The sequence below is a fragment of the Pleomorphochaeta sp. genome (assembly GCF_050031695.1).
GTDB lineage: Bacteria > Spirochaetota > Spirochaetia > Sphaerochaetales > Sphaerochaetaceae > Pleomorphochaeta.
This window is the reverse complement of the sequence record NZ_JBNAIC010000073.1, coordinates 1-57,671: the sequence shown is the minus strand read 5'-3', so window position 1 is coordinate 57,671 and position 57,671 is coordinate 1. Positions and strand designations below refer to the sequence as shown.

General features: G+C 26.8%; 48 protein-coding genes (1 of these 48 running past the window's edge). 36 read left to right on the top strand and 12 right to left on the bottom strand.

Going from position 1 to position 57,671, the window contains the following annotated elements; translation table 11 throughout:
- On the bottom strand, positions 1-597 hold the start of the coding sequence (locus ACPKM0_RS12350; protein WP_472476374.1) for a DNA/RNA helicase domain-containing protein. Its footprint begins 1,293 nt before the window's first position; the window shows 597 of its 1,890 coding nt (coding positions 1-597); its start codon is at positions 595-597; the stop codon falls past the left edge of the window.
- A gap of 57 nt (positions 598-654) precedes the next feature.
- On the opposite strand from ACPKM0_RS12350, the gene ACPKM0_RS12345 reads away from it, so the two are divergent.
- Both ACPKM0_RS12345 and ACPKM0_RS12340 read left to right on the top strand, forming a co-directional pair.
- Positions 655-1,047 (top strand): site-specific integrase, encoded by a 393-nt coding sequence (locus tag ACPKM0_RS12345; protein WP_472476382.1) that lies wholly within the window; start codon positions 655-657, stop codon positions 1,045-1,047.
- Positions 1,048-1,155: 108 nt separating this feature from the next.
- A complete protein-coding gene (locus tag ACPKM0_RS12340; RefSeq protein WP_472476372.1) occupies positions 1,156-2,418 on the top strand; it encodes an AAA family ATPase in 1,263 nt (420 codons plus the stop codon).
- Between the two features lie 228 nt (positions 2,419-2,646).
- Here ACPKM0_RS12340 and smpB read toward each other — a convergent pair whose 3' ends face one another.
- Both smpB and ACPKM0_RS12330 read right to left on the bottom strand, forming a co-directional pair.
- Positions 2,647-3,117, bottom strand: coding sequence for an SsrA-binding protein SmpB (gene smpB / locus ACPKM0_RS12335; RefSeq protein WP_472476371.1), 471 nt, complete (start codon positions 3,115-3,117; stop codon positions 2,647-2,649).
- A gap of 18 nt (positions 3,118-3,135) precedes the next feature.
- Positions 3,136-4,584 (bottom strand): formylglycine-generating enzyme family protein, encoded by a 1,449-nt coding sequence (locus ACPKM0_RS12330; protein WP_472476369.1) that lies wholly within the window; start codon positions 4,582-4,584, stop codon positions 3,136-3,138.
- 64 nt (positions 4,585-4,648) lie between these two features.
- Between ACPKM0_RS12330 and lepB the strand changes: the two genes are divergently transcribed.
- Together lepB and ACPKM0_RS12320 are read left to right on the top strand one after the other, a co-directional pair.
- On the top strand, positions 4,649-5,659 hold the full coding sequence (gene lepB / locus ACPKM0_RS12325; RefSeq protein WP_472476368.1) for a signal peptidase I: 1,011 nt from the start codon (positions 4,649-4,651) through the stop codon (positions 5,657-5,659).
- The gene (locus ACPKM0_RS12320; RefSeq protein ID WP_472476366.1) at positions 5,656-6,918 is read left to right on the top strand and encodes a coproporphyrinogen-III oxidase family protein; all 1,263 of its coding nucleotides are present in this window, start codon (positions 5,656-5,658) and stop codon (positions 6,916-6,918) included. The genes lepB and ACPKM0_RS12320 overlap by 4 nt, the downstream gene beginning before the upstream one ends.
- Here ACPKM0_RS12320 and ACPKM0_RS12315 read toward each other — a convergent pair.
- Together ACPKM0_RS12315 and ACPKM0_RS12310 are read right to left on the bottom strand one after the other, a co-directional pair.
- Positions 6,910-7,923, bottom strand: coding sequence for a helix-turn-helix domain-containing protein (locus ACPKM0_RS12315; RefSeq protein ID WP_472476365.1), 1,014 nt, complete (start codon positions 7,921-7,923; stop codon positions 6,910-6,912). The genes ACPKM0_RS12320 and ACPKM0_RS12315 overlap by 9 nt on opposite strands.
- 4 nt (positions 7,924-7,927) lie before the next feature.
- The gene (locus tag ACPKM0_RS12310; protein WP_472476364.1) at positions 7,928-9,169 is read right to left on the bottom strand and encodes an MFS transporter; all 1,242 of its coding nucleotides are present in this window, start codon (positions 9,167-9,169) and stop codon (positions 7,928-7,930) included.
- 209 nt (positions 9,170-9,378) lie between these two features.
- Here ACPKM0_RS12310 and ACPKM0_RS12305 point away from each other — a divergent pair, with 209 nt between their 5' ends.
- From ACPKM0_RS12305 to queA, 6 genes are all read left to right on the top strand, one after another.
- Positions 9,379-9,615 (top strand): hypothetical protein, encoded by a 237-nt coding sequence (locus tag ACPKM0_RS12305; RefSeq protein ID WP_472476363.1) that lies wholly within the window; start codon positions 9,379-9,381, stop codon positions 9,613-9,615.
- A gap of 181 nt (positions 9,616-9,796) precedes the next feature.
- On the top strand, positions 9,797-10,540 hold the full coding sequence (locus tag ACPKM0_RS12300) for a YebC/PmpR family DNA-binding transcriptional regulator (RefSeq protein ID WP_472476361.1): 744 nt from the start codon (positions 9,797-9,799) through the stop codon (positions 10,538-10,540).
- A 5-nt stretch (positions 10,541-10,545) separates the two neighbouring features.
- Positions 10,546-11,037: a crossover junction endodeoxyribonuclease RuvC gene (gene ruvC, locus ACPKM0_RS12295; RefSeq protein WP_472476359.1), complete on the top strand. Its 492-nt coding sequence runs from the start codon at positions 10,546-10,548 to the stop codon at positions 11,035-11,037.
- Positions 11,034-11,657 (top strand): Holliday junction branch migration protein RuvA, encoded by a 624-nt coding sequence (ruvA, locus tag ACPKM0_RS12290; protein WP_472476357.1) that lies wholly within the window; start codon positions 11,034-11,036, stop codon positions 11,655-11,657. The genes ruvC and ruvA overlap by 4 nt, the downstream gene beginning before the upstream one ends.
- Before the next feature lie 11 nt (positions 11,658-11,668).
- Positions 11,669-12,739 carry a Holliday junction branch migration DNA helicase RuvB gene (gene ruvB / locus ACPKM0_RS12285; RefSeq protein ID WP_472476355.1) on the top strand — a complete coding sequence of 357 codons (1,071 nt, stop codon included), beginning with the start codon at positions 11,669-11,671 and terminating at the stop codon, positions 12,737-12,739.
- A 15-nt stretch (positions 12,740-12,754) separates the two neighbouring features.
- The gene (gene queA, locus ACPKM0_RS12280; RefSeq protein WP_472476353.1) at positions 12,755-13,801 is read left to right on the top strand and encodes a tRNA preQ1(34) S-adenosylmethionine ribosyltransferase-isomerase QueA; all 1,047 of its coding nucleotides are present in this window, start codon (positions 12,755-12,757) and stop codon (positions 13,799-13,801) included.
- A 56-nt stretch (positions 13,802-13,857) separates the two neighbouring features.
- Here queA and tmk read toward each other — a convergent pair whose 3' ends face one another.
- Positions 13,858-14,472, bottom strand: coding sequence for a dTMP kinase (tmk, locus tag ACPKM0_RS12275; RefSeq protein WP_472476351.1), 615 nt, complete (start codon positions 14,470-14,472; stop codon positions 13,858-13,860).
- A gap of 102 nt (positions 14,473-14,574) precedes the next feature.
- Here tmk and ACPKM0_RS12270 point away from each other — a divergent pair, with 102 nt between their 5' ends.
- The 20 genes from ACPKM0_RS12270 (at position 14,575) to ACPKM0_RS12175 (ending at position 44,467) form a co-directional block, all read left to right on the top strand.
- Positions 14,575-19,614: a translocation/assembly module TamB domain-containing protein gene (locus tag ACPKM0_RS12270; protein WP_472476349.1), complete on the top strand. Its 5,040-nt coding sequence runs from the start codon at positions 14,575-14,577 to the stop codon at positions 19,612-19,614.
- A gap of 34 nt (positions 19,615-19,648) precedes the next feature.
- Complete coding sequence (gene bamA, locus ACPKM0_RS12265; RefSeq protein ID WP_472476347.1) at positions 19,649-22,198, top strand: outer membrane protein assembly factor BamA; 2,550 nt, start codon at positions 19,649-19,651, stop codon at positions 22,196-22,198.
- 99 nt (positions 22,199-22,297) lie between these two features.
- Entirely contained in the window at positions 22,298-24,952 is a 2,655-nt protein-coding gene (gene mutS, locus ACPKM0_RS12260) for a DNA mismatch repair protein MutS (RefSeq protein ID WP_472476345.1), read from the top strand.
- A 288-nt stretch (positions 24,953-25,240) separates the two neighbouring features.
- Entirely contained in the window at positions 25,241-26,086 is an 846-nt protein-coding gene (locus ACPKM0_RS12255) for a hypothetical protein (protein WP_472476342.1), read from the top strand.
- 15 nt (positions 26,087-26,101) lie between these two features.
- Entirely contained in the window at positions 26,102-27,301 is a 1,200-nt protein-coding gene (locus ACPKM0_RS12250) for a BspA family leucine-rich repeat surface protein (RefSeq protein WP_472476341.1), read from the top strand.
- Between the two features lie 152 nt (positions 27,302-27,453).
- Positions 27,454-28,899 (top strand): BspA family leucine-rich repeat surface protein, encoded by a 1,446-nt coding sequence (locus tag ACPKM0_RS12245; protein ID WP_472476340.1) that lies wholly within the window; start codon positions 27,454-27,456, stop codon positions 28,897-28,899.
- A gap of 135 nt (positions 28,900-29,034) precedes the next feature.
- The gene (locus ACPKM0_RS12240) at positions 29,035-29,535 is read left to right on the top strand and encodes an LSm family protein (RefSeq protein ID WP_472476339.1); all 501 of its coding nucleotides are present in this window, start codon (positions 29,035-29,037) and stop codon (positions 29,533-29,535) included.
- Positions 29,525-31,006: a transcription termination factor NusA gene (gene nusA / locus ACPKM0_RS12235; RefSeq protein WP_472476337.1), complete on the top strand. Its 1,482-nt coding sequence runs from the start codon at positions 29,525-29,527 to the stop codon at positions 31,004-31,006. The genes ACPKM0_RS12240 and nusA overlap by 11 nt, the downstream gene beginning before the upstream one ends.
- A gap of 11 nt (positions 31,007-31,017) precedes the next feature.
- A complete protein-coding gene (infB, locus tag ACPKM0_RS12230) occupies positions 31,018-33,852 on the top strand; it encodes a translation initiation factor IF-2 (protein WP_472476335.1) in 2,835 nt (944 codons plus the stop codon).
- A complete protein-coding gene (rbfA, locus tag ACPKM0_RS12225) occupies positions 33,839-34,198 on the top strand; it encodes a 30S ribosome-binding factor RbfA (protein WP_472476333.1) in 360 nt (119 codons plus the stop codon). The genes infB and rbfA overlap by 14 nt, the downstream gene beginning before the upstream one ends.
- Positions 34,185-35,099, top strand: coding sequence for a tRNA pseudouridine(55) synthase TruB (truB, locus tag ACPKM0_RS12220; protein ID WP_472476332.1), 915 nt, complete (start codon positions 34,185-34,187; stop codon positions 35,097-35,099). Before rbfA ends, truB begins: the two co-directional genes overlap by 14 nt.
- Complete coding sequence (locus ACPKM0_RS12215) at positions 35,096-35,884, top strand: hypothetical protein (protein WP_472476331.1); 789 nt, start codon at positions 35,096-35,098, stop codon at positions 35,882-35,884. The genes truB and ACPKM0_RS12215 overlap by 4 nt, the downstream gene beginning before the upstream one ends.
- A 15-nt stretch (positions 35,885-35,899) precedes the next feature.
- Positions 35,900-36,166, top strand: a complete 267-nt coding sequence (rpsO, locus tag ACPKM0_RS12210) for a 30S ribosomal protein S15 (protein ID WP_472476330.1) — start codon at positions 35,900-35,902, stop codon at positions 36,164-36,166.
- A 203-nt stretch (positions 36,167-36,369) separates the two neighbouring features.
- Positions 36,370-38,568, top strand: coding sequence for a polyribonucleotide nucleotidyltransferase (gene pnp, locus ACPKM0_RS12205; RefSeq protein WP_472476328.1), 2,199 nt, complete (start codon positions 36,370-36,372; stop codon positions 38,566-38,568).
- 2 nt (positions 38,569-38,570) lie between these two features.
- Positions 38,571-39,011, top strand: coding sequence for a dUTP diphosphatase (gene dut, locus ACPKM0_RS12200; protein WP_472476327.1), 441 nt, complete (start codon positions 38,571-38,573; stop codon positions 39,009-39,011).
- 3 nt (positions 39,012-39,014) lie between these two features.
- On the top strand, positions 39,015-40,274 hold the full coding sequence (locus ACPKM0_RS12195; RefSeq protein WP_472476325.1) for an LptF/LptG family permease: 1,260 nt from the start codon (positions 39,015-39,017) through the stop codon (positions 40,272-40,274).
- A complete protein-coding gene (locus ACPKM0_RS12190; protein ID WP_472476324.1) occupies positions 40,274-41,374 on the top strand; it encodes an LptF/LptG family permease in 1,101 nt (366 codons plus the stop codon). Before ACPKM0_RS12195 ends, ACPKM0_RS12190 begins: the two co-directional genes overlap by 1 nt.
- A 50-nt stretch (positions 41,375-41,424) precedes the next feature.
- Positions 41,425-42,546 (top strand): tRNA guanosine(34) transglycosylase Tgt, encoded by a 1,122-nt coding sequence (gene tgt, locus ACPKM0_RS12185; protein ID WP_472476322.1) that lies wholly within the window; start codon positions 41,425-41,427, stop codon positions 42,544-42,546.
- Positions 42,524-44,050 (top strand): murein biosynthesis integral membrane protein MurJ, encoded by a 1,527-nt coding sequence (gene murJ, locus ACPKM0_RS12180; protein ID WP_472476320.1) that lies wholly within the window; start codon positions 42,524-42,526, stop codon positions 44,048-44,050. The genes tgt and murJ overlap by 23 nt, the downstream gene beginning before the upstream one ends.
- Positions 44,051-44,140: 90 nt before the next feature.
- A complete protein-coding gene (locus ACPKM0_RS12175) occupies positions 44,141-44,467 on the top strand; it encodes a cupin domain-containing protein (RefSeq protein WP_472476319.1) in 327 nt (108 codons plus the stop codon).
- Positions 44,468-44,532: 65 nt separating this feature from the next.
- Here the strand turns inward: ACPKM0_RS12175 and greA are convergent, their stop codons facing one another.
- The 6 genes from greA to ACPKM0_RS12145 form a co-directional block, all read right to left on the bottom strand.
- On the bottom strand, positions 44,533-47,256 hold the full coding sequence (gene greA, locus ACPKM0_RS12170) for a transcription elongation factor GreA (protein WP_472476317.1): 2,724 nt from the start codon (positions 47,254-47,256) through the stop codon (positions 44,533-44,535).
- Positions 47,257-47,542: 286 nt separating this feature from the next.
- A complete protein-coding gene (locus ACPKM0_RS12165; protein WP_472476315.1) occupies positions 47,543-48,238 on the bottom strand; it encodes a FadR/GntR family transcriptional regulator in 696 nt (231 codons plus the stop codon).
- Between the two features lie 109 nt (positions 48,239-48,347).
- Positions 48,348-49,691: a TRAP transporter large permease gene (locus ACPKM0_RS12160; RefSeq protein ID WP_472476313.1), complete on the bottom strand. Its 1,344-nt coding sequence runs from the start codon at positions 49,689-49,691 to the stop codon at positions 48,348-48,350.
- Positions 49,684-50,202, bottom strand: coding sequence for a TRAP transporter small permease subunit (locus tag ACPKM0_RS12155; RefSeq protein ID WP_472476312.1), 519 nt, complete (start codon positions 50,200-50,202; stop codon positions 49,684-49,686). Before ACPKM0_RS12155 ends, ACPKM0_RS12160 begins: the two co-directional genes overlap by 8 nt.
- A 23-nt stretch (positions 50,203-50,225) precedes the next feature.
- Positions 50,226-51,305 (bottom strand): TRAP transporter substrate-binding protein DctP, encoded by a 1,080-nt coding sequence (dctP, locus tag ACPKM0_RS12150; protein WP_472476311.1) that lies wholly within the window; start codon positions 51,303-51,305, stop codon positions 50,226-50,228.
- A 24-nt stretch (positions 51,306-51,329) separates the two neighbouring features.
- Positions 51,330-52,166 carry an MBL fold metallo-hydrolase gene (locus ACPKM0_RS12145; RefSeq protein ID WP_472476310.1) on the bottom strand — a complete coding sequence of 279 codons (837 nt, stop codon included), beginning with the start codon at positions 52,164-52,166 and terminating at the stop codon, positions 51,330-51,332.
- A 468-nt stretch (positions 52,167-52,634) separates the two neighbouring features.
- Between ACPKM0_RS12145 and rpe the strand changes: the two genes are divergently transcribed.
- The 6 genes from rpe to cmk all read left to right on the top strand — a co-directional run bounded on the left by rpe (position 52,635) and on the right by cmk (position 57,518).
- Complete coding sequence (gene rpe / locus ACPKM0_RS12140) at positions 52,635-53,297, top strand: ribulose-phosphate 3-epimerase (RefSeq protein ID WP_472476308.1); 663 nt, start codon at positions 52,635-52,637, stop codon at positions 53,295-53,297.
- A 61-nt stretch (positions 53,298-53,358) separates the two neighbouring features.
- The gene (gene recA / locus ACPKM0_RS12135; protein ID WP_472476306.1) at positions 53,359-54,417 is read left to right on the top strand and encodes a recombinase RecA; all 1,059 of its coding nucleotides are present in this window, start codon (positions 53,359-53,361) and stop codon (positions 54,415-54,417) included.
- A 150-nt stretch (positions 54,418-54,567) separates the two neighbouring features.
- Positions 54,568-55,533 carry a segregation and condensation protein A gene (locus ACPKM0_RS12130; RefSeq protein WP_472476304.1) on the top strand — a complete coding sequence of 322 codons (966 nt, stop codon included), beginning with the start codon at positions 54,568-54,570 and terminating at the stop codon, positions 55,531-55,533.
- Complete coding sequence (gene scpB / locus ACPKM0_RS12125; RefSeq protein WP_472476303.1) at positions 55,533-56,105, top strand: SMC-Scp complex subunit ScpB; 573 nt, start codon at positions 55,533-55,535, stop codon at positions 56,103-56,105. The genes ACPKM0_RS12130 and scpB overlap by 1 nt, the downstream gene beginning before the upstream one ends.
- A gap of 3 nt (positions 56,106-56,108) precedes the next feature.
- Positions 56,109-56,870, top strand: a complete 762-nt coding sequence (locus ACPKM0_RS12120) for a pseudouridine synthase (RefSeq protein WP_472476301.1) — start codon at positions 56,109-56,111, stop codon at positions 56,868-56,870.
- A 3-nt stretch (positions 56,871-56,873) separates the two neighbouring features.
- Positions 56,874-57,518 carry a (d)CMP kinase gene (gene cmk, locus ACPKM0_RS12115; protein WP_472476299.1) on the top strand — a complete coding sequence of 215 codons (645 nt, stop codon included), beginning with the start codon at positions 56,874-56,876 and terminating at the stop codon, positions 57,516-57,518.
- The last annotated feature ends 153 nt before the right edge of the window (positions 57,519-57,671 follow it).

Genomic DNA, 57,671 nt, shown 5'->3' with positions numbered 1-57,671 from the left:
CTTGATATATTGTTTAAGCTTATCTCTATCCGTAATTGTAAAAATAGGGGCTCTTTCTATAATGTTGTCAAATTTCGAATCAATTATTGGATCATTATTCTTTATATTATAATTGTGTAGATAAGCACAAGGATTTAATTTTATATTATTAAGTTGAATATTTTTATTACTATTTTTTAATAATTCTGTGTATGACCATACTTGATAGGAAGGATGTGCAACTATTCTATTGCCGTTGCCAGTATAAGTTTTTACAACATCTTCTTGATTTTTTACTTCAGTTACTTCTTGCCATTGTTTTAATTCTACAAATAAAGTTTCCATTTCTTTATTTTTATTATATCCAGATAAAATAAAATCTACTCGTTTTGATGTAGTTGGGATGTTATATTCGATTGCAACACCAACATCTTCAGGTATATCATTGTCATCAATAACATCTTTCATTCGAATCAATGAATTCATCCATGAGTTTATTTCACTAGGGCTTGTTTTTCGATGCATTTTATCAAATACCATACTTTCTATTTTTTGTACATATAAACCTGAATTAACATCATTTATAAACCCTGTTTTAGTATTTTCATAGATAATCATTTCATTTCCTCAGTGTTTTTGCATTAGTTAATAACTATTTTAATATAAAAATAATAAATAGGGAAGTTTATTATAATTTACACTAGAGGGTCTTCTATTAGAAAAGTCCAAATAGATTGGCAATTAGTAATACAGTTATCAGAAATTAAAAAATATTTACCAAAAGATGAACCTATATTTGCTAATAAACTGGTTTATAATTCTACAGTTAACGATATTTTAGCAAGGTACTGTAGAAAATCGAATATTCCTATTATTTCTATTCATGGATTAAGGCACACACATGCTTCTTTATTATTATTTGCTGGAGTTTCAATAGCTAGTGTAGCAAGAAGATTGGGGCATTCTAGTATGACAACTACTCAAAAAACTTATCTTCATATAATTCAAGAATTAGAAAATAAAGATATTGATTTAGTTATGAGATCTCTTTCTGGATTGATAAATTGAGAAAATATATAAAAAATAATAATATTATACATATAATTGAGAAATTATCTCATTAAATTGTTGATTTTGTATATTTTTATCATTATATTATAAATAAGAGGAATAATTATGTTAATAGAATTTAAATTTAAAAATTTTAAATCTTTTAAGAATGAAACTTCTCTAGATTTTTCTGCAACAAAGATTTCTGAATTTAATATACATGTACGTAATGTTAGTAACCAAAAAGTATTACCTTTATCTGTAATTTATGGTGGTAATGCTAGCGGTAAAACTAATGTAATTGATGCTTTTTCTTATATGACAAATTATGTTTTAAATTCGTTTTCCTATAGTGATGAAGAAAAAAATGATAAATTAGATTTTTTTTCTAATATCCCTTTTTTATTTGATTTGGATTCTAAAAAAAATCCTTCAGAATTTGAAATTTATTTTACAGTACAAAATCCTGACGATGAAAAAATATATAATTATGGATTTTCAATAAGAGAGGGAAAAGTTGAAGAAGAATGGTTAAATTATAAGGCTAAAACCTCTAGAGGAAATTATCGAACTATATTTTATAGAAATATTTTAGAAAACAAACTTGATTTAAGTGGTTTACCTAAAAAGAGTCATGATAATATTAAAATTTCTCTAGGGAAAGAAGTTCTTATTGTGTCTTTAGGAGCTAAACTTAGAATAGAAAAACTTAAAATAGTTAGGGATTGGTTCTCAAAAAATAAATTTGCTGATTTTGGGGGTCCCTTAAATAATTATTTTATTTCTAAAACTTTACCTGTTAATTTTATAGAAAAAGAAGTTCAAAATAGTGTAGTTAAATATCTTTCAACATTTGATCCTTCAATTATAGGATTTAATGTTGAAGTATCATTTTCAAACAATATCAATGATAATAAAAGAAAAATATATAACATTGAATCTATACATAAAGTTAATGGTACAAATAAAACAGTAAGTATTCCTATAGAGAAAGAATCAGCTGGTACTTTAAAAATGTTTTCACTTTATCAGTATTTTCAAGATGTTTTTAAAAATGGAAGTGTACTTTTAATTGATGAATTGAATGCTAGATTGCATCCATTATTAGTTAGAAGCATTATTTTATCTTTTGCTAATCCTGAAATTAATAATAAAAATGCACAATTATTATTTACATCTCATGATTCATGGTTATTAGAATCAGATACTTTAAGACGTGATGAATTTTGGTTTACTGAAAAAAATTTTGATGGTATTTCTTCATTATATTCATTAGTTGATTTTAAAAGTGAAGATGGAAATAAAATAAGAAAAGATGAAAATTATGAAAAAAATTATTTAATAGGAAAATATGGGGCAATCCCTAAATTATCACAATTAATATTTTGAGAGGATTAGTTATGAGTGATAACAAACGTAATGTAAAACGAGGTAATAGAAATAATAGAATTGGTACAAGGGTCCCTAATTTAAGTTATTATTACATATTTAGTTTAAAAAATGGTAATTCATACCAATAAACAAAAAATACAACTACAATATATAGATAAGTAAAAGAAATAAAAAATAAGATATTATTAAGATTAAACACAGTATTTAGTAATACTGTGTTACTTATTAATACTTAAGTCTTTTTAATTCTCTTTGAGCATCTTTTTTAAGATCTCTTTCTTTAATAGCATTCTTTTTATCATGAAGAGCTTTACCACGAGCAAGGCCAACTTCCATTTTAATTAGGTTATTTTTTAAATAAACCTTAGTTGGAACAAGAGTTAAACCTTTTTCATCAATTTTTCTTTTTAGTCTTTTTATTTCTTGTTTATGAGCTAAAAGTTTTTTCTTTCTTTCTGGTTCATGATTAAAAATAGAACCTTGCTTGTATGGCTGAATTGTAAATTGTAAAAGTAGTAATTGACCATTTTCAATAGTAACGTAACTATCAGTGAAGGAAAATCTTCCTTCTCTCATACTTTTAACTTCAGTACCTGCTAAGCTCATACCACATTCAAGTGTTTCAACAATTTCATAGTTGAAATAAGCTTTTTTATTTTTTAATAAGAATTTATTTTGATCTGATTTATCTTTCATTATTAATCTACCTATAATTTATTTAGTATAAGCAATTCTAAATCCCATATATTCAAAACATGCAGATTTTTTCATTGCACCAACTCTGTTAATATCAACTGAATTATTTAATAAAGAGCCGCCTTTGACAACTATATCAGTAGTATAATTTTCTTGAGTTTGAATAATTAAACTATCTCTATTATCAACAACTTTACTTAATGGGATGTATGGGGTGCTAGTATATTCCCAAACCCCGCCTAACATTAAGTCAAATTGATTATCATCACTTGTTGTAGCAATTAATGAATTACTATAAGTATTTTCAATGTAATTAGTTGATCCAAAACAAGCTAAAGTCCATTGTTCTTCGCTTGGAATGAATATATTAGTATTTGTTTCAGCACTTAACCAAGTACAGAAAGCTTCTGCAGCATAATAACTTATATTAGTAATAGGCTCAAGAGAAGGGAAGGATGTTGATAAACTAATACCCTTTAAATAATTTTCATCTACAAGTCCTTTTTCTAATAATGATTCAATATTACTTTTTGCCCAAGTTGGGTTTTCTACAATAAATAATGAATATAAATAGTTAGAAATAGGAGTTTTAGATAAATAGAAACTACTATCTAAGTTTATTTCAATACCAGCTTCGTTAATACTTGGATAAGTATTGTAAGTAGTATCTCCCATTACAAATGAAGTTGGTTCAACTTTTAAAGTAGAAATAATAGCTTTATCACTTATCTTTAAAGTATCAATAGTTGTATTTATTTCTACATTTTTAAAGGCTTTACCTATATTATTTGAATCACCATTAAATAAAGCTTCAGCTTTTAGTAAAGAATCATCTGCATCAATCCCTATATAATCATAAGCAGCTTTTGCATCTTCAAGCATTTCAACAGATGTTATAAATGAAGAAGCTAGATTCAAATCTTCTTTTATTTCACTTTCGCTTAATTCAAAAGCAACAGCATCTTTAGCATATTGAGAAAAATAAGGAATATAGTTTGTAATAGCATTAAAAGTTAAAATAGAACTTTGATCTATGATTAAATTAATATCATAATTAATTATGTGATTAATTTTCTCAGTTGTTAACTCATTGAATTCTAAATTAACATTTTGGTATCTATGAAAGATATAAGTTAAGAAAAGGGGATGACCTACTGTAATATTTTCTTTTGCAATAATTTGAGAAGCTTTTTTATAAACAACTTCATGTTCACCACTTTCTATAAATTCTTGTGCAGGTGTTCCACTGATGTAATTTCCATCAACATATACACCAACATTATCTATTTCGCTATTAAAATTAACAAATTTACCACCGTTTAAAATCCCTGGTAAAAAGCCAATTAAAAAAATAACTAATAAAACTACAAAAACAACTAAAGCTAATACATAAACACCAGGTCTCATGTTACCAACTTTAGGTAATACAACGTCATCAATCTCAGGTAAGTCTTTTATTTCTTTCATATCTTACAAGTTACTTATAGCTTTAATCCTTGTCAACTCTTTTAGTTTATTGTATGTTGTTATCATGAGTTTATTTTTAGATAAAGTTGAAAAATTTAGCATAAAATATTTGACAAAGCGTAAAGCTTTGAAAATATATAAAAAAGAGCATCCAGTAAAAAGAACTTTTTGGGGTGAAGTAAAAGGGTGGGTTGATGCCCTTGTTTTCGCTGTAGTAGTAATACTACTTCTTAACCAATATATATTCCAATTATTTGTAATACCAACTCCATCTATGGAAAAAACTATGTTAGTTGGGGATAGGGTATTCGTAAATAAAAATGTTTATGGACTAGAAGTGTGGCCAGGTGGTATTAAACTAGGTTCAAATAACAGAGTAGTAAGACGAGATAATATAATTACATTCTACAATCCTGAATATGAATCAAAAGGTCCTTTATTTGATGTTGCAGCACAAATGCTATTTTCAGCAACTTTTTCTCTAGTTAACATTGATAAAAATGAAGATGGAACTCCAGCAGAAAGACTTTATGTAAAAAGAGCTGCTGCTATGAACAATGACACAGTTAGATTTGTTGATGGCAATGTTGAAATTAGAGTATCTGGAAGTGATGAATTTGTAAATGAAATGGATTATAGAGAAGCTAATGAATTAAGTTTAGGTCCAAATAGACTAATTGATGATTCATATTATTCAGGACTTAATGCTTGGGCTGCATTAGTAGCATACAGAGATAAAAACTTATCAAATTCTACTTATACTCCTTCATATTACATGAATGACTATAGTGAATTAACTGATACAAATTATCCAAAAGATATGTATCAATTTATGAAAATAAAAAATTACACAGAATATAAGATCGATCCAAGTGATTTTTCATCAAGATCTAGTTTTAACCAATTTGATAATGGTATAACAGTTCCAGATAATTATGTACTTCCTTTAGGAGATAATAGAGATAATTCTAGAGATGGTAGATATTTTGGACCTGTTTCTCAAGATACTATTATTGGTAGAGTATTCTTTAGATTCTGGCCTTTAAATAGAATTAGTTATTTAGGAAATCAATGATAAATAACAGATATCTTAATTTATTAGAAAAACAAGATTCTCTCTCTTTATATATTCACATCCCTTTTTGTAATACTAAATGTTATTACTGTGCTTTTTACAGTGAAAGTAGTAAATGTTGGGATGAAGTGAAAGTTGACTCTTATTTGTCTAAATTAAAGAAAGAAATAAAAGTTCTAAAATCATATTATAATAAACCTTATGATACTGTATTTATTGGTGGGGGAAATCCTGGAGTTTTAGGTTATAAGAGACTTAGAGAACTGTTAATCGAAATAGGACCATCAAAAGAAACTTCTTTTGAAATTAATCCAGAATCATTAACTTTAGAATATATTAATTTATTTAAAGAAGGATTAGCTACAAGAATATCAGTTGGAATTCAATCATTTGATGATAAAATTTTAGAATTATTAGGTAGAAATGCTAGATATAATGATAATATTAAAGCTTTAAAGATTATAAGTAATTTAGATTTATTAAAAATAGATTTAAAGAATAATTATTTTATAAAAAATAATTTAATAACTGAAAAAGAATATCTATCCCTTAATACAAGTATAAAATATTCTTTTGATTTAATGAGTTCATTACCTACACAAAAAAAAGAAGATAGTATTAAAGATATTGATACATTATTAAAATATACTAATTTAAAACATCTATCTCTTTATTGTTTAAGTGTAGAAGAGGGTACACATTTATATAATCTAGTTAAAGATAAAATAATAAATAAAAATGATGATTTATTTGAAAAAGATTTATTAGAAAATCTTTGGTTATATTTAGAAAAAAAAGGTTTTGAACATTATGAAGTTTCTAATTTTACAAAAGATAATAATAAATGCTTACATAATTTAAGATATTGGGATTTATCACCTTATATATCACTCGGATCTTCTTCAGCTTCAACACTTTTTGATGAGAATACTTTGATAAGATTAACAAATACATCTAGTATCAACAGTTATATTAAAAGTGATTTATTTAATGAGTATGAAGTTGAAGAATTATCTAAAAGTGAATATTTAGATGAATACCTTATAGTAACCCTTAGAAATAATAGAGGATTAAATTTTCCTACATTAAAAGCACATTTTCAAATTGAAAAAGATATAGTTATAAAAGCCTTTAATACTCTAGGTGATAATTTATATAAAATAAGTGGTGATTTTCTTCATTTAACAGAAGATGGTTTTCTTTTATTAGATACGATTATTTTAGATATTTCTGTTTTTCTTGATAAATATTTAAGATAGAAGATCTTTTTGTATACCTTTTAATAAATATTTTAAACGGTTTTTATTTAAATCAATAAAAAGTTTATTTTGTTTACCTTCTTCTACGTTAATTAGGCCTAAATCATATAGTTTATTAATATGGTAATTCATTGTCGCAGCACTTAAATCTAATTCTTTTGCTAATTCATTAGAGTAATATTGTTTATTTGATAAAAGTTTTATGATTTTGTATCTTTTTGGTTGGCTTAAATATTTGGCTAAAAGTATAAAATATTCTTCATCATCATTTTTTGAATTTAAAATGAAATCTCCAAATACAATATGTTTTGCTGATAAATGAATGTTATAAATATAAGGGCAATAATAGCTATATATTAGCTTATAATCTTTAATGGTGTTTGAATCATAGAAGTTATTAATTTTTTTATAAAACTCATCACTATTGTTATTTAATTCATTATTAATGTTAATAATGCTTTTCTTTATAGTTTCTTTATCATTATTGAAAAGATCCTTTTTATATTTTTCATGAATTTTATTTAATTCTAAAGTAAAAGAAGATAGTACATCAGAATCTTCAATAATAGATAAAATTAAATTCGCAGATTTTAAAACATCAATATTATTATTTAAATTACCATCTTTAGAGTTAATTATAGTAATTAATTCTATTTCACTTAAACGGCACATTATATCAGTAGCATAATAATGGTTTAAAAAGTTTTTAAAGGTATTTAAGTTTATATCATTAAAATTCATTTTTCTAAATAATAAATAATTTAGATAATTAAAAAGGACATTTGTATTATTAAAATAAGTTATTAAGAAGTTTTTTTCTAAAAAGGTATAAGTCTTATAATATCTATTAATGAATTTAATATAGTTAAGAAGATTTTCATCATTAAAAGAAAAAGGAGAATCCTTTTTTAAATCTGTAATTTTTTGATTAAAATAATCAATGTTAGAAATAGTATCTATAAATAAGATAAAGTCTATACTTTCATTAAAATAAATTTTTTCCATATTGTTATATCCTTTTTATTAATTTATCATATTTTTTTTCTTTTCTAAAGAAAAAGCTAATTACTAAAAAAAGTGTTGTTGAAAAAAGTATTGTAGTTGAGACACTAAAGTTTTCAATTAATAATCCATAAATCAAAACAGCTATGGGGGATAGAATTTGAGAGAGGGATGTTACAAGACCTGAAACTCTCCCTCTAAATTCATCTACTATATTTTTTTGAAGAGACGTATTCATCAATATATCTATAAAACAAACTAGGTAGCCAAATATAAATATAGTTAGAAAGAGAAGAATATTATTATAAGTGTTATTAATACTAAAGAGAGTTAGTATAAACAGTGCTATATGAGTGAAAGCTATTAATAAGGTTTTATTATATATTTCACTAAATACTAATATCTTATTTGTTTTTTTTATAGCAAATAAAAGGGATGCTATAATCATACCAAACGGTAGAGAGCTTTGTATAATAGAATAATTAATTGCTGATAGCTTTATTACATTTACACAGTAATAGGGAATAACAATAGATAAATTCATAAAGATAAAATTAATTGCCATAGCATCTATTATTATAAACAATACTATTTTATTATTTTTGATATAAATAATTGAACTTTTAATATCACTGAAAAATGAGTTTTTGACTTTATTAATACCTAAATTAACTTTTTCACTAATATCAATTTTGAAAAAGATTTCAAGAATAGCTGAAATAAAAAAAGAAATTGCATTAACTACTATTATATCTTTTATAGAAAAAAGCAAATATAGAGATCCCCCAATTATAGGACCTACAATCTTTATTAGAGAATCAAGAAAGGAATCAATTGAGTTTAGTTTAACTAATTTATCATCATCAACAAGATTCGGAATTAAAGAGTCAATATTTACTGAGAAAAAGGCATTAAATGTGGAAAGTAAAAATGTTGTTATATAAATTATAGGTAGGGTAAGTTCTGTTTTTTTTAATATTAAAAAGATCGTAAATAAAAGGGCTGAAGATAAAAAATCCATTAATATAATAAATTTCTTTCTTGAAAATTTATCAGCTAAAATACCAGCTATAGGGGAAATGATAATTCTTGGAATCATAGATAACATTATGGTTAGTGAAAAGGTTAATCCCGATCCAGTTATTTGTAAAACATATAAACCTATTGCAAAATTATATATAACAGTTCCAAGACCTGAAATTAAAAACCCTAAGAAGAATATTCCCATATTTCTTTTATTTTTGTTCATTAAAGCCTCTAATTAAATAAGATATTTATCTTATATTGTTAATATATTAGATGTTTATCTAATGTACTTAGAATATTAGATATTATTATATATGTCAAGAAATTATATTTAAAGTAAAAATTAGGATTTATTAAAAGGAATATAATCTGTCTATTTTTAATTTCAATATTTATATTGACCAAAGATTTTAATGTTTTTATATTTGTTTCATGGAAGAATTATTAGAAAAAATATGTGATGATACTTTTAATGTAGTATTAAGAACTTTAGAAGAAAAAAAACATAGAGATGACTTTTCACTTGAAAATATAAAAAAAGAATTAGAAAGTTATTATAAATATGAAGGACTTGATTGGACTGGACGTGGGGATACTAAGCAAGCTGAGATAGAAGGGACAATTATGGCTTATCAAGTATTTATTGATAAAATTGAGAAAGGGATATAATTATAAGTTTTATTTATACTAACAACTGTTAATTATTCTATTTGAATTATAGTTTTTATAAATATAGTAAATATATATATGAACTTGAAATTTATTATCCTTTATGTTAGTTTTTATAAGGATTTGTCTAAAAACTGAATTAGGCAATAATATAAATTTTAATATAGATAAAGAGGTATATATGTCTGGGCATAGTAAATGGGCTTCAATCAAGCACAAAAAAGGTATAGCAGATGCTAAACGTGGTCAAAAGTTCACAAAATTAATTAAAGAAATTACAGTTGCAACAAAAATGGGTGGCCCCGATCCAGATTCAAATGCTACACTTAGAACAGCTATTTTAAAAGCTAAGGCAGAAAACATGCCTAAAGATAATATCGAAAGAGCTATCAAAAAAGGTAGTGGTGAAGCTGATGCAGCAACTTATTATGAATTAACTTATGAAGGTTATGCTCCAGGTGGAATTGCTATTATCGTTGACACTTTAACAGATAATAAAAACAGAACTGCTGCTGATGTTAGATCAACTTTAACAAAATTAGGTGGATCTTTAGGAACAACAGGTTGTGTTTCATACATGTTCCAATCTAAAGGTATTATCACATACAGTGAAGAAAAATATAGTGAAGAAGAAATTTTTGAAATTGCATTAGAAAATGGTGCAGATGATGTTGAAACAGAAGATGGTATCATTGAAGTAACAACAGCTCCTAGTGATTTTGCAAATGTTTTAGAAGCTCTTCAAGCTGCTAATTTTGAACAAGAATCAGCTGGTGTTGAAAAAATTGCTGATCAAATGATTACTTTACCTAGTGATAAAGCTAAAAAAGTATTAAAGATTGTTGATAAATTAGAAGATTTAGAAGACGTACAACAAGTTTCAACAAACTTAGAACTTCCTGATGATTTTGAGGAAGACGAATAAAATATATGCGTATTCTTGGCATCGATCCGGGATTAGCGAATACAGGCTGGGGTATTATTGATTCAATAGGTAATAAGTCCCGGCCTGTTTCTTTTGGAGTCGTTAAAACGGATAAATCAATAAAACAAGAACTTAGAATATTTACTATTGCTGAAGAGTTAGGAAAACTAGCTCAAAGTTATGAAGTTGATATTTGTTCAATTGAAGACATTTTTTTTACAAAAAATAGTTCTTCTGCAATTTCTGTTGCAAAGGTTATAGGTTCTTCAATTCATAAATTGTCACAACTTAATCTTGATGTTAAACTATATTCACCTTTACAGATTAAATCTATTATAACAGGTTATGGAACTGCTGATAAAAAGCAAGTGCAAGAAATGGTAAAATTACATTTAGGATTAAATTCTAGACCTAGACCTGATCATGCAGCAGATGCATTAGCTGCTGCTTTGTGTTTAGCCTTTTATGAAAAATCAATGAGTAGGATAAAAATATGATAAATGCAATTTATGGTGAAATTGTAAGCATTTCATCAAATAATGTTATTATAAAAAGTAATAGTATTGAATTTAATTTATTAGTTGCAACCTCTACTGCTTCTAAATTAAGTGTTTTAATGGATAAAAATGATGTAAGAATTGTTACCTATTTACAGCATAGAGAAGATGCAATGACTTTATTTGGATTTATTGATGAGATAGAGAGAGAGTTTTTTCTTCAACTTCAAAATGTTTCTGGTATTGGAGCAAAAGGAGCTCTTAAAATAATGGGTGGTGTCAGTTTTAAAGATTTTGTAATTATGCTTGATAATAGTGATATTACAGCTCTTTCTAGACTACCAGGAATTGGTAAAAAGACAGCTTCTAAGTTAGTATTAGCTCTAAGAGGTACTTTGGTATTAGAAAAAGATAATGAGAGTGAAATTAGTAGTCATACAAATGATAATAATCAATTTAATGAATTAATTGCAGCTCTTGTTGAAATGGGATATGAAAAAAATAAAACACAAAAAGTGGTTTATAAAATTTATGATTCTAATAAAGATAAATTAGCAGGTTTGTCTAAACATGATATAGAATCTTATATCTTTAGACTTGCTGTTGCAAATTTGAGTTAAAGGCATAAATTATGAGTGAATTTGAAAATAATGTATCTGAAATTGACGCACTTAAGAATAATTCTCTTGTCTCTACTAGTTTTCAAAATGAAAACGATGAACAAGAAAATATATTGCGTCCTAAAAAACTAAAAGATTTTCAGGGACAAAAACAATTAAAAGAGAATTTAGCTATTTTTATTAAAGCCGCAATTGAAAGAGATGAAGCCTTAGATCATACTTTTTTAATTGGACCTCCAGGTCTTGGTAAAACAACTCTAGCTAGTATTATTGCTAATGAAATGGGAAAAGAAATTAGAATGACAAGTGCTCCTGCACTTGAAAAACCTAAAGATTTAGCTGGTATCTTAACAAATGTTAGTGAAGGGTCTATCTTTTTTATTGACGAAATTCATAGATTAAAACCTGCTCTTGAAGAAATGTTATATATTGCAATGGAAGATTTTGAAATTGACTGGGTTATTGGGCAAGGACCAGCAGCTAGAACAATGAGAATCCCACTTCCTAAATTTACATTAGTAGGGGCAACTACAAAAGCAGGTCAAGTTTCATCTCCTCTTCACTCACGTTTTGGTATTACTTGTCATTTACAATTCTATAATGAAGTAGAATTAAGTAAGATTATTAAAAGAAGTGCTAGTTTAATTGATTGTAAAATAGATGATGATGCATTACTTGCCTTAGCTAGATGTAGTAGAGGAACTCCTAGAATTGCAAATAGATTACTTAAACGACTTAGAGACTTTGCAGATGTTTTATCAGATGGAGTTATAACTACAAAAGTAGTTGATGAAGGTTTAACTAGATTAGGTATAGATCCAATAGGATTAGAAAAACAAGATAGAAATATATTAAAAACTATAATAGACTTTTATGGTGGTGGCCCTGTTGGTGCTTCAACTCTTTCAATAAGTGTAGGAGAGGCAATTGAATCATTAGAAGATTTTTATGAACCTTACTTGATTCAAAAAGGTTTTTTAATTAGAACTCCAAGAGGAAGATGTGTTACAACTAAAGCTTATAAATTATTAAATAAAACACCTCCTAAAAAAATGCAAGATTTAGATACTTCAATATTATAGTTAATGAGGAAATACATGGCAGATAAAATACAAAGTGGATTAAAAACATCAGATTTTACTTTTGAATTACCACAAGAATTAATAGCTCAAGAACCTTGTGATAAACGAGGTAAAGATAGATTGCTCGTATTAGATAGAGTAAGTGGTGAATATAGTGATAAAGATATTGATGATTTTGTTGATCAAATAGACGCAGATTCTATTTTAGTTGTAAATAACTCAAAGGTTAGAAAAGCTAGAACTTATGCTATCAGTGAAACAGGTGGTAAAGTTGAATTCTTATTTTTAGAAGAGTTAAATAAACTTGAATGGAACTGTATGGTTACTAAAAGTAAAAAACAAAGGGTTGGAAAAAAATATACTTTTAATGATGATTTACAAGCTGAAATTGTTGAATCATTAAGTGACAGTACTAAAGTTGTTAAATTTAATAAAGAAATTTCTGAAGAATGGTTCTTAAAAAATGGTCATGTTCCTCTACCTCCATATATTAAAAGAGATGATAGCTTTAGCGATGAGACTAGATATCAAACTATTTATGCAAAAAATGAAGGAAGTGTTGCAGCTCCAACTGCAGGTCTTCATTTTACTGATGAAATTATTGAAAAAATTAAGGCTAAAGGTGTTGAAATCGTAGAAATTACACTTCATGTAGGAATGGGAACATTTATGCCTGTTAGAAGTGAAAATTTAGATGATCATGATATGCATTTTGAAAGATATAGTATATCTGAAGAAGTTGCTAAAATTATTAATGATGCTAAAATCAATAATAGAAAAATTGTTGCAACAGGCACTACAAGTGTTAGAACATTAGAAAGTGCAGTTGATGATAATGGATTATTAAAAAGTGGAATGGGGCGTACTAATTTATTTATTAAACCTGGCTATGAATTTAAAATTGTTGATCAATTATTAACAAATTTCCATACTCCTGAGAGTACTCTATTAGTTCTTGTATCGGCCTTTGCTAAAAAAGAAAATATAATGAGAGCATATAATCATGCAATTGATGAAAAATATCGTTTCTTTAGTTATGGTGATGCTATGTTTATAAAATAATAAAAGATAATATTTAAAAAATGCCCATATGTTTTTTTTAACATATGGGTTAATTTTTATAAAATTTCTAATAATTTTTTTGTTATTATGGATGCTATTTCATCAACAGATTTTGTTCCATCTATTCTCAGTAAAATAACATCTTTTGGGAGGCTTGAGATAACTCTCTCATAATTATTAGCTACATTTTCTAAAAACTTTTTATTTTCAAAAATATCTTTTTCATTATTTCTTTTATTTATTCTATTTAAACATTCTTCTAAAGGAGTATCTATATAAATTAAAATTTGTGGATTAGGGTAGTTGTTTAAATCTTTTACACAATCAAAATCACATGTATATCCTTGGTAAGCTAAAGATGAGTAAAAATATCTATCACTAATTACAATTTTTTCATCATTTAATTGTTTTATTATACCATCTTCTTCATTATAAAGGTGATCTTCTCTATCAGTTGCATATAATTTTGCAAGAGTTAATGGAGTTGTAATAAATTTTTTTGATAGAACATCTCTTACTAATCTTCCAATAGGTCTATCTGTTGGTTCAAAAGTTGAATAGACTTTGTAATTGTTGTTTTCTAATTCTTTACTTATCTTTTTTAGTTGAGTTGTTGTTCCAGCTCCATCTAAGCCTTCGATAACAATAAAGTTTTTTAATATTTCATTCATTTTATTTATTTTTTCCTTTTATATGTGATAATTGATTATAATTTACTAATGAATAAATTTTTTTTTCGTATTATAATGTAAATATACTATTGGAGGAAGGTCTTGAAATATCATAGTACATTAAAATCAATCTTTACTATTTCATTAATTATACTTATATTACTATTAATTTCAATTGCTGGTATATTCAATTTCCAAGCCAAAACTCCAGTACAAGCTGTAAATAAAGCAATTTTTACAAACCTTGAAATTCCTAATGGTTATTCTATCGAAATTGAAGAAATAAATGAATCTTTTTTGTTAAAACAAAAGATAAAAAGTTTAAAAATAAAGAAAGAAAATTTAGAAATTGTAACAATTGAAGATTTAGAGATTAATCAAAGTCTTCTTAATTACATAGGTTATGCTTTTTTTGATAAAACTTTGAATCTGAATATATCAGCTAAAAGCTTAAATTTGAATATTGTTTTTGATATAAGTGACTTAAGTTCTGCCTTATCTCAAATAAAAATAAAAGATAATACTATAGCTATTCAATCAAAGTTAGAAAGAAAAGAAGAAATAAAAAATAATCAAGAACTAGACTATAAAATAATTCTTGATCAAATTATTAATCAACAATATATAGATTTATCTACTATATTGTATTCTTCTTTATTTAAAAATGACATTACATTATCAATTGATAGTGGAAGTATTAACTTAGAAAGAAATAATATTTTATTTAACTCATTATTTAGTAACTTAAATTTTAGTTTAGAGAAGAATGGTATATTAAATATTTTGAATTGTGATTTTTCTTTACTTAAATTTGAAAGAGAAAATTATTTAGCTAGTGCTAATAATTTTAATGTTTCATATGATAAAAAAAAAATAAATTTATTTCTAAATTCTTTATATTTTAATAATAATGAAAATAATGTTTTCATAAATAGTGGTAATATTTCATATGATTTAGATACTGTTGGGCAAATAATTTTTAATCTAGAAAAGACAGAATATGATAATGATTTAATTAATTTAGAAATAGATGAATTAAAAGCTCAATATAAAACAAATTTTGAAGATTATTCTATAACTCTAATTCCAAAGGATTTTGTTTTATCAAATCTAAATAATGATGATATAAAATTTGAAGAAGCAAATATTGGTTTATCTAGTGTTAATCAAAAGCTGTCCTTTTATTTCAATAATGAAAATAATATGTATATAAATTATCAAGATAATTTATATAATTTTAATGATATTGACCTCTCTCTTTTATCATCTAAATCCTTTTTTGATAAAGGTAGTTTGAGAATTAGTGATTTTAATCTTATCAATAATAATAATAATGTAAACTTAAACAATTTAATAATTAGAGGTGTTTCATCACTTAATGATGAAAAATTATATACTGATGGAGTTCTAGATTTTTCTAAATTAAGTAACTTAAAAGACTCTTATGAGTCCATTATCTTAGATTTGCAATCCGATATTGTACTTTCAAATGAAATACATAAAATTAACACAAAACTATCAAGTAGTCTTGAAATCACTGAATTTATAAAAGAGATTAATGCCTCAGTTTCAATTAATGATTTATCTTTTGATGATTTATTAAATGACATTAATGCTGAATTGTTTATCAATGGTCCTTTAAAAATAGCTGAAGGTAATGTACAAACAGTTGAAGCAGCTATTGATTATGGGAATTATTTAAATATTAGTGCATATGGAGATATGGAGAAAACAATATCTAATAACAATGTGAATGTTTCAATTATTATGGATGAATTACCAATCAATGATTTCTCTACATATATTTATGAAAATATTCCCGTTATTAAAAACTATTTTGATGACGATACAATTTTAATAGGTTCTATCTATTATGATGGAAGTCTACCTATAGAAAATGAAGGATTTTCTGGTAAATTAAATTCAACTATATTAGCAAAACAATCTATTTTTATTGATAACAGGTATGATATTTCTTTTAATTTAAAATCAGATATTAATAATTCGAATCTTTCTTTTGATATGCTCTCAGTATCCTTGTTTAATTATAGATTAGCTTTTGAAGGTGATTATAACCTGTTAAGAAATAATATTAATGGAAAAGTTAATGTTAAAGATATAGAAACTGGTGATGAAATATTGTATGTAAATTTAAATGAAAGTTTAAATAAAAATAGCACTGATTTTAATTTAAATATTAATGCTTTAACTAATTTTAATTATAATGGATCATTTATTAATGTAGGTAATAATATATATAAAATAGAATCTGATATAGCTTTTGGTAAAGATATTTTTGATTTACAAATATTTGGTGATATTGAAAATCTAAAGTTTAGTGCCTATAGTAATTTGGGACTAGACTTAGAATTAGCTGTTAAAGAACAAATTAATGTTGATTTAAACTTTAATGATTTATTGATAAAAAGCATAGATAATACTACATTTAATGGTGATGTTAGCTTTAAGTACAAAAACAATAATAACTGGGTGTTTGATTTATCACAATTTAATTTAGTTTATAATAATATATATAGTTTTAATTTTGACGGGAACATTACCCAAGATTCAATTCTTTTAAATGATGTTGATTATCATAATATAAAATATAATACTTTTTATACTGGAGCAATTAAATATAGTGGCCCTCAATATTTAACTTTATATCATAATAATTTTAATTTACCATATGAATTAAATCTCACATATGGTGATAATACAACACAACGTATAGAAGCTTCATTGTTTAATGAAGGTGAAATTAATAATATCTTTTTAAACATAAGCAATTTTAATATAGCAAGGTTATTTAATAATGATAAAGAAATATTATTAAATTCTAAATTAATTGGTGAAACTGATTTTCATAAAACTAATGATTTAAAAGGTAAAATAGAAATTCTTGAAACAGGTACTTTTTTAAAACCAATTGTGAACACAGTTGAATCTGCAATAACAGTTGATGAAACTACTATTTTATCAACAATAATTTCTTTTGTTCCTTTTATAAATTTACCAGAACAAAGAACTTCTACAATTATAGAAGATACAAATGAAGTTGAAGAGATTCCTTTAATTAATTTTAGTTCAAATTTATATATTAAAAATGAAAATTATTTACTTGAAAATTTAAATTTAATAATAAATAATTTTTCAATAAATAATACTAAAATTAATCTAGATACTAAAAATGTTGAATTATCTATTCAAACTAAGCCTGAAATAATATCTCCTAATATAGTTGTTAATCAAACAAGTAGTTTAGATTTAAATTTACTAATTAATTTTAAATCGTTATTAGAGAATGCAAAAGATAGTTTTTCTATAGAGACTTTAGATTATAATACAGCCTTAGATTTTTATAATAAAGTAAGAAATATTAAAGATTTCGATTATAGACTTTTAGATAATGTTTATGGTGATTTAAATCTAACAAATATTGTAGCACTTGAAGATGTTGCTGAATATGAATTGCTATGGGAAAAAAATATTGATGAAGATTTCAAATTCCAAGATATTAATGGTAGTTTTAATATAACAGATGGTATATTTGATTTTACATCTAGTAATATTAATAGCAAAATTGATTTAAATAATAAAAATGGATCTTTAAATATTGATAAAGAATTTGGTATTGCAAGTGATATAACCTTTGATTATTCAAATAATGATTTAGATGCATATGTAAACAATATAGTATTTCCTGTTTCATTCTTAGCTAGAATAATTAATGTTAAGTTAATTAAATTCTATGGCGAAGATTTTAAAGGTTCTTTATATTTTACAGATATATTTAAAAATATAAAATATTATGGGGAGGTAACATCAACTAATTTCAAAATGAAATCTTTATATACTTATGATAATGAAATTTCAGCACCAAATATTACGATTTTATTCAATGAAGATAAATTATATACTAATAATTTTAAAGGTAAATATATTGATTTAGATACAAATGATTCATATGATTTTACAGCATCTTCTACTATAAGTTTACCAAATTTCTTATTTGATTTCTTTGAAATTGATATGATAATGCCAGAATATATTCCTGCATTTTTACCATTATTAGGAATGAATTTCACTATTGATACTAAAGTAAAAAATTATTTTAAATATGCAACAGATGGATCTACTTCTTATTTAAGTGGTGATTTAATGATAAAAGATAGTGTAATTAGAAGTGGTGTTAATCTACCATCTTGGATAAAAACTGTTCAAGAAGTAAATGGTGATTTAACAGTAGTTACTGGTGAAAATAATACTTTCTATTATCCACATCTCGATAACCCAATATTAAAACTAGTTATGGATAAGAATCAAAATATTGATATTAAATTTGATTCAGAAACTAAAACTTACTCACCAACTGGTACGATTGAAATTTTACAAGGTGAAATTTTTTACTTCCAAAAGAATTTCTTTTTAAATGAAGGAACCTTTGCCTTAAATGTAAATTCTGTAACAAAAAAATTAGAACCTGTCATTTCTTTAGATGCAACATTAAGTGATATTGATTCAAATGGAGATTCAATAGATATTATTCTAAGGTTGAATAATTCAACATTAACAAATTTAAATCCAATGTTTACTAGTATACCAAATAAGAGTCAGCAAGAAATAATGGAAATATTAGGTCAATCTTTCTCTACTTCTTCTGATAGTGATTCAATCGCTTCAATAGCTACAGCTGCAACTAGCGTATTTTCATCTTTAGGTTATATTGATACAGGTAGTATTTCTTCTTTAAATAATGTTATAGCTTCAACACTGAATTTAGACTTCTTTAGTTTAAATAGTAGTATTGTTGAAAATATCATACTAGAATCAATTATTTATGATTCTAGTTACTCATCATATTCTCCACTTGCTAGATATTTAAATAACACTTCTATTTATATGGGTAAATATATTACAGATGATTCTAAGTTCCAGATTTTAATTAATTTAATAGCAAGTGATGAAGAAGATATTACAAGTTTTTTAACTAGTGATTTAGCACTTGATTTTGAAATGTCATATGAAATAGATACAAAACTAGCAGAATTTTCATTCTTTACAAATCCAACACAATTGTCTATTTTAAAAATATTAGATACTATAGGTTTTAGTGTAACTAAAACAATACATTTTCGTTAGTATAAGTAAAATGTATTAAATCTTAGGAGATACAATGTTTAAAAAGTTTTCTTTATTAATTTTGATTTCATTTATTAGTGTTTTCAGTTTATTTGCAGCTGATGATGCTTGGTATGATGGAGTTAAAATATCACAATTTGAAACAGACGGAATAATTAATGCAAACGATAATGAAGTTTCAAATATATTATTCAAATATAGGAATAAGATCTACTCAGAAGATTTATTTAACCAATTGCAAGCTGAATTATATTCTTTAAATTATTTTTCTTACTTTTATGCAGATGCAGTTCGAGTTAAACCAGATACTAATGAGTTGAAATTAGTAATTACTTTTTTTGAAAAGCAATTACTAAATGATGTTACTTTTAATGGGAATGATGAAATAGATGATTCTACTCTTCTTGAAAAGAGTGCATTATCTTTAGATACCTTTTACGAAGGCTTTGAAATGGCAAATGCTGCTGAGCAAATTAAAATGGCATACAATGATAAAGGTTTTTCAAACGTAAATGTTTCTCCTGAATTAATTGAAGATACTGAAAATAATACAGTTTCTATTAATTTTGAAATTACTGAAGGTAAACAAGTTATTGTAAGTGAAATTGAATTTGAAGGCAATGAAAACTATAATTCTAAAATATTAGCAAATCAAATTAAATCAACTACTAAATCTTTGTTTAAGAGTGGTTATTATTCAGAAACTAAAGTACAAGCTGATTTAGAAAATCTATTAAACTTTTATTATAACCATGGATATATTACAGCAACCGTTACTGGTCCTGAAAAAGTTGTTCTAAGTGAAACTGAAACAAAAGAAACTATTAAACTAATTTATAATGTTAATGAGGGTAATGTTTGGACACTTGGTGAATTAAGATTAGAAGGAAATGAACTTATTACAACTGAAGAGCTATTAACAAACATAACCTTAGAAGAAGGGGATGTGTTTAATAGAGGTCTTTGGATGCAAGAGTTATCTAATATATCTCAAATTTATTATGATGCAGGTTATATTAAATTAGCTATAAATCCATTAACTTCCGTTGATGAAGAAAAAAATTTAATTAATTTCATTATCCAAATAAATGAAGGTCCAAGAGCTAAAATTAATAAAATTATTATTAATGGCATTGGAAATACTCAAGAAAAAGTATACTTGAGAGAATTAGAAATAAAAGAGGGTGATTATTTTAATAAATCTGCAGTTGAGCAAAGTTTAAGAAATATTCAAAATACTCAATTGGTTACTGAGTTAAATTATTCAATAGATGCTATTGATGAAGAAAATTGTAATTTAATAATCGAATTAACTGAAGGTGGACAACAAGATATTCAATTTGGTGCAACTTTTGGTGGAACAACTGATGATTTCCCAATTTCCGGTTTTGCAACTCTAACAGACAGAAATGTATTTGGAACTGGTAATGATTTATCAACTAGTGTAACACTATCTCCTTCAACCCAAAAAGCTTCAGTTAGCTTTACAGATGAATACTTTGGTGAAATCCCATGGTCAAATGGTTTCTCACTATCATTCCAACATTCATATGTTGATGATGTATTAGTTAAGGGTAGTGATAGTTTCTACACAGGTCACTTAGAAGAGGAAGATAGTGAAAATGCTTATCCACTAGGATACAGTTCATACGATGAATACCTAGCAGCTGATGAAGATTATCCAGATTCTCAATATTTAATGGATTATGAGTTATATAGAATATCTGCAGGATATAATACTGGTTATACATTTGATTTTGATCCAGGTTCATTAATATTAAGCACAGGTTTAGATTTAGGTGTAAATAGAGCATATTTTGATAGTAACTATTTACCATTCTCTTGGTTGATTTACCAATATAGTCTTAAATGGCAATTCTCAAATAAATATACATTAGGTATTGCATGGGATGGTAGAGACTTAATTAATAATACAACAAGAGGTTGGTATGTTGCTCAAAACTTTACTTATGCAGGTGGTATTTTAGGTGGTTTATCTAACTATAATAAATCTGTAACTAGTTTTGCAGCCTATACTCCAATATATAGTTGGGTTAATGAAGAAGAAAAACAGAAAACTATAGTTGGTTCTTATTCTTCTAGCTTTAGTTTAATGTTACCTCAATATTATAATCATTCAACATATGGTTACGGTTTTTATGATGCAATTGAAGGGGCAACAGTTAGTGAAATGTTATATATTGATGGAACATCGGTTGCTTTAGGTCATGATGTTGTAGAAGATTTAGAATTTGTATTTGATAACAAATTATCTCTTCAATATTCAATTGTAGATAATATTTTGGCTGTAGATACGTTTATTAGTGCAACAGCTGTTTCAGAAGATTATTCTGATGCAATTAACTTTAATAATTGGGATTGGTATTTTGCAACTGGAATTGGTGCAAAGCTTGAAATTTCAGGATTCCCAATTGGTTTATATTTAGTAAAAGATGCTACTATCTTAAATAGTGAGAGCGAAGACTTTACATTTGTTGAAGGTTCATTGTTTAACTTTACTGATGATAATAGTATATTTAACGGTGTAAATTTAGTATTAGCATTTACAACTTCTTTATATTAAAAATAAAACAATAAAAATATTAAAACTCTTTCTCAAAATTGGGAAAGAGTTTTTATTTTCAGCTTTAATTTTTCAACACTCCTTGTTATACTCAAAACTATGAAAAAAGATAAAGTTACACCTATGATGGCACAATATAATCAGATTAAAGAGAACCACAGAGATAAAGTATTATTTTTTAGACTAGGTGATTTTTATGAAATGTTTGATGATGATGCTATAGAAATATCAAGACTTTTAAATTTGACATTAACACATAGAGGGAAAACTCCTATGTGTGGAATTCCATATCATGCTTCAAAAGTATATATAAAAAGATTGTTAGAAGCTGGGAAAAAAATAGCAATTTGTGAACAAGTTGAAACTCCATCTAAAGATATAAAACTAGTAAAAAGAGATGTTGTACAAGTTGTAACTCCTGCAACTGTAGTTGAAGATGATTATTTAGATAGTAAATCTAGTAATTATATTATTTGTATATCTTATTCAAGAAGAATAACTTCTGTTGCCTTTAGTGATATTACTAGTGGTGATTTTATATTAAAGACTTTTGAAAAAGATACTAATTTTCAACAACTTAATGCTTTACTTTCTCAAATTAGACCAAAAGAAATCTTAGTTAATGAAGATGATTATTTTGTACATACAGATTTTTCTAAAATGCTTGATGAAACAAATGTAATGATCACAAAGTTACAATCAATAAGTTTTACTAAAAAAAGAGCATATAAAAAATTAACTGAACATTTGCAATTAAAAACATTAAAGATATTTAATATAGAAGAAGATTATCCCGGTGTTAAACCAGCTGGTGCTCTCTTAAAATATATATACGACACATCAATGTCTTCACTAAACCAAATTACGTCATATAGAATTGAAGAAGATACAAGTTTTATGGTAATAGATTCTTCAACAAGAAAAAGTTTAGAGATACTTGTTAATACACAAGATGGAAGATCTCATAACACTCTTTATTCTGTTGTAAACAAAACCATAACAAGTGGTGGAACTAGATTATTAAAGAAATGGTTAAGTTATCCTTTAGTAAATAAAGATATTATTTTAAATAGACAAGATTGGGTTGAATACTTTAAAAACAATAGAGAAGAAAGAGATAGAGTTAGAGATGAATTAAAAAATGTTCTAGATATGGTAAGACTTACAACTAGAATTTCTATGAAAAGAAACCTACCAAGTGACTTATTAGGAATAAAGAGAACAGCAACCTCATTCTTCAATATAATTAAAGATGATTTTATTCGTTACGAAACATTAATTAATACAAATTCAAATAAGACTGTTGAAATTAGTAATTCTTTAATTGAAGTTAAAGAAGATACTATGAATGATATTTTTTCTCTTGTTGATTTAATTCAAAGAGGAATAAATGATAATATCCAAGGACCTTTTGAAGAAGGTAAAATAATAAAAGAAGGCTTTGATAAAGAATTAGATGAACTTAGGGATATAAAAAATCAGGGATCAAAATATCTAAATAATTATATTGATAGTATAAAAGAGGTGACAAATATACCAAATATTAAACTTGGGTATAATAAAATATTGGGTAATTATATTGAAGTTAGAAAAACTCACACTGATAAAGTCCCTTCTAATTTTTATAGAAAACAAACTCTTGTAAATGCTGAAAGATATACAAGTGATGAGTTAAGTGAAATTGAAACTAAAATTTTAAAAAGTAGTTATGCTGCTGAGAAGAGAGAAAGAGAAGTATATAATAATATTGTAGAGAAAGCAGCAAGTATCTCAAATTCACTACTTATGTTAGCAAATGCGTTAAGTAGAATAGATGTTTTACAATCTTTTTCATTAGTTGCTGATTTATATAATTATAATAAACCTACAATAGTAGATGATAATAAAGTAGAGATAATAAATGGTAGACATCCTGTAGTAGAAAAACAATTAGGATTAGGTTCTTTTGTACCTAATGATTTACTATTAAAACAAGATGGAAAGAGATTCTGTTTGATTACAGGACCTAATATGGCAGGTAAATCAACTTATCTAAGACAATGTGCTTTAATTATATTATTAACTCAAATTGGTAGCTTTGTTCCAAGTGATAGTGCTAAAATTTCATTAGTAGATAAACTCTTTTGTAGAGTAGGTGCTTCTGATAATATTGCTAAAGGCGAATCAACATTTATGGTTGAAATGCAAGAAGCTGCTCATATCCTTAGAACAGCAAGTGAGAATTCTTTTGTTATTATGGATGAAATAGGAAGAGGTACAAGTACTCAAGATGGTATGAGTCTTGCTAATGCTTTTATGAAGCATTTAGTTAATATTAATTGTAAGACTCTTTTTGCCACACATTATCATGAATTAACCCTTTTAGATACATCTAATGTTAAATTATTGACTTTAGCTGTAGATGAGAAGGGTAAAGATATTACTTTTGTAAGAAAAGTTATAGATGGAGTTGCAAATTCATCTTATGGCTTACATGTAGCAAAGTTAGCAGGAGTCCCATCTTCAATTCTTAAGGATGCAGATAAATTTCAAAGAAAACATTTTGGTGAATATACTATAAAAAACAATCAAATGGATTTATTTTCTATGGCTCAATTAGAAGAATTAGAAAACCAAGATGATTGTGAAGATGTAAGTATTAATTATAAATCTATTGTTGATGAAATAATAAATTTTGATTTGACAAGATCAACTCCAATTCAAGCTCTATTGTTTCTAGAAAAATTAAAGAATGAAATTGAAGAGAATGAATAATTATTAGCTTTAATTTATTGAATTTTTTTTAACTTGTTATAGCTTGTTAGATAAATTACTATTTTAATCTTAAAAATAATATTTACATAGTATCAATTGTTTTTGTGTTATAATAAATCTTTATTTTTAACTATATAACTAATAATAAATTTGATATGTATAAATTTATACATATCAAATTTATTTGTATACTTTTTTACTAAAATAATTGTTATACTAAAATAATTTTTAAATTTTCTTTACTTATGATTATGTCTAATTTATTATAATGAGTGAGGGGAAACAAACATGAACAAAAAACTATTTCTGATAATACTTTTCGGTATATTTTTTATACCTATTCAACTTTTTGCTAATGATAATAGCGAAATCATTTATTTAAATGTTATTGTAAGAGACGATATTAAAAGTTGTAGATATCAATTTAATTCATTTGATGATAACAATTGGAATCTCTTAGATATAAACAGTCATACTATAAGACTTAAAACAAATGATAAGACTAAAGATAGTATCTATTATCAATATTCATTTGATAATGCTAATTGGAGTGAAACAGTAAAGCTTAAATATAATGAAAAAACTGAAAAGTGGGAAACTGTTGAAGAAATTGAATTAGCATTTATTGATACAAAAGATATTGTAAAAAAATCTAAAACAGAAAAACAAAATGACTCATCTATATATTTAGGAGGAGTTTTTGTAATTCCAACTATAAATATTAGTGATAATATATATAGTTCTGGTTATGGTGCTTCTTTTAGATTTGAAAATCCTAAAAATGAAGTAGATCTCTATAATGAAGTAAGCTATTGGTATGGCGAATCTGAAAATAGTGCAATAAGTAGTATTCATACAGCACTTTTAGGAGTTGGTGTAGATTACCCACTAAATTTAGGTATTTTTTCTTTAATTCCTGAAGTAGGTGGAGGTGTTTTAATAGAAGTCCCAGTTCATGCAACTAATGGTGCAATGTATTTTTTTGATATGTATGGAGATGTAGGCTTAAATATTGTTTCAAAAATAAATAAAGATACTAAAATTTTTATGAGAGGAAATGCTATAGCATTTAAAGGGGATACCTCATTTTCTGTTGAAAGTATAATTACAGCTGGAACAAGCATTTCATTATAAAAATAGAGGATCTTTATGAAAACAAATATAAAAACAATAATATATATAATACTAATTGTAGTATTCTCATTAATAATAACTAGTTGTGGTGATTATATGCAAACAATGAATGGGGCAATAGTTACTTTTGAAAACAGTGATATAGCTAATCAAAGTATAATTGGATTTATTGAAGAGCCTGATGATCCCACAAAAGATGGTTTTTATTTTGATGGTTGGTATTGTGATGAAGAGTGTACAACCGTTTGGGATTTTGAAAAGGATATTTCTAAAGAAGATATTACTTTGTATGCTAAATGGATAACTTCAGAAAGTATAGATGATTCAGAAGAAGATTCAACTCCTAGTAGTAGTGATTCAGAAGAAGTTACCGGTATAACTATTTCAGATAGAAGTACAATAGATATTAGTGATTCATCAGATATAGAGATTTTTAACAAGAGTAATGAAAAAGTTTCTAATGCTTCAATTGAAGCAAGTGGAACAAAAATTGTCATAGACGAAGAATTAAGTGATGATTATTACTATTTATACAAAGCTGGTGTAAAACAAGCAAAATTAATAATAAAAAATGAAAGAGCTAAATTAGTAGATAAAGATACTATAACTCCAATGAATAAAAACGATTTATTATCTGAAATAGAGAATTGTATAAATAATTCTATAGCTGTAAATACTCTTGAAGTCTTTGGTGTTGAAGATATGAGTGAATTATTTTTTGATAATTCAACCTTTAATGAAGATTTATCATCTTGGGATGTAAGTAATGTTACTAATATGAGTTCAATGTTTAATGGTGCTTCATCATTTAAATCGGATTTATCTTCTTGGAAAGTCGATAATGTAACTAATATGGATAGTATGTTTACTAATGCTAGTGTATTTGATTCTGATATATCATCTTGGAATGTGAGTAATGTTACAACTTTGGCTGGTATGTTTCGTTTGGCACTAAATTTTAATAGTGACTTATCTTCTTGGGAAGTAGATAAAGTTACTGATATGAGTGGAACTTTTATGGCTGCAGAAAAGTTTAATTCTGATATATCATTGTGGAATGTTAGTAATGTTACTAATATGGCATTCATGTTTAGAGGTACAAGTTCATTTAATCAAGACATATCAAATTGGAATGTTGATAAAGTTGATACATATATTGATATATTCGAAGGCTCAGCAATTATAGAAGCTTACAAACCAGATAAGTTTAAATAATAAAAATATTTCTAAAATTCTCTACTACATAAAATAGAAATTACTTTTAAAGCATACTCATATTTTCATATTACATAACACATTAGTTTATTCTCAATAGTGAGTGTTTTAATAGATTTAGTAAGTATTTCATTATAAAAAAGGAAAACTATATGAAAACAAATAAAAATCTAATTATATATATAATTTTAATTATATTATTCTCTTTAATTATTACTAGTTGTGGTGATTATATGCAAACAATGGAAGGTGCTGTGGCTACCTTTGAAACTAATGGTGGAAGTTTACTATCAGATCAAAGTTTTATAGGTTATGTAATAGAACCAGAAACTCCAACAAAAGATAGTTATTCTTTTATAGGTTGGTATTGTGATGAAGAATGTACTAATGCTTGGGATTTTGACGATGAAGTTTTAAAATCAGATATTATTCTTTATGCAAAATGGGAACTAGATTGTGTTGATAGTTTTAGTGTTTCTTCAAAAAGTTCTATTGATTTTGGCGATGTAGCAAATATTGATATATATGATAAAGACGAAAATCAAATAGCTAAGGCTAAAACTGAATCTGATTGCACAGTATTTAAAACAACTATTAATTTAGATGATGATTACTATTATTTATATCAAGATGGAATAATTAAAGGTAAATTGATAATTAATAATGAAAGAGCAAAATTTGTTAATAAAGATACAATAACACCTATGACAAGAAGTGAATTAACTACATTATTAAATACTGATATGGATTATGATACTATTGAAACTTTTGGTTTAGATGATATGTCTTCTTTAGGAGATTATTTTGATGGCAGTGCCAATAAAGATATAACTAATTGGGATGTAAGTAATGTAAATAATATGGAATCTATGTTTAATAATGCCTCATCATTTAATCAAAATATATCAAGTTGGGATGTAAGCAATGTAACAAATATGAGAAGAATGTTTTCAAGTGCAGAAGCATTTAATCAAGATATATCTAATTGGGATGTAAGTAATGTGACTAATATGGGGTCTATGTTTTCAAGTGCAAGGGCTTTTGACCAAGATTTAACTAATTGGAATGTAAGCAGTGTAACTAGTATGTCTAGTATGTTTATGTACGCATTTGCTTTTGATGGGGATATTTCAAGTTGGAATGTTGGAAATTGCACAATTTTTAGAAATATGTTTAGTGGTGCAACACTCTTTAATTCAAATATATCAAATTGGGATGTAAGTAAAGCAACTACATTCGAATTAATGTTTGAATCAGCAACATCTTTTAATCAAGATCTTTCAAATTGGAATGTAAGTAATGTTACAAATATGGTTGAAATGTTTAGTGGTGCAACTTCATTCAATGGTGGCCTTCTAAATTGGAATGTAAGTAAAGTAGAAAGTATGCTTGGAATGTTTAAAGATGCTAATTTATTCAATAAAGATATTTCAAATTGGAATGTAATTAATGTGAAAGATATGAGATATATGTTTAATAATGCCTCATCATTTAATCAAAATATATCAGGTTGGGATGTTGATAATGTTTCATCTTTTGATAATATATTTGATGGCTCAGCTATTGAAGACGCAAACAAACCAGAAAAGTTTAAATAATTAAAAGTTATGTAAAAACATTAACTATTGACAATAGATATTTAATTTTGTATTATAAAAACACATTTAGATATTGATTTATAGGAGACTGCAAATCGCAAGTCTCCTTTTTATTGGTATAGGTAAAAGGAATTTATGAAAAATAATATTACAAGAGATCCATTATTTTTAGAATATGCACCTTTATTAGAAGCTTTAGATATCACTTTAGTTGACATCAAATTTAGTGAAAGCCCATATAATGCTAATTTATCAGTAGTAATTAAGAAAACTGAAGGTGAAACAACGGTAGATCATTGTGCAAAAGTTCACAGATTAATTAAACCTAGATTAGAACTAAAATTAGCTCCAGAGCAAGAATTTAATTTAGAAGTTTCGACTCCAGGGTTACAAAGAAAAATAAAAGATGCTTATGAGTTTAGATTGTTTGAAAAAAAGAGAGTAAGAGTTTACGATATTCGACAATCAAAATGGTTTTCAGGTATAATAAAAGACGTTTTAGAAGACTCTTTAGTATTAACTGAATGTATAGATCAAGATGATAAAAAACTTGATGAAGAATTAAATATAGATTTTGAAAATATTTCAAAAGCAAAATTGGAATATATTTGGGAGGACAGAAAACATGCCAAGTGATTTAGGAGATGCTATAAAAAGATTAGTTGATAGTGGTATTTCTGAAGATTTAGTAAAATCCACAATAGAAGATTTCTTAAAAGCTGCATACAAAAGAAAATTTGGAAATGATATTAATGCTGTTGTTTCTTTTGGAGACGATTTAAGTTCGGTAGAATTATCTTCAAGGAAAATGATTGTTGATGAGGATAATTATTATAACACATTAGACCAAATTTCATTAGAAGAAGCTAAAGAATATAATGATGAAGCAGAAATTGGTGATGTAATGTTAATCCCTATTGATATTAATAAAACTTTTGATAGAATTAGTGTACAGAGCGCTAAGCAAAAAGCACACCAAAGCTTTAGAGATATTCAAAAAGATTCTATTTACAGTGAATTTAAGAGTAAAGAAGGCTGCTTAATTAATGGTTATTTCAATCGTAGAATTAGAAATGATATTTTTGTAAATATTGGTTCTACTGAAGGAATATTACCTGCAAGATACCAATCACCTAGAGAAAGTTACTCACAAGATGATAAAATTAAATGTTTTGTAGAAAGAGTTGAAAAAAATGATAGAGGTGTAAGAGTTATATTATCTAGAACTTCACCTGAGTTAGTTAGACATTTATTTGAACTTGAAGTACCAGAGATTGGGCAAGGTCAAATTGAAATAATGAATGTAGCTAGAGAAGCAGGTTATAGATCAAAGGTTTCTGTAAAAACTAACAATCAAGATATTGATCCTGTTGGTGCTTGTGTTGGCTTAAAAGGTAATAGAATTCAAACTGTTATTAAAGAAATTGAAGGTGAAAAAATTGATGTAATCAATTATGATTCAAACCCTGTTAATTATATTATGAATGCTTTAACTCCTGCTCAAGTAATTGATGTAGTAATTACTGATAGATTAACTTACAGAGCTATTGCAATTGTAGATGAATCACAATTATCATTAGCAATTGGTAAGGGTGGTTTAAATGTTAAATTAGCAAAGAAGTTATGTGACTGGAATATTGATGTTAAAACTCCAGCAGAATTCCAAGAAATGGAATTTGTAAATGATGCTAAGGAAAGAGCTGAATCATTCTTTAATAGTGGTGTAGAAGAAGAGTATTATGAAGAAGATCAAGAAGTTGTAGCACAAGAAACTGGAATAGCTGAAGATGAAATAGAATTTGCTGATATTGAATTAGATCAAAATATTGTATCTAAACTTCAATTCCATGATGTTTATACTATTGAAGAATTCGTAAATTTAAGTGATGCTGAGATTGAAGAATTCGGAGACTTCTCAAAAGAAGAATTAGAAGCTATTAATACTATCATTTTACAATATGTAGATATTGTAGAAGAAGATGACGAAGATGAATACGAGTATAAGTGTCCTAACTGTGGCCATGTTATTACTTTAGATATGAGCGAATGTCCAGAATGCGGTACAGGTTTAGCGTTTGAAACCGTAGAAGAAGATGAAGAGGAATAGAATAGAAAAGTATGAGTGAAAAAAAAGCAACTTTAATTAAACATGTAAAAAGTTCAAATAATGAAGCAGAACCTACAAAACCTGTAGAAGCTGCTGAAAAGCATAATCAACATAAAATTGAAAAGAAAAAAATTATAGTAAAGAAAAAGGTTGTAAGAGTAAAACCACATGCTAAATCTGTTGAAGATGATAGTAAAGATAGTGGTAGCTCAATTGCACCTAGAAAAAATATTGATAATTCAAGTTCTTCTGCTGAGAGTAAAAAGAAAATTATTAAAAAAGCTCCAGCTAATAAAGGTTTTTCTCCTTTACATGCTGGGCCTAGGATTATTAAAAGTACTAATCTTCCTCCTGTACCAAATCAAGGTAAAACTGCTAAAGATCATGCAGAATGGCAAAGCAAAAATCCTGTAGGTTCAGCAGAACCAAAAGCTAGAACTTCAGCTCCTAGAGTTGCAGGTACAGTAGGTGGTAGACCTGTCGCTGGTTCTAGAGGTAGAAATAATAACTACAATAGAAACAACAATAATAATAATTACAACAGAAATAATTCTTCTAATAATAACTATAATAGAAATAATACTAATTATAGCGGAAACAATAATTATAACAGAAATGGTAATTCTAATTATAATGGTGGAAATAACAATTATAACAGAAACAATTCTGGTAATAATAACTATAATAGAAATAATAATGGAAACAATAATTATAATAGAAATGGTAATTCTAATTATAATGGTGGAAACAATAATTATAACAGAAATAATAATAACAACAACAATAATAGAGGTAATTTTAATAATAGAAATAATGGTGGACCAAATAATTTCAGAAGAAATAACAATGGCCCTAATAATTTCAATAATAGACCTCGTTTTGGTGGACAAAATAATAATAACAGCGCTCCATCACCAACAGATTTTAATAAAACAAAAACAAAGAATAAGAACTATAAGAAAAAAAATAATTCTTATCAAAAACGTGATGCTAAGCAAGAAAAAGAATTCCAAATTCAAAGAAAGAGAGAACAAGTTGCAGCTCAACTTGCATCAGTTCCAAAATCTATTTCTATTATGGAATCAATCACTGTTGCTGATTTAGCTAAAAAAATGAATTTGAAAGCTAATGATATTATTGCAAAATTATTCACAATGGGCAGTATGGTTACTATTAACCAACAAATTGACCATGAAACAGCTGAAATAATAGCTAACGAATATAACTGTAAGGTTAACTTAGTATCATTATATGATGAAACATTAATTGAAAGTGAAGAAGATACTGAAAGTGATTTAGAAGAAAGAGCTCCTATTGTTACAATTATGGGTCACGTTGACCATGGTAAAACTAAATTATTAGATGCAATTAGATCTACTAATGTAGCAGGTGGAGAATTTGGTGGTATTACACAACATATTGGTGCTTATAAAGTTTCATTAAAAGATGATAAAGGTGAAGTAGTATTCTTAGATACACCAGGTCACGCTGCATTTACAATGATGAGATCTCGTGGTGCACAAATTACTGATATTGTTATCTTAGTTGTTGCTGCTAATGATGGTGTAATGCCTCAAACTCGTGAAGCTATTGACCATGCAAAAGCTGCAAAAGTACCAATCATTGTTGCAATAAACAAATGTGATTTACCTGAATCTAATCCAGAAAGAGTAATGCAACAATTATCAGACTTAGGATTAATGCCAGAAGAATGGGGTGGGCAAACTCTTTATTGTAGAATTTCTGCTCTAAAGAAAGAAGGTATTGATGATCTATTAGATACAATATTATTACAAAGTGAAATGTTAGAATTGCAAGCTAATCCTTGTTGTAGAGCTGAAGGTAAAATTATAGAATCAAGAATTGACCAAGGTAGAGGTACTGTAGCTTCTGTATTAATTGAAAGAGGTACATTAAGACAAGGTGATTATTATGTAGCAGGTATTTATCCTGGTAGAGTAAGAGCTATGTTTGATGATACTGGTAAGAAAATTAAAGAAGCTGGACCATCAACTCCTGTTGAAATTATTGGTTTATCTAATATTCCATCAGCTGGGGATCCTTTCCAAGTTACAGAAGATGAAAAACAAGCAAGACAAGTTGGATCTAAACGTCAAGAACTTGAACGCTTAGGTGCTAATAAATCAGCTAATAAATTCTCTCTTGATACTTTATTTGATAAAGTTAAAGAAGGTGCTATTGAAAGCTTAAATGTTATTATTAAGGGTGATGTACAAGGTTCTGTAGAAGCTTTACAATCTTCATTAGAAAAATTATCAACTAGTGAAATCAGACTTAATGTAATTAGAGCTAGTGCTGGTGCTATTATTGAAAGTGATATTACTTTAGCTTCAGCTTCTTCTGCACTGGTTATTGGGTTCAATGTAAGACCTACACCTAGAGCATCTGCATTAGCTGAACAAGAAAAAGTTGAAATCAGAAAATATAATATTATTTACGATGTAGTAGATGATGTTAGAGATGCTATGGAAGGTATGCTATCTCCAATTGTTAAAGAAGTTGAAATTGGATCAGTTGAAGTTAGAGATACATTTAAAGTTCCAAAAATTGGTATTATTGCTGGTTGTTATGTTCTTGAAGGTAAAGTTAAGAGAAATAGCTTAGTAAGAGTTATCAGAGATAACATCCAAGTAAGTAAATCATTAATCAAATTATCATCTCTTAAGAGATTTAAAGATGATGCTAAAGATGTTGCAGCAGGTTTCGAATGTGGTATCGGCTTAGAAAATTTCCAAGACTTAAAAGTTGGTGATATTTTAGAAGTTGTTGAAGAAGAAAAAGTTGCAAGAAAATTAGAAGACGGTAAAAAGAATGAGTCAGTTTAGTCAAAAAAGAATAGAATCAAAGATTCAAGAAGCAATAAGTACATTAATAGTTAAAGGTGAAATCAAAAACCATAATGTTAGTACTTTTTGCTCTGTATCTAGAGTTGATTTATCTCATGATAATGCATATGCGACTATATATATTACAAGTGTATTAGAAGATGGTTCTTTGAAAAAAAGTGTTGCAGGTTTACAAAAAGCTGCAGCCTTTATTCAAGGAAGATTAGCAAAATTTCTTAATACAAGAAATACACCTAAATTAACTTTTAAAGCAGATGTTTCATATAAAGATGCTCAAAAAGTTAATAATTTAATAGATTCATTAGAGTATCATGGGGAAGAATAGTCATATTATCCTAACTAATAAGCCTAAAGATATAACTTCGTTTAAATCTTTAGGTTCTATTAAAAGAAATGTTGATAAAAAAGTTGGTCATGCTGGAACATTAGATAAGTTTGCAAATGGTTTGATGATTGTTTTAACTGGATCTACTACAAAGCTTAATCAGCTTTTTTCAACATTAGATAAAACATATATAGCTACAATTAGGTTTGGAGAAGAAACTTCTACCTTAGATATAGAAGGTGATGTAATTGCAACTGCAAATATACCATCTCTTGATATGATAAAGGATTCTATTTCTAAAAATTTTTTAGGTGAAATTTTACAATCCCCACCTCTTTATTCAGCAATTCATGTAAATGGTAAAAGAGCATATAAAATTGCTAGAAGTGGTAAAGAAGTTGAAATGCCAAAAAGGCCAATTAACATATATGCTTTTGATATTATTTCTTATAACAATCAAGATTTAGTTTGTAAGATACATGTTTCCAAAGGTACATATATTAGATCAATAGCAAGAGATTTAGCTTTAAGTTGCGATTCTCGTGGCCATTTAATAGATTTACAAAGGGTTTCAATTGGACCTTTTTCTTTAGATGAAGCTGTAAATACAGATACTAAAGAGAATATTATAAGTGGGATAAATAAAACAGATGATTATTTAAAAAGATTAGATTCTGTATCAACTTATTACATCGAAGATGAATATCTCTTTGATTTAGCTAATGGCAAAAAACCTTCTTATGATTATTTAATAGAAAACAATATCAAAGAAAATGCTTATTTTGCAGCTATTTATTCAAAAGATGAAGTATTAAGATGTGTTTTACAACTTGATAATAATAAAAAAATAATTAAAATTATTTCACAGATAAACCCATGTTTTGATAGGAATAAAAAGTGAATACCATAGATTTAGAAGATTTTATAAAAATTGATAATGATTATAAAGATAAAAAAATTTCTCTTTGTATTGGAGTTTTTGATGGAATCCATTTAGGCCATCAAGAAATTTTAAATAAAGTAACAAAAAATGATTTTTTTTCTGTTGTAATTACATTTAATAGAAATCCTAAAATGCAAAGTGGTAGAAGGGTAGATGAAAAACCTTTACTTACTAAAGAATTACAGTCAATGACTTTTGAAAAAATGGGCTTTGATTTAGAGGTCATTATTGACTTTTCTAGAAAAATCAGTAAACTTAGTGCTGATGAGTTTTTACAAATATTATGTAAAAACTTAGATATATATGAATTAGTTGTTGGTGAAGATTTTCAATTAGGTAATCCAAAAAAATCTCTTAGATCTTTTGAATTACAAGAAAATATTAACCGTTATTCTAGTAAAACTAAGGTAGTTATTACCAAAGCTATTATAGATAGTGATAATAAGGTGATTAGTTCTACAAGAATAAGACAATTAATCAAACTTGGCAAAATGGACGTTGTTCAAATTTTGCTAGGCAGAGAGTATTTGCTGGATTTGGGGTCAACACCTTCCCAAGTGTTTGGTAACTCTTTGTTAATAAAAACAGAGAATATAAAACAATTAATTCCCAATAAGGGTAGTTTTATTGGCTTCTGGGTTGAAGAAAAATTAAAAGCTACAGTTGAAATTGAAGCTGAGGTAATAAAAATTTCTCCATTTCCAAAGTCCTCTGACAAATTTAATATTCTAGCATTAAGCTAGAAAAAGGGTATTTAGATGATTACTAAAGAACAAAAAGCTGAAATTGTTGCTAAATTTGGTAACGGTGAAACTAACACAGGAAGTACACAAGTACAAATCGCTTTATTAACAGCACGTATTAATGATTTACAAGCTCACTTTAAAGCAAATCCTAAAGATCATGCTTCAAGACGTGGACTATTACAAATGGTTGGTCAAAGAAGAAGATTACTTCGTTACTTAAAGAATAAGAATATTGACGATTACAGAACATTAATTGCTGAATTAGGAATCAGAAAATAATTATTCCTAAATTATTTGATATTGGAGGATAGTATTATTACAGTTCTCCAATATTTTTTTATAAATGTTATCATTGAAACATTTAACAAAATAAGTAATAATAATAAAAAAGAAACAATTTTTTTAAATAAAATAGGGCTAGTTTCTTATAGAAACAAAGAAAGAACTATTAAAAAGAACAAAAAGAATGAAGGAAAAGAAGAATGTTTGAAACAAAAAAAGCAAGTGTTCAAATTGGGGATGATACCCTAGTTTTTGAAACAGGAAAAATTGCAAAGCAAACCAGTGGTGCAGTTTATGCAAAATATGCAGGTAGTGCTGTAATTGCAACAGTTTGTTGCGGTAGAGCTCCAAGTGAACCTTTAGATTATGTACCTTTACAAGTTGAGTATAATGAAAAATATTATGCTGCTGGTAAAATCCCAGGTGGTTATTTAAAAAGGGAAGCCCGCCCTAAAGATAAAGAAATATTAGTAAGTAGATTAATTGATAGACCTATGAGACCTTTATTTGATAAAGCTTTCGGTCGTGAAATCCAAGTTGTACCAACTGTTGTATCTACTGACCAAATCAATACTCCTGATATTATCGCAATTAATGCTGCATCTGCTGCAGTAACAATTAGTGATATTCCATTTAATGGTCCTATTGCAGCTGTTAGAATGGGTAAAATTGGTGATGAATATATTGTAAATCCAACTTTCCAACAAATTGAAAAATGTGAATTAGAAATTGTTGTTGCAGGTACTATGGGTGGAATTACCATGGTAGAAGGTGGAGCAAAAGAAGTTAGTGAAGATGATATGCTTGAAGCAATTGCTAAAGCTCATCCTGTAATTAAAGATTTATGTAAAGCTCAACTTGAACTAAAAGAACTTGCAGGTAAAGAAAAACTTCCTGTATTTGAAGTTGAAGAAGATTTAACTTGGTTAGAAGAAGTTAGAGAATTTGCTTATCCATTAATTAGTGAAGCTTCATTTGTAAAAGGCAAAATGGAAAGATATGCAGCATTAAAAGAAGCTCATAATCAAGTTGAAGAAAAATTTGCATCATTAATTGAAGAAGAAGAAAAAAGACCAGCTCAATTAGCTCATTTATATGATGAATTAGAATATGAAATTTTAAGAAAATCAATTTTAGATGAAGGTGTTAGAACTGATGGTAGAAAAGTTACAGATATACGTCCAATAACATGTGAAGTAGGATTACTTCCAAAAACTCATGGTTCAGCATTATTTACTAGAGGTGAAACTCAATCTCTTGCTACTACAACTCTAGGTACTGCAAGTGACGAACAAATGTTCGATAATATTGATGGTGAAAAATCATTCTCATCATTTATGTTACACTACAATTTCCCTCCTTACTCAGTTGGTGAATGTGGTAGATTAACTACAGGTAGAAGAGAAATTGGTCATGGCCATTTAGCTCAAAGAGCTTTAACAGCTATTCTTCCTGAAAAAGATGATTTCCCATATACAATAAGAATTGTATCAGAAATTATGGAATCTAATGGATCTTCATCAATGGCTTCTGTTTGTGGTGGTTGTTTAGCATTAATGGATGCTGGGGTACCAATTAAGAAACCAGTTGCTGGTATTGCAATGGGTCTTATTACAGAAGGTGCTGATTATTCTAAATATGTAGTTTTATCTGATATTTTAGGTGAAGAAGATCACTTAGGTGATATGGACTTTAAAGTAACAGGCACTGAAGATGGGATTACAGCATTCCAAATGGATATTAAAATTGCTGGTGTTACACCTGAAATAATGAAAAAAGCTTTACAACAAGCTAAAGACGGTAGATTACATATTTTAGGAATTATGAAAGAATCTATTGAAACTCCTAGAGAAGATATTAATGAAAATGCTCCTAAAATCTTAACAATGAAAGTTGAAGAAGATAAAATTGGTGCAGTTATTGGTACTGGTGGTAAAACTATTAAAGGTATTGCAACTCAAACTGGTGCTGAAGTTAATATAGCAGATGATGGTACAATCACAATTTATGGTAAGAATAATTCTGCTGCTCAAAAAGCAAAAGATTTAGTTCATGCAATAATTGAAGAACCAGAAGAAGGTAAAATTTATCAAGGTGTTGTTAAGAGAATTATGGACTTTGGTGCATTTGTAGAAATCTTACCTGGTAAAGAAGGTCTTTGTCATATTTCTAAACTAGATAAAAAACGTGTTAAATCAGTTGATGAAGTGTTATCTTTAGGCCAAGAAATTCCTGTTAAATTAATTGATATTGATAGACAAGGTAGATTAAATTTATCATATATTGATGCAATTTCTCCATCAGAAGAAGGTGAAGAAAAGAAATCAAAAGAACATCATGAAAAACATGATAGACATGATAAAAAAAGATCTTTCAACAAAAAAAAGAGTACTAAATAGTAATGGCAGATATAATCGTCAAAGTAAAATTAGATGATAGAGCAACTTTGCCAAAACAAACTACTCAATTAAGTGCTGGTTCAGATATTTCTGCAAAATTAGATGAACCATATATTTTAAAACCAGGGGAATTTGGATTAATTCCCACTGGTTTAAAAATTGCATTACCTCCTGGTTATGAAGCTCAGGTACGTCCAAGAAGTGGCTTAGCAGCTAAATTTGGTGTAACAGTATTAAACACTCCAGGAACAATTGATGCAGATTATAGGGGTGAGGTAAAAGTCATTCTAATAAATCATGGAAAAAATGATTTTGTAATAAATAATAATGACAGAATAGCTCAGTTTGTAATTGCACCTGTTATTAATACTACATTTGTTGAAGTTGAAGAACTTGATGATACAGAACGTGGTGAAGGTGGCTTTGGATCTACTGGAGTATAAATTTTGTATTTAGGGATAAGAAAAAAACAATTATTTAAATTTATAAGTAAGGAATATCTCCTTGCTTTTATAGTTTCATTTGTTTTTTTCTTTTTTATTTTCTTTATTAATCAAATATTATTATTAGCTAGAAAAATACTATTAAGCAATGTTGATTTTTTTACAATGCTTAATTTAGTTGTATTAGCAATTCCTCAGTTTTTATTATACACATTTCCTTTTTCTTCCCTTAGTGCTTCCGCTATGGTAATGGGAACTATAAATTCATCAAATGAGCTATTAGCATTGAGAAGTGCTGGTTTTTCTGTAAAACAGATTTTTAAACCAATAATTATATTATCAATTTTTATATCAGTTTTATGTTTTCTAATTGCTGATATTTTATTACCAATGAGCTCAGCTCAGTATCAACAGTTATATATAGAATTATTAACCAAAACTCCAGGTGTTGAATTAAAGAGTAACACAAGTAACGTATTTAATGATTTTTTGATTACGAATGGAGATGTTGATGATAATAAAATAGAAGATATTATTATAGTAAAAAAAGAAAGAGATTTATCTTATCTTATTAGTTCTCAAAAAGGTGAATTAAATTATTTAGATATTAATAATTTGATTTATTCACTTGAATTATCTGATCCAACTTTATTAATTACTAATATTAATGATAAAAATGTCTGGCAATATGCAAAAAGTGATAATTTAACTTATTTTATAGATTTTTCAGATTCTCTTAGTAAAATAAGTACTAATTTACCCTCTAATCTCTCTAGTGCTGATTTAATAAAAAAAATAAACAATAATTCAGAAGATTTAGATTCAAGAGTTACTTCTTCATTGATAGACAAAGGAAACACTGTATTAAATTTAAATAAAAATTATTATATTAATAAATTTTCTGATAATCAAAATATAAATTATTTTAAAGATGATTATTATTATTTACCACAGATAAATCTTAGGCCAATAGATTTTTATCTACAATATTTTAGAGCAGAATTTTATAAAAAGTTTGCATTAAGTGCTGCTTGCTTTTTCTTAATTTTAATTACGATTCCATTAGCATATATTAAATTTAAACATGGAAGATTAATTGGTTTTGGTTTTTCAATGTTAATTGCAGTTTTATATTGGTATATTTTATTTATTGCTCAATTAAGGACTTTTACATATGCAATAAATCCAATGTTTTTAATGTGGGCTCCTAATGCTATAATATTATTATTATCATTAATATTAATAAAAGTTTGGAGAAATTGATGAAAATAATTACAAAATATATATGTAGTAATATTATTAAAATTTTATTTTCAACTGTAATTTTAACATCTCTTTTATTATTAAGTGTTGATTTATTTAGTAATTTTGATTCATATGTTCAAAACAATGTTGAGTGGTCAGAAATAGCTAGAATAACTATTTATTATTTACCTCAAGCTTTTTTAATTGTTTTTGCACCTGCTTCTTTATTTTCAATTACTTTTTTTCTATCTCAAATGAATACTAATAATGAAGTTATAGCTCTTTTATCTAGTGGCTATCCAATGAAAATGGTTTATAAAATTATTACAATTTTAATGTTTTGTATATCAATATTATTATTCTTATTTAATGAAAATGTAGTTTTACAATCAAAGATTGATTATAATTTATTGAAAAATGAAGCTTTTAATATAAATAATAATTTTGATAACTCAAATATTGGATTAATTGATTCTTTAAATAATAATGTAATTTATGCTAATAAATATAAAGAAGAAAATAAAACTTTATATAAACTAATAGTTGTAAAAAAAGATGATAATAATAAAATAGTGAAAAGAATTGATGCTAAAAATGGTGTTTGGAGTCAAGAAAAAAATTATTGGATATTAAATGATGTTAAAGTCACTAACATTTATGATCAAGATATTTATATAGAAGAATTTACTCAATTAGAAGATCCAACTATTAACTTAGAACCAAATATGTTTAGAAATCTTAGTTTAGATATTCAAACTATGTATTTTTCTAGTGCTATTAAATATTTAAAAATACAAAGAAATGTAAATTTAAGATTGTGGTACGAAAGTATGAGTGATTTTTTAGAAAGATTATTAGAACCTTTTTCAATAATAATAATGACAGTTATAGCCTGTAGTATTGATTATAAGGGAAGAAAGAATGTTTTTTTATTCTCTGTTTTTAATTCAATAATCCTTGCTGTTGTTTATTATGTTTCAAAAATGGTTTTTCAAATAGCCTCAAAACAAGGTTTGTTAAATCCTTATATTGCTAGCTTATTGCCTTTCTTAATTATTTTAATCGTAACACTATTATTTAATAAAATAAAATTATTTACTACTTCAAGAAAGAGTTGAATTATTTTATAACTTCAAGTAAGTTATAATAATGAAAAAAGGATTGATTAATGAAAAAATTATATACTAAATTACATCAAGATAAAGATACAAAAGCAAGAATAGGTTTAGTTGAACTAGATCATGGAGTAGTTGAAACACCTGCCTTTATGCCTGTTGGAACTAATGGAACAGTAAAAGGTATTTACCATGATAAAGTAAAAGAAATAGGTTATAATCTTATACTTGGTAATACTTATCATCTATATTTACGACCTGGAACTGAAGTTTTAGATAGTTTTGGTGGCCTACGAAATTTCTCTAACTGGGATGGAAATATTTTAACTGATAGTGGGGGATTCCAAGTTTTTTCTTTATCTAATTTAAGAAAGATAAAAGATAGTGGTGTGCATTTTAGATCACATATTGATGGCTCTAAACATGTATTTACACCAGAAAAAGTAATTGATATTCAAAAAAGTATTGGTAGTGATATTTGTATGTTGTTAGATGTTTGTACTCCACCAGATATTCCTTATAGGGCAGCAAAAGAAGCTATGTATACTACACATAGTTGGGCAAAAAGGGCAAAAGACTATGGAGATAATTTAGAAGGTTTTAAAGGGAATATGTTTGGAATAGTCCAAGGTAATTTCTATAAAGATCTTAGAAAACAAAGTGCTGAATATATCTCTTCATTAGATTTCCCAGGTATTGCTATTGGTGGTTTATCTGTAGGTGAAGAAAAAGAAGCTTTTTATGAACACTTAAGTTATGTTAGTGAATTTGTTGATGATACTAAACCAAGATATGTAATGGGAATTGGTTCTCCTGACTATATATTAAATGCTGTAGAAAATGGTATTGATTTATTTGATTGTGTATTAGCAACTCGTATGGGTAGAAATGGAGCTGTATTTAGTGATGATGGAGTAGTTACATTAAAGAAAGCTATTCATAAATTTGATCATGGTCCAATTGATGAGAATTGTACTTGTAGTGCTTGTCAAAAATACTCTAGAGCATATATGCACCATATGGTAAAAACTAATGAAATGTTAGGCGGTATGCTTGCAACTGAACATAATTTAACTTATTTATATAATTTATTAGCAAGAGTTCGCCAAGCAATTAAAGAAGATAGATTTAAACAATTTAAAAAGGATTACCTTGAAAGATTCTATTCAAAATAAAGAGAATACTAAAAATAGTTTTATCATGATGATATTAACATTAATTTCTCGATTATTAGGAATTATTAAAGCTAGAGTTATTACAACAGCATTTGGTGCGACATCAACTGCTGATGTAATTAACGTAGCTTTTTATTTACCAAATAATTTAAGGAAAATATTTGCTGAAGGTGCAATTACTTCAGCATTTGTCCCAAGTTTGTCTAAATCTGATGATGAGAATTATAGAAATAAATTATTGGGCTTGATGTTAACTTTTCAAATAATAGTTTTTTCTATAATTATTATTTTATTTATTATTTTTGGTAAACAAATTTTTGGATTTATTAGTGCTTTTGAAGGTGATGATTTAGAACTAGGTGGTAGGTTGTTACCATATTTTCTAGGGTTTTTAGCATTTATTTCAATTGCAAATATATTTGCAGCTGTTTTACAAACAGATAAAAAGTTTACTATTTATGGACTTGCACCACTTTTTTATTCAATTACTTTAATTTTGTTCGTTTCTTTAACTAATAAAACATTCGGTGCTATGTCTATGGCATATGGTGTATTAATTGCGAGTATTATTCAGTTTATTTTTACTTTAGTATTAACTTTAAAAAATGGATATGGTATTCATATTTCTTTTAATTATAGAGATAAAGAATTCAAACGAATTTTACATCTTTGGTTAATAGTACTTTCTTCCTCTATTGCTTCCATTCTGTCTCAACAGTTTTCAACATATTTAGCTTCAACTTTAGATATAGGAAGTGCAACAGCTTTTTCTAATTCTATGATCTTTTTTTCTACTCCTTATGGAATTATAAATGCAGGTTTTGTTACTGTTATTTATCCATTATTATCTAGGTATTACATAACCAATGATAAAAAACTATTTGAAGATTCATTATCTTATGGAATAGATGGAATGATTAATTTATTTATCCCTGCAACCCTTATTTTAATGTTTTTAAGTGAAGAATTTGTTGCTGTATTATTGCAAAATGGTAAATTTACTTTTGAGGATACACAATTAACTGCTTCAATTACTTATTACTTAGTACTAGGTTTAACAATAATAGGAATAAATAATTTATTAAATAAAGCTTTAATTGCTACAAAAAAAGAAAAAATATCATTCAAATTAATTATTTTGCAAGCTTCTATTGATGTAATTTTATCTTTAATTTTTATAAATAAAATAGGTATTATTGCTTTACCAATTGCAAATACGATTTCTTATTTAGTGACATTGATTATTCAATTATTTTTGTTTAGGTCTAATTTAGATTATAAAGAGATCTTAAAAACAATAATAAAAACAATTACTGCTAATATTCCTTTAATTGTAGTTTTAATTCTTTATAAAATGTATTGTCCTGTATGGTATATATCAGGTTCTAATTTAAAAAATCTAATTATTTTGCTAATTATTGGGATTGTTTTATTATTAGTATTATTAGTCTCATATACATTGTTTAAAATACCTCTAATTCAATATTTTAGAAGAAAAAAATAATTTTTTATCAATTTGGTTGTTTATGCAACATTTATTTTTATTTTATATAATAATATTATCATATAAATAATAATAAATGGAGATAAAGAAATGAAAGAAAAACTTTATAAAATGAGTGATAATAATCAAAGTGTTGTAGAGGCTGTAATTAAAGATGACAATATTAATTATATGCATATGGTATTATTAGCTAATGAAAATCTAAAAACACATTATACTAATGCAAATGTATATATGACTGTTAGAGAAGGGACATTATCAATAAAATTAAATGATGGTGAGTTTGTAGAGTACGAAAAAAATACAGTAATCAATATTCCTTATAATACAAAAATGGATGCTCAAAATCATACTGAAGAGTTGTTAGAGCTTATAGTTATTAAAGCTCCAGCCCCTGGAAATGAAATATATAAATAAACTTTATATAAATAAAGCCCAAAGCAATTATCTTAGCTTTGGGCTTCTTTATTACGTATTAATAATTAAATAGCAACTTCAATTTTTAAAACTTTAAAGTCAAATGGTTTTTCATTAACAGTAAATTTAATATTGTCACCAACTTTTCTATTTAATAGGTTAGAACCTAAAGGTGCTAATCTATTAATTACATTGTTAGAAGGATCTGCTTCCCAAGATCCCATAATTTTATATGAAATCTCTTCTTTTGCATTATTATCATAAAGAGTAACTTTTGTTCCGTATGCTACTTTTTCATTTGTAACAGTTACAGGATCAATTACAGTAGCTCTTTCAATTTCATCGTTTAATGTAATTAATTGAGAGTTAAGCATTCTTTGTTTTTCTTTAGCATATTTATATTCACTATTTTCTTTTAAGTCACCTAATTCTCTAGCTTCACCAATTTCCTTTGCTATTTCAGGAAGTTGAACGTGTTGTAGATTATATAAATCAGCTTTTTTAGCTTCCATTGTTTCTTTTAAGCAGAAAAGGCCAGTAGGAATCATATCTACTTCAACATTAAGTGCAGATTTTGAATTAAAATCAAAATTAGGATATTTTTGAGTTAATTGGTGTTTTACTTCAATCTTTTTACCTAAATCAGATTTATTTAAAGGTAATCGATCAACTAAAGCATATGCTTTTTTACCTTTAGTTTCATCACCTTCTTCAATATATTGATAAATAGCTTTTTCATCAAATAATTTTGTCATTAACACTTTAACATTTTTTCTATTCTCAGTTACATTCTTTTTGTTTTCGATTAATTTTAATAAATAATCTAATAAAGAAAGAGCTGTAAATAATAATTGTTCTGAAGAAATGCCATTCTTTTCCCAAATTTTAATATTATAGTTTTTATAAAGGTACAAGAAAACTTGTGATTGTTCTTTATAATCACTAACACATTGTTTAAATACTCTTGAGAAACTATTAGCTTTTTTATTGCTTCTGAAAGTATCAGGAATATATGAAGTTAAGTAATTAGGGAATAATTCCATAAGTGTCTTTTCCCAGAATTGATCAACTTTAACAACATGTTCGATAAACAATTTTTTAAGTTCAGGATCATCGATATTTTTAAAGCATAAAATAACGTCTTCAATTCTTTTATAAAGTGCAGAAAAAGGTAAACCTTCAGGAAGTTTAACAAAGTTCATACTATAATTCGTGTATAAATCTTGAAGTAATAAATAACTACTTACAATTGTATCACTTACATTATGAAGCGTAATACTTGTTCCATCACTATTTGTAATATTAGAAGAGAAATAAGCTACCATTTCTAAGAATGAATCACTTTCAACATCACCATTACTAATAATAAAGTCTCTTAATACTTTAACTTTTGCATAGAATTGTTTCTTACTCTTGAAAATGTTTAATTGTTTTTCTTCAAAAGTAATTGGAGTTTTTCTTAATGTAAATGTATCTTTTTCTTGAGTACTTACACCAAATAAAGGATTACTCATTAATTCTTTCTTAGCAGCTAAAACCCAAGCATTAACTTCTCTTGTTGTTAATAGAGAAGGGGAAAGCTCATTTTTCATTTCTTTAACAGAAGCTTTATCATTGTTACTAGACATAAGTATTCTTAGTGCCCATGGAATATCAGCTTTAATTTTTAGAGCTAATTTTTCATGAGGTACTACACTTTTTAATACCCATATATGAGATTTTTCTAAAGCTATCAAACTTTTAAAAGCCATATCTGTTGACATATTAGCTATTTTATCAGGAAAGTCTATTACAACTTTTTTTTCATCAATATTTTTAATTCTACCAATTTTGTTAGTAGATTTTTGATAAATGAAAGTTCCTTTATCAAAAGCAATATTAGTTTCAAAATCTTCAATAGCTCTCATTACATCTTTGAAATATTTATCACTTAATTTACTGTGTTCTAAACAAGTTTTTAATCTACCATGATCTTTATATTTTACTTTATAACATTTTACTAAAGCATTTCTTGCACTTAAACTATCGTTAGTATATTCTAGTATTTTTTTATAAATAATAATTTTTTTATCTATATCATCTTTATTTTCATTAACTAAAAGGTTTAATAAAGCTACTGCATATGATTTTCCAACATGAATAGATACTCTTTCACAAATTCCAATTAAGTATCCAAATTCTTCAGGAATTAATGAAGTTAAAATAGGGAAGCTTTCTTTAATGCTCATTGGATCATTTTTAGCAATTAAACGGTTTAATAATTTTTTATAAAATAATACTCCATTTTCTTTATCAAAAGCACTCTCACTTGATAATTTATAATCAGCTAAATCTTTTAAAAGTGCTGTTTCTGCATAATCTACTTTTATTAATCGTTCCCAAATAGTATACATTAATTCTAATTTATTTTGTTTTTTAAAAGATTCACCTAATAAACGAAGAGCAGGTTTTGATTCATTAACATTTAAAATTAATGCACATAAATATTCAACTAAATCATTTCTATCTACTTGAGCAAAGGAAGAAATTAAATCAAGGAATGCAATGCTGTCTTCTTGAGGTCTAGTTTTTAATGTTACAATACCAGAGATATATCTTGCGATTACACTATTTTGATTTACTTCTTCAAAATGTTCATCACAAATTTGTTTAATTTCTATAATTTCATCATCTGCAATTTTGTTGATTTTTTTATCCAAATCAGCAAAATATTGAACATCACAACTTTGCATAAACGAAATGCTCCATTTTTCCTCGTTTAACATTGTTTGTAATTTCTTTAAATTCATTTTATTTTTCCTCCGCAAAAAACTGACTCAAATATTCTTGAGCCTGAATAATACCTATATATTAAAAAGTCCAAAATTACCATTTATTTTTTAGTAAACAAAACCCGAGCAACTGCAATTGCTGATGCTCGGGGGCATTTTTTTCTCACACTATGTAACTATTATATTCTATTTATAATAAATTATCAATAGAAGAGATTAGTTATAATCAATTCAAAAAAAGAAAAATTTATATATTTAAAAGATTTTGATGATAATACATTTGTTTTTATTATAGATTATTATATTAAAATTCTTTAGAAAATTTCTTTATTGAGTTTAAGGCATTACATAAATGATCTTTCATAGCTTTTTCTGCTAATTTACTATCTTTATTTTCGATTGCGTTTAAAATTTCTTTATGTTCTGGGATAGTTTGTAATAATCTTCCTGGTGTGTTTAAACTCGCAATCCATCCTTCATTTAAAGTTTGAGACATAGTTTTCATTAAAATTGATAAAGTTCTATTTCCTGTCATTTCAGCTATCAATTGATGGAATTTACTATCATCTCTAATTGCTTGAGAAATATCACCTTTTTCAAAATCAATGCAAAATTTTTCGTAAACTTGTTTTAGTTTTTCGACTGAACTTGAAGTGCTTTTTTCAGCTGCTTTTTTTGCAGCTTGAGGTTCGATTAATACTCTTACTTCAAAATGTTCTTTTAGAAGGTCTGTATTATCTACAACCCATTGTTTGATTGTGGAATCTTCTTCAATTCTTTCTTTTATAAAGATACCTTTTCCTTGATGAACTTCTACATATCCTGTAACTTCAAGAATTCTAATAGCTTCTCTAATCGAAGATCTACTAACATTTAACATTTGAGTAAGTTTATTCTCACTATAAAATTTAGAACCAGGTTCAAAATTTTCTTCTTCTATTATTTCTTTTATGGCATCTAAAATTTTTTCAGATAACCTTTCTTTTTTTATAGCTCTCATATCATAAAATTACCACCAAACTCACTTGTTGTACAAGTAGATATCTTCTATTAATATAATTTAAGAGAAAGAAAGTTGCTTAATTAACAACTTTCTTTCAAATTATATATTAAATTGTTCCATACATCTTTTCAGGAAGCCATGTTATTATTTGAGGGAAAATAATACATAGTATAAGAGTTAACATTATTAATAATATAAAAGGTATTACACCTTTAATAATATCACCCATTGTCAATCCTAGGGAAGGATCAGCTGTTCCCTTAAGAACAAAAATTGACATTGCCATAGGGGGAGTTTGGAAGGCCATTTGTAAGTTAATACAAATCATCATACCAGCCCATAAAGGATTGAATCCTAATTTCACTAATATAGGAGAAAAAATTGGAACAATAATAAATACGATTCCGATCCATTCAATAAACATACCTAAAAGGAATACAATCAACATAATAACTGTAAATGATGCCCATTTTCCACCAGGAACAGAAAGAATTAGTTGTGTTACAACATCTCCTGAACCAGCACTCATAAATATTCCAACAAATGCGTAACATAAAGCGGCTATCATAACTACAAAAGCACTAACTTTTAAAGTTTCTAATGATGCATGTTTTAACAATTCCCAACTAAATTTTTTGTAAATTATTGCTAATAATATAGCTGCAAGAGAACCTACGGCAGCAGCTTCAGTTGGTGGAGCTATACCGGAGAATATTGTTCCAAGTACTGCTACTATTAATAAAACAGGTGGAACCATAGATTTTAACAATCTTGCTAATTTCTTCATTGTAAATGCTGTTTTATCACTTTCAGGCATTGAAGGACCTAATTCAGGATTTAAATGACACCTTATTGCTATATATAATACATATAAACCAGATAACATTAACCCTGGGAATACTGCTCCCATGAACATTTGCCCAATAGATAATCCTGCTTGTGGTGCATAAACAACTAACATGATGCTTGGTGGAATTAAAATTCCTAAAGTTCCTGATGCAACGATAGTTCCAGCAGCAAGAGGTTTGTCATAGCCTCTTTGAACCATAGGTCCTAAAGCAATTAAAGTTAAAATAGTAACTGAAGCAGCAATAACACCAAGACAAGCTGCTAAAATTGTTCCAAATATTACTGTAACAATTGCTAAACCACCTTTTAAATTACCTAGTGATTCATATAGGCTTTCATATAAATCTTTTGTTATTCCCGAGTGTTGCAGTATTACACCCATAAAAGTAAATAGGGGAACTGCTAAATACGGATAATTTAGTGATAAACCATAGAATCTACTATACATAATATGGAAGGCAGTAGTTGGTCCAAATATTAGTGTTCCGATTAAAAAGGCAACACTTCCGATTACAAATGCTATTGGGTATCCAGTTAATACTAAAACGAAGACTCCACCAAGCATTAAAAAAGTGACTAATTCAGCGCTTAATTCAATCAATGTGTTTACCTCCAACTAAAAAATAAATATCTCTTACTAATTTTGCTAAACCTTGTAATAGCATTAAAAACAAGCCAAGTGCGAATATTGTTCTATAAGGTGCTGCTGGTGGATACCAAAAGCTAGTAAACATTACTTCTCCACCAACCCAGGCTTTTATTGACCATTCAACAGCTAGATAAAACATAGTTATCATTAAAGGAAAAAACAAAGTTAAAGAACAAATAATATTTATTATTGCTTTTGCTTTTTCAGATAATGCTCCATAGATAATATCTACACGAGTATGTGCATCGTGTTTAAAATCGTATGAGGCTCCTAGCATATAAACTATTCCACCAGCCATACATAAAACATCATAGGCCCATATAGTGGGGCTGTTAAAGAAGTGGCGTGAAACCGCATCATAAGAGCCCACTAGTACGAGGAGAAATGCAAACCATTTCCCAATAGAACCAGACATCTCACTCATTTTATCAATGACTTTCAATATTCTCTTTAATATAGTCATACATTATCTCCTCTTATCATCTATTACTTAAGTGAATTATATGCATCACCATATGCTTTCATTGATTTATAGATTTTACCAAAGATTTCGTCTTCTTCTTTTGATTTTTCTTCGTAGAATGCATCAGCTTCTGCTAATAAAGCTTCTTCAATTTCTTCAGAAACTTTAAATACTTCAACACCAGCTTTTTTGAATTCTTCAATAGATTCAACAGATTTATATACAAGATATTCATGTTGTAATTGAGTATATTTATTTACTTGTGCAACAACTATTTCTTGTAAATCTTCAGGTAATTCGTTAAATGCGTCTTTATTTACAAAGAATACTTGAGGATCACTTGGAGCTCTAGTTGGTGATAAATACATATAAGGAGCTACTTCATTAAAGTGCATATCCCAGTTAGTTGCGATAGTTGAATATTCAAATGCATCAACAGTACCTCTTTGCATTGCTTCATAAACTTCACCACCAGGAATAATAACTGTTGCAGCACCCATTCTCTTTAGAATTTCACCACCATCACCCATACATCTTGCTTTTAAGCCTTGTAAATCGTCTAAAGTTTCAATTTTAACTTTTGAATGGAAGAAAACTTCTTCAGGTAATGGAGAAAGAGCACCAGGGAATGTCATTACATTATAGCCTTCCATCATTTCATTTAATAAATCAGCACCACCACCATAGTTAAACCATGATCTTAAAGCTTCACCAGGTAAACCAGCAGGTCTTGAGCTTACTAATCCAGCTGCAGGCCATTTGTCTAAGTTATACATTGGACAAGTATATCCCATTTGTAGAACGCCTTCATTAATTGCATCTAATTCTTTATAAGCTGGAACAATAGATCCACCTACAAAAGGTTTAACAACTAATCTACCGCCACTAGCTTTTGTTATAGCTTCACAACATTGATCGTGGAAAATCTGAGATGGGTCTGTTGCAGGGCCATGTCCTGAAGACTTCCAAATAATAGGTTTAACAACTTCTGCTTTACTTTCTGTACTTGCACTTGTTGTACTTTCTTTTTGGCAACCTGTAAATACAAATCCTAATGTAGCTGCTAGTGTCATTAAAATTAATAATGTTTTTTTTGTTGACATACATCAACCTCCTTTATTTTGTACTTAATTATTAAAAATTAACGAAGTACCTGTTCTATTATGAAAGTAATGTGAATTACTTTTACTCATTTCCTTCATTGCATTTAATCCAGTGCAATGAGAAACTCCAACATATTGAATATTTCCTGAAGAAAGATAATTTATTGAATTATTAAAACACTCTTGATCAGCTTCAACTAAATGAGTTCCGCCTAATACTGCATACAAAGGAGCGTTTAATCTCCTTTTTGCTGTTTCAAGCATATTTCTCATACCCGGATGGGAACAGCCGAGAATAGCGATTATTCCTTTATCTGTTTTAATAGCAATTAAAACTTCATCTAAAAATTCATCTTTAACAAATTGTTCATCTTTTCTTAATACAAATCTTGGATTTATTTTTTCATCTTTTTGAGTTTTTTCAAAATTTGTAATAATAAATACATCTTTAACTATTTCTACAATATCTTGATTAACATACTTGAATTTTAAATTATTATTAATTAAATACTTTTCATCGAAATCATTTCCTAAATATTCATATGCACCATTTTGATATCCATATTTTTCATTAAAGAATCCCTTTCCTAACCAAAGATTAAAATCTTTATTTATATCTACTAAATATTTTAATCCACCTGAGTGATCATAGTGTCCATGACTTAGAACTACATGATTTACTTTAGAAAGATTTTTATTAATTAATATTGAATTTTTAATAAAGGCATCTGTTTGTCCTACATCAAAAAGGATACATTCTCCATCAATTTCTATAAAAAAAGAAATTCCGTGTTCGTTAATTAGTGAAAGATGTTCTCCTTTTGAATTCTCGACTAATGTTGTTATCTCTAAATTTTTCATTCAAACCACCTTATTGTCTTATCAGTTGTCTACTTGTCTGATAAGTAATCATATTATTGAAAATATAATCTGTCAAATATTTTTTTCATTTTTTTTACAGATATTAAAATATTGGAGAAAATAAGGTAATTAAATAATATATTTTTATAATAGTTAATCATATTAAAAATTAATTGTAATTATTAGTTTTAAAAGATAGTTAAATATAAATAATTAGCGTTAATTTTTTAATAAATTCTTTAGTAAAAAATATTAAAAATACGTTTATGGTTAAAATAAAATTGTGATAATAAATCCTTATCAATAAAGAACATATATATTCATTTGACTTTTAATGATAGTATAGAACAAAGGTTAAATTATATGGTTGGTTGAAGGGTAATATTTGCATTTAATATAAATATAAGGATCTTCAATATTTTTATAAAACAATTGCAAATTAATTGATATTTATGATATTCTAACACTATGAATGATTTAATAGTTTCACCAAGTATATTATCTGCTGATTTTTCTAAAATCGTTGCAGATGTTAATTCCATAAAAGATGCAAATGCTAAGTGGGTTCACTTAGATGTTATGGATGGCGTATTTGTACCAAATATTACTTTTGGTCCAAAATTTATAAAAGATTTAAGAGTCCATAGTGATTTATATTTTGATACTCATTTAATGATAGAGAATCCTGAAAATTATATTAATCAATTTGCAGACGCTGGCAGTGATGGTATATGTATTCATTATGAAGCAACAAAACATATCCATAGAGCTCTACAGATGATAAAAGCTAAAAATAAAGATGTTGGAATTTCAATTAACCCTGCAACAAATGTGGATTGTTTATTACCTATATTAGGTGATTTAGATCAAGTATTAATAATGAGTGTTAATCCAGGATTTGGTGGACAATCTTTTATTGATTATAGTTTGAAAAAAATTAAAAAATTAAGTGATTATAAAGAAAAATATGGATTTACTTATAAAATAAATTGCGATGGTGGTGTAAGTACTAAAAATATTAGGTTATTAAGAGAAAGTGGTATTGATGTTGTAGTTACAGGTTCAGCTTTCTTTGGTGCCCCAAACAGAAATGATTTTATTGCTGAAATGTATAAAAATGGTAATTTTTAAAGCATTTAGAATAAAATCCTTATAGAATAAATATAGAAAATATCTAAAGGAGAAATTATATATGGCAAAAAAAAGCGCTGAAGCTACTATTGGTAAACCAACTGATGAAAAACAAAAAAGAGATGCTTTAGAAGCTACAAGAGCCTCAATTGATAAGCAATTTGGTAAAGGTTCTTTAATGAAACTAGGTGATAAAGGTGCTTCTTTAGATATAGAAAGTATTTCTAGTGGTTCTTTATTATTAGATGAAGCATTAGGAATAGGGGGGTATCCTCAAGGTAGAATAATAGAAATTTATGGTCCTGAATCTAGTGGTAAAACAACTCTTGCTTTACATGCAGTAGCAGAAGCTCAGAAAAAAGGTGGTATTGCAGCTTTTATAGATGCTGAACATGCTTTAGACCCAACTTATGCTAGTGCTTTAGGAGTTCAAATAAATGATTTATGGATTTCTCAACCTGATAATGGTGAACAAGCTTTAGAAATATGTGAAAAATTAGTTAGATCTGGTGCTGTAGATATTGTTGTAATTGATAGTGTAGCAGCCTTAACACCACAAGCTGAAATTGATGGTGATATGGGAGATTCTCATATGGGTCTTCAAGCTCGTTTAATGAGTCAAGCTTTAAGAAAATTAACAGGTATTTTATCTAAGAGTAATACAACTATTATTTTTATTAACCAAATAAGAATGAAAATTGGAGTTATGTTTGGTAATCCTGAAACTACTACAGGTGGTAATGCTTTAAAATTCTATTCATCAGTTCGTTTGGAAGTTAGAAAAATTGAAACCTTAAGTAAAGGTTCTGATAATATAATCGGTAATAGAATTAGAGTTAAAGTTGTAAAAAATAAAGTTGCTCCTCCTTTCAAAAAAGTTGAATTAAACTTGATGTTTGGTAAAGGTTTAAGTTATGTTGCAAGTGTATTAGATGCTGCAATCAAATATGATTTGATTGATAAAAGTGGATCTTGGTATTCTTATAAAGATGAAAAGATTGGACAAGGTAAAGATAATGCAATGAATTTCTTAAATGATAATCCTGAGATAATTGATACTCTTGATAAACAATTGAGAGAGATAATGTTTCCATCATTAGAAGTAGAAGAAACAAAATAATAAATAATAAAATAATTATTAGATACAGCTGCAATAATGTAGCTGTATTTCTATGTATAATATAGTAATATTATATATATAACTAATAATAAATTTACTTTATTAATACTTATATGTATAATAATAAAAAATAGTAAGAGAGAACAATTAATGGCTGATCCTAATTTAGATATTATAATAAAAGAAGATTCGCATTCATTTAAAATACCTACATTTGAAGGACCTTTAGAATTGCTCTTACATTTAATACAAAAATCTCAAATTAACATTTATGATATTCCTATATCATTAATTACTGAACAATTTTTAGAATACATAAATAATGAAAATAATATTGAATTAACTCAATTATCTGATTTTTATAAAATGGCTGCTGATTTATTATATATTAAATCAAGAATGTTATTGCCCGTAGATTTAGATTTTGATGAAGATTATGATGATCCTAGACAAGAATTAGTTGAACAATTATTAGAATATCAAAAATATAGAAAATATATGGAATTATTAACCGAAACAGCTAATAATGATGATTTATTTATCGAAAGAAAAAGAACTTCATTTATGATTCCATACGATGATCAACAACTTTTTGAAAATATAGATTTATCTTCTCTTTTAAATACTTTTTCATCTATTATGAAAAAAATCTCTCCAGCTAAAGTATTTAATGTTTATGAAGAGGTGTCAGTTAATGAAAAATTAGCTTATTTATACGAATTATTTGAAAAAAAGGATGAAGTAACAATTGAAGAATTAATTATTTATTTAGAGCAACCATTACATATAATTTGTGCTTTTATGGCCATTTTAGATGCATGTAAATTTCGTAAAATTACTTTGTTTCAAAAAGAGCCTTATAAAACAATTCTTATAAAAAAGATGGATACTTTAAATATTAATAATGATGAAGCTGATTATATTGATGAAATGTATGATAAAGCAATTGAGACAGGTTTATATAATGAGAGTGAGATAAATGATAAAATAGATAAAGATGATTATTCTATTTTAGAAAATTTTGAAAATCAAGATATTGAAATAGATGAAGATGAATCTAGTGTTGATTATGATTTTGGTGAATTTGAAGAAATTAATTTAGATGAGGATGAATGATGAGTAATAATAATGATAAATTTCTTTTATCCACAAATGCACGATTAGTAGAGACTATTTTATTTTTAGAAAATGATAGTGTGAGTAAAGACAAGTTAATTAGAATGACAAACTTGAAAGAAGATGATTTATTTGATGCATTAGAAGAGTTAAAAGAGCATTTTCAAACTTTTATGCATGGAATAACCCTTAGTAGTCTTCATGATAGGTATCAATTTTTACCTTCAAGAGATTTACATAAAGAACTAAAAAAATGCTATGGGAAAAAAGTTGATAAAAGATTAAGCAAGGCAGCACTTGAAACACTTTCAATTGTTGCATATAGTCAACCAGTAACAAAAAGAGAAATTGATAATATTAGAGGTGTTTCTAGCGATTCTATAGTCAGATTATTAAGAGATAGAGAATATATAAAAGTAATTGGTAGAAAAGATGTTCCAGGACACCCATGTTTATATGGAACTTCACGAAAATTCTTGTTAGAATTCAATTTAAGAAGCATTAGTGAATTACCAAAATTGTCAGATATTGATAAACAAAGATTTATAGATGAAGAAAATACTGAGGAGTAAAATTTGAAAATAGAGTATCCAATAAGACTGCAAGCTTATTTAGCAAAAAGTGGTTGTGGAAGTAGAAGATCATGCGAGTCATTAATCACTGCAGGTAGAGTAAAAATTAATACAAAGAGAGTTACAGAATTAGGTACTAAAGTTAATAGAGATGATGTAGTGCAATTAGATGATGATACAGTAGAACCAATAGAAAAATCATATTATTTTGCCCTTCATAAACCAAAAGGTTATGTTTGTACTAATTTCGATCCAAATGAAAAATTATATGCAAGAGAATTAATAAATATTAATGATTGGAATTTATTATTTCATATCGGTCGATTAGATAAAGAATCTACAGGTTTAATTCTTTATACTAATGATGGTGATGTTGCAAATAAAATAATGCATCCATCAAACAAAATTGAAAAAGAATATTTAGTCTTAGTTGATAAAGAAGTTAGAAGATCTGATTTAATGAAAGCTGTTGATGGTATATATATTGACCAAAAAAGACCATATAAAATTAAAAGCTTTCAATTATTAACTAAAAACTGGGTTCGAATTGTTCTAACTGAAGGTAAAAATAGAGAAATTAGAAAAATTCTAACATCCTTAGGTTATGATGTTAAAAAATTATGCCGAATTAGAATTGGAAATATTGAACTAGGGGACTTAGAACCTGGTGAATTTAGAAGATTAAACTATAGCCAAATTGAAGCTTTACTTAGAGGTGATGTTGGCAATATTTCTAAAAGTATAAAGATAGGTAAGGGGAAATAAATTATGGTTGTAGCAATTGATGGGCCAGCTGGTGTTGGTAAAAGTACAATAGCTGAAATGCTAGCTAAAGAATTAAATTTATATTATTTAAATTCAGGTTCATTTTATAGAGCAATTACTTATGCTCACCAATTAAAAAGCGATGATTTATTAAACAAAGAAGCCGTTTTACAAACTGCAAAAGATATAGAAATTAGTGTAAAAGATTCAAAAGTTTGCATTAATGGAGAAGATGTTGAAGATAAGCTACATACTGCTAAAGTTGATAAGTATGTTTCACAAGTAAGTGTTGATCCCAAAATAAGAGAAATTGTTAATAACAATATTAGAAAAATAGCAAAAGGATTGGATATAATTGCCGAAGGTAGAGATATTACAACAGTTGTTTTTCCTAATGCTGATTTTAAATTTTATTTTGATGCAAATGCAGAAATTCGTGCAAAAAGAAGATTTGATCAACACTCAGATGGACAAAGTTATGAAACTATTTTAGAAGAAATAATTAAACGGGATAAAAATGACAAAGAAAAACCCGTTGGAAGCTTAAAGATTGCAAATGATGCAATAATAATTGACACTTCGTACTTGACCATTATGCAAGTTTGTGAGAAAGTGGTAAAAGCTATTAATACGCGAGATTTGCGTTAAATATAGGAATATTAGGATCAGGAGAAAGCAAGTGGCTAACGAGAGTGAAATTGAAGAAAAGAAAACCAGTATGCAGTTAATGCAGGAGGAATATCTTAAATCTCTTGATGGCATCGAAGACGGTCAGCTCGTGACCGGAACTGTGGTTCAGGT

What these genes read in the sequence shown, in the direction of transcription:
- ACPKM0_RS12340 (WP_472476372.1), top strand. Translation starts at nt 1,156, where the DNA reads ATGTTAATAGAATTTAAATTTAAAAATTTTAAATCTTTTAAGAATGAA.
- smpB (WP_472476371.1), bottom strand. Translation starts at nt 3,117, where the DNA reads ATGAAAGATAAATCAGATCAAAATAAATTCTTATTAAAAAATAAAAAA.
- ACPKM0_RS12330 (WP_472476369.1), bottom strand. Translation starts at nt 4,584, where the DNA reads ATGAAAGAAATAAAAGACTTACCTGAGATTGATGACGTTGTATTACCT.
- lepB (WP_472476368.1), top strand. Translation starts at nt 4,649, where the DNA reads ATGAGTTTATTTTTAGATAAAGTTGAAAAATTTAGCATAAAATATTTG.
- ACPKM0_RS12320 (WP_472476366.1), top strand. Translation starts at nt 5,656, where the DNA reads ATGATAAATAACAGATATCTTAATTTATTAGAAAAACAAGATTCTCTC.
- ACPKM0_RS12315 (WP_472476365.1), bottom strand. Translation starts at nt 7,923, where the DNA reads ATGGAAAAAATTTATTTTAATGAAAGTATAGACTTTATCTTATTTATA.
- ACPKM0_RS12310 (WP_472476364.1), bottom strand. Translation starts at nt 9,169, where the DNA reads ATGAACAAAAATAAAAGAAATATGGGAATATTCTTCTTAGGGTTTTTA.
- ACPKM0_RS12305 (WP_472476363.1), top strand. Translation starts at nt 9,379, where the DNA reads ATGGAAGAATTATTAGAAAAAATATGTGATGATACTTTTAATGTAGTA.
- ACPKM0_RS12300 (WP_472476361.1), top strand. Translation starts at nt 9,797, where the DNA reads ATGTCTGGGCATAGTAAATGGGCTTCAATCAAGCACAAAAAAGGTATA.
- ruvC (WP_472476359.1), top strand. Translation starts at nt 10,546, where the DNA reads ATGCGTATTCTTGGCATCGATCCGGGATTAGCGAATACAGGCTGGGGT.
- ruvA (WP_472476357.1), top strand. Translation starts at nt 11,034, where the DNA reads ATGATAAATGCAATTTATGGTGAAATTGTAAGCATTTCATCAAATAAT.
- ruvB (WP_472476355.1), top strand. Translation starts at nt 11,669, where the DNA reads ATGAGTGAATTTGAAAATAATGTATCTGAAATTGACGCACTTAAGAAT.
- queA (WP_472476353.1), top strand. Translation starts at nt 12,755, where the DNA reads ATGGCAGATAAAATACAAAGTGGATTAAAAACATCAGATTTTACTTTT.
- tmk (WP_472476351.1), bottom strand. Translation starts at nt 14,472, where the DNA reads ATGAATGAAATATTAAAAAACTTTATTGTTATCGAAGGCTTAGATGGA.
- bamA (WP_472476347.1), top strand. Translation starts at nt 19,649, where the DNA reads ATGTTTAAAAAGTTTTCTTTATTAATTTTGATTTCATTTATTAGTGTT.
- mutS (WP_472476345.1), top strand. Translation starts at nt 22,298, where the DNA reads ATGAAAAAAGATAAAGTTACACCTATGATGGCACAATATAATCAGATT.
- ACPKM0_RS12255 (WP_472476342.1), top strand. Translation starts at nt 25,241, where the DNA reads ATGAACAAAAAACTATTTCTGATAATACTTTTCGGTATATTTTTTATA.
- ACPKM0_RS12250 (WP_472476341.1), top strand. Translation starts at nt 26,102, where the DNA reads ATGAAAACAAATATAAAAACAATAATATATATAATACTAATTGTAGTA.
- ACPKM0_RS12245 (WP_472476340.1), top strand. Translation starts at nt 27,454, where the DNA reads ATGAAAACAAATAAAAATCTAATTATATATATAATTTTAATTATATTA.
- ACPKM0_RS12240 (WP_472476339.1), top strand. Translation starts at nt 29,035, where the DNA reads ATGAAAAATAATATTACAAGAGATCCATTATTTTTAGAATATGCACCT.
- nusA (WP_472476337.1), top strand. Translation starts at nt 29,525, where the DNA reads ATGCCAAGTGATTTAGGAGATGCTATAAAAAGATTAGTTGATAGTGGT.
- infB (WP_472476335.1), top strand. Translation starts at nt 31,018, where the DNA reads ATGAGTGAAAAAAAAGCAACTTTAATTAAACATGTAAAAAGTTCAAAT.
- rbfA (WP_472476333.1), top strand. Translation starts at nt 33,839, where the DNA reads ATGAGTCAGTTTAGTCAAAAAAGAATAGAATCAAAGATTCAAGAAGCA.
- truB (WP_472476332.1), top strand. Translation starts at nt 34,185, where the DNA reads ATGGGGAAGAATAGTCATATTATCCTAACTAATAAGCCTAAAGATATA.
- rpsO (WP_472476330.1), top strand. Translation starts at nt 35,900, where the DNA reads ATGATTACTAAAGAACAAAAAGCTGAAATTGTTGCTAAATTTGGTAAC.
- pnp (WP_472476328.1), top strand. Translation starts at nt 36,370, where the DNA reads ATGTTTGAAACAAAAAAAGCAAGTGTTCAAATTGGGGATGATACCCTA.
- dut (WP_472476327.1), top strand. Translation starts at nt 38,571, where the DNA reads ATGGCAGATATAATCGTCAAAGTAAAATTAGATGATAGAGCAACTTTG.
- ACPKM0_RS12190 (WP_472476324.1), top strand. Translation starts at nt 40,274, where the DNA reads ATGAAAATAATTACAAAATATATATGTAGTAATATTATTAAAATTTTA.
- tgt (WP_472476322.1), top strand. Translation starts at nt 41,425, where the DNA reads ATGAAAAAATTATATACTAAATTACATCAAGATAAAGATACAAAAGCA.
- ACPKM0_RS12175 (WP_472476319.1), top strand. Translation starts at nt 44,141, where the DNA reads ATGAAAGAAAAACTTTATAAAATGAGTGATAATAATCAAAGTGTTGTA.
- greA (WP_472476317.1), bottom strand. Translation starts at nt 47,256, where the DNA reads ATGAATTTAAAGAAATTACAAACAATGTTAAACGAGGAAAAATGGAGC.
- ACPKM0_RS12165 (WP_472476315.1), bottom strand. Translation starts at nt 48,238, where the DNA reads ATGAGAGCTATAAAAAAAGAAAGGTTATCTGAAAAAATTTTAGATGCC.
- ACPKM0_RS12155 (WP_472476312.1), bottom strand. Translation starts at nt 50,202, where the DNA reads ATGACTATATTAAAGAGAATATTGAAAGTCATTGATAAAATGAGTGAG.
- dctP (WP_472476311.1), bottom strand. Translation starts at nt 51,305, where the DNA reads ATGTCAACAAAAAAAACATTATTAATTTTAATGACACTAGCAGCTACA.
- ACPKM0_RS12145 (WP_472476310.1), bottom strand. Translation starts at nt 52,166, where the DNA reads ATGAAAAATTTAGAGATAACAACATTAGTCGAGAATTCAAAAGGAGAA.
- rpe (WP_472476308.1), top strand. Translation starts at nt 52,635, where the DNA reads ATGAATGATTTAATAGTTTCACCAAGTATATTATCTGCTGATTTTTCT.
- recA (WP_472476306.1), top strand. Translation starts at nt 53,359, where the DNA reads ATGGCAAAAAAAAGCGCTGAAGCTACTATTGGTAAACCAACTGATGAA.
- ACPKM0_RS12130 (WP_472476304.1), top strand. Translation starts at nt 54,568, where the DNA reads ATGGCTGATCCTAATTTAGATATTATAATAAAAGAAGATTCGCATTCA.
- scpB (WP_472476303.1), top strand. Translation starts at nt 55,533, where the DNA reads ATGAGTAATAATAATGATAAATTTCTTTTATCCACAAATGCACGATTA.
- cmk (WP_472476299.1), top strand. Translation starts at nt 56,874, where the DNA reads ATGGTTGTAGCAATTGATGGGCCAGCTGGTGTTGGTAAAAGTACAATA.